The organism is Pseudomonas sp. P4_C3, assembly GCF_056402075.1.
The window spans coordinates 1-53,693 of sequence record NZ_JBFUIC010000011.1 but is presented as its reverse complement, the minus strand read 5'-3'; the positions used below and the strand labels follow the sequence as shown (position 1 = coordinate 53,693).

The window sequence follows — 53,693 nt, the reverse complement described above, 5'->3', positions numbered from 1 at the left end:
ATGTCATCCGGCCCGAGATAAGCAATGTGCCGGTCGAAAGGATCGGTGGCCCCCAACGAACCGGGGGTGAATTTTGTTGAAGCGGGACTGCCGTCGGCGTGTGCCAACAGCACTGCAGTGGGTTCGAGCATGAAGGTGTTTCTCCAGGAAAATGCATTGGATGTAACGCTGGTTTGTCAGCCGATGGCCTGAGTCACCAGCGCAAACTGGCGCACTGCGCCGATAGCCTGCGGTGGGGTGCCACGAGCCATTTGCGCAACGGTGTCGACCTGCTTCAGCCCGGCTTCTTCCAGCCAAGGGGCCAGTCCGCTATCGGACGGTATATCCATGCGCACGAATGCGTCCGGAACTCGGGCCAACAACACCGCGATCAAGTGCTTGGCCTGCTCTGGACTTTCCGCGATGACCGGGCCGATGCAGCGACCACGGCCGAATGGGCGCAGCATGGCGAAGGCGCGTAGCTGACCCTCGCGCTCGATACCGACCGAGTGTTCAACTACATCGAACAGATCATTGAGCACGACTTCTCGGTCCAGGCCGCTTCCGGCGTTGGCCAGTTCGATTTGGACGGCCCGATCGGCTTCGGTCAGCGGGCGGCAGCGCTCTCCGGCTGCCAGATCATTCGGTGTAGGAGCCCGCACGTGCCCCTGATGTTGTTGAATATGTCCAAAGTCAATGAATCCCTGACTGGCATAAAGTGGGGCACCGGCCAGCGTCGCATTGAGTATGGCGGTACTTGATCCGCAAGCCTCAAGTGCCAGTTCCATCAGCTTGCGACCTATACCCTGGCCCTGGTACTCATCACTGACGATCACCAGGCCGATAGTGGCGTAATGTCCCTGCGCACAGGTGAACGCGGTACCTATCAGGCGACCTCCATCTTCTACGACAAAACCCTGCGCGATGCGCTGCAACATGGCCCATTCCTCCAGGCGGTGGGGCCATTTCAGCTGTACGGACAAGGCGTGGGCCAACGGCACATCGGCCGGGGTCATGGGGCGATAGCTATACGTAGGGCGTTGCGAGTTGGACATGACAGATCTCCGTATACAGGGAGCGTGACCGGTCGGATTTCTCCGTGGAAAGTATTGGTATCTCACCTGCTGCGAGGCCTGACAAGAGGCCTCCATTGATTCGGCAGATTCTTTAAGCGACAGCTTTGTAGGCCACATTTACTGCTCAAATGAGAAGCAGGATCGGCAGCAAATACTGGATCGACTTACAGGATGCAGACCAAAGCAAAAGGCACTTCTGATGGGGAAATTGCTTAAAAAAGGCGCCCGGATGGGCGCCTCAAGGCTAAGGGCGCGTGGAGCAGACCTTCAATAAAACCGGCCGGTCCACAGGTAAAACCGGCCAGGACCAAACGTTACAGAATGCTCAGCGGATACTCGATGATCAGGCGGACCTCGTCGATATCGCTCTCGAACGAGGTCGCGCGGTGTGTAGCCTGGCGCAGGCGGAAGGACAGGTCCTTGGCGGCCCCTCCCTGGACCACGTATTTTGCTTCCAGGTCACGCTCCCACTCCTTCTGGTCGTCACCCACCTTGTTGGCATAGGCACCTTTCGGATCGGCTTTGGTGCCATCGATTTGATCACCTTTGACATAGCGGGCCATAAAGCTCAGCCCCGGTATGCCGAATGGAGCCATGTTCAGGTCATAACGAGCCTGGATGGAGCGCTCGTTGGGAGCGTTGAAGTCGGAATACTGAATCGAGTTGGCCAACCAGATCGAGTCCACACCGATGTAGTCGAAATACTCGTCGCCATCGATCTTCTGATAAGCCAGGGTGAGCTTGTGGGCACCGAAGGAATAGGCTGCCTTCGCCGACCAGCTCGTGGTGTCCAGTTTGCCGGCACGCGCTTCGCCTTGGTCCTGGGTCTTATAGGCTATCAAGCCAAAATTCAGCGACTGCTGGTCAGCCAGAGGAATCGTATAGGAGGCACTGCCGAAGTGCTGACGCCAGACATTCTCGGCCTCGCTGGTGTACGCCTTCAGGCTGAGGTTTTCGTTGATTTTATAGGTGCCGCCGATGAAGTCGACGCTGTCAGCTTCGGTCCCTCCGTATGTAGTGAGCAGCTTGTCATTGGAGTTGGTCGAATTGCGATTGTTGAATGCGGTGAAGTGGCCACCCTCGAAGGATAAGGCATCGAATTCGTTGCTCGACAGTTGGAAGCCGGTAGCTGTTTCCGGCAGCAAGCGGTTGTCACCGGGGGCGAATACCGGTGCGGTCGGGCGTTGTTCGCCGTACTTCAGCACGGTGGAGGAAATGCGCATCTTCACTGCACCGCCGATCTCGCCATAGCTATCTGGCACGTCGGCTTCGGCGGTGCGATTGTTGCTGATGGGCAGCAGGCCGTTGCCGACCCGGCCACGGCCAGTGTCCAGCTTGACCCCACCGTACGCGTAGGCATCGGTGCCGAAACCGATGGTGCCCTGGGTGAAACCGGAGGCGAAGTTGAGCATGGCCCCTTGTGCCCACTCCTCGCGATAGCCATTGCGCTCGCTGGCCGGCTTGGAGCCGTTAGTACCTTGGCTATTGCTGCCGCCATTACGGAAGTCGCGATTCATATAGAAATTACGATTGAGCAACCCGAGGCTGCTGTCTTCAATGAAGCCATTGGCTTCCTGTTGCTGACCCGCTATTGCCAGTTGCGTGGTGGCAGCAATGACAGCCAAGGAGAGAGAGCTTAGTTTTGCGATATTCATCGCTTACCCCATTTGATCTTATTAGTGTTGGTTATCTGCGCGGCAGGCGATGCTCTTGCGGCAGCTCAGGTAAACCACTGCGAAGTAAACCCGGGAGAGTCTTGTCGATCAGCGCCTTGCAGTGGACTTGACCTGCAGCCGGGCTCCGCACAGCGGTGGCTGTATCGCAGTTACGGCGAGGCCTGACAATGGGCTGCAGTCAATTCGGTAGATTGCAAAAGTTATGGCTTGACGGGCCGCAATTACTACTCAATCGGGGGAGGAGATCAGCAGCAAATGTCGGCTGATTCTTGGGGGAGGTATGCGCAGAAACAGCAAAATGGGATGAACATCAGATCTGTTTTGTATAACGCCAGATTTGCCTCTGCGAAGTAAAAATCTGGCGCCGGTTGGTTGTTACTGGTGAGTTGAAAACCGGAGGTCAATAACTTCTCTTGCGGTCAACCTGACCAAGCATTGACTCACCGCGTTGATGCCGGCGGATATTCTCCAGCAACACGCTAAACGCACTTTCCGGTTGGGTCATCGCAGCGATATGCGGTGTCAGCAATATCTGCGGATGGTGCCAGAAGGGATGGTCCGGCGCCGCCGGCTCCTGTTCCAGTACGTCGAGCACCGCCGCGCTGAGCTGGCCGCTGGCCAAAGCCTCAAGCAGATCCTCTTCTATCAGGTGCCCACCCCGGCCCATGTTGACCAAGGCAGCACCTTTGGGAAGGTGCTGGAACAACTGTCGGTTGAGAATCCCTTTAGTCTCCTCAGTCAATGGCAAGACACAAACCACGATGTCGCAACGGCCGAGGAAGGTGGGAAGTTGCTCGGCACCGGCAAAGCAGTCCACCCCGGCAATGCGATGCTCACTGCGTGCCCAGCCTGATAAGGCGAATCCAAAGGTCTGCAAGGTGGCTAGAATCTGTTGCGCCTGCGTGCCGAGCCCCATGACACCTACCCGACGTTTGGCTGCAGGTTGCAGCAGGTGAGCCTGCCAGCACCGAGCCATTTGTTGCTGGCGATAACGGAGCATATCCCGGTGCAGGCTGAGCACCGCAAAACTGGCGTACTCGCACATGCCCCGAGTGATGCTCGGGTCGAGTAAACGTACCACCGGCAGGGTCGTTGGCAGGCGGTCAAGGTCAAGTTGGTCGACCCCGGCCGACAAGGCGAACAGTACCTGCAGGTTTGGCAACAATGTTTCGAGATCGTCCGGCGCCTGCCAGGCTGCCAGGTAGCGAATATCCTTCGGATCGCCGATGTCCGGCCAGGCACGCCATTCGATATCCGGAGCGTGCTCAGCGAATAGGCGCTGCCATTGTTCGCCGCGCACCGGGTCAGCTTTATAGAGCAGGGCCATGGGTAACTTCTCGCTTTAGATTGGGAGTATCCAGCATGCCCGAGTGGCAGAGCAGGATATGTCGAAAGAATCTGCGTAAACGCATAACGTTGCGTTGTATGGGGTGCGCGTCGGCAGATTCCATGGGAGCTGGCTACAGCTGAAGGATTCTGCTGTTTACCGGGGTGAAAACAGTCGATCCGAATTTCTCAGAGGCCAAGTTCGGCTTAGACAATTGCGTCGAAAGCTTAACCTTTGGAACACATCGCAGCCGTTTCCCGGTTGCCAGGTTCACTATGGGAGATGCCATGAACAGTAAAGTCGAAGAAACCCCGAGTTTGCTCCGTCAGCGCGATCAATTCGTGCCACGGGGTTTGGTCACGGCACACCCCCTGGTCATCGACCGGGCCCAGGGTTCTGAAGTGTGGGACGTGGACGGGACGCGCTACCTGGACTTCGTCGGCGGCATTGGCGTTTTGAACATCGGTCACAATCACCCGAAGGTGGTCGCGGCAGTGCAGACCCAATTGCAAAAGATCAGCCATGCTTGCTTCCAGGTGGTGGCCTACAAACCCTATATCGACCTGGTACAGCGCTTGTGCGAGTTGGTGGGGGGCCAAGAAGCCTACAAGGCGGCGCTGTTTACGTCTGGTGCAGAGGCTGTGGAGAACGCGGTGAAGATCGCCCGCGCACATACCAATCGCCCAGCCGTTATCTCCTTTCGTGGCGGTTTCCATGGGCGTACTTTACTGGGTACGACCCTGACTGGCATGAGCCAACCCTACAAGCAAAATTTCGGGCCCTTCGCTCCAGAAGTCTTCCATACCCCATACCCTAACGCCTATCGCGGTTTCAGCAGCGAGATGGCTTTGCAAGCTCTTAACGAATTGCTGGCGACCCAAGTCGCTCCGGATCGAGTAGCTGCGATCATCATCGAGCCAGTGCAGGGCGATGGAGGCTTCCTTAGCGCGCCGCCGGAGTTTCTCCAGGCGCTGCGGGCTCTGACCGAACAACATGGCATCGTGCTCATTCTGGATGAAATTCAGACCGGTTTCGGCCGTACCGGCAAATGGTTCGGTTTTCAGCACGCCGGGATTCAGCCGGATCTGGTCACTGTCGCCAAGAGCCTCGCCGGTGGTTTGCCCATATCGGGCGTGGTGGGTCGTGCGCACATCATGGACGCGCCATTACCCGGTGGTCTCGGCGGTACCTACGGCGGTAACGCCCTGGCTTGCGCGGCGGCGTTGGCGGTGATCGAAACTTACGAACAGGATCAGTTGCTCGAGCGTGGTGAGGTATTGGGCGAGCGGCTGCGTCAGGGCCTGCTGCGCTTGCAGGCACGTTACCCTCGTATTGGTGACGTGCGCGGCACCGGCTTCATGCTGGCAATCGAATTGATCAAAGACGATGAGGCCCGCAGCCCCGATGCAGAGCTCACCCAACAACTGATCGATCAGGCCAGGGTTGGTGGGCTGTTGGTGATCAAATGCGGGGTTTACCGAAATGTGCTGCGCTTCCTTGCTCCTCTGGTAACCGAAGAAAGTCAGATCGACGAAGCGCTGACAATTCTTGAAGCGGCATTGTTGCGAGTGTTGGATTAATCTCAGGTCTCGGTTGGCGCAATGTAGCAATGCGCCGACCGAGGGCATTTAGCGCACATGGATTGATGAATGCATCATGGGAGGCTACACACCATGTACCTGACTGATTATCGTGCACTGTTGATCGATTGCGACGAAGTCCTGGTCGATCGGGATTCCGGTATCTGGACGGCCCTGCAACCTTTGCTCGAAAACCATCCGGGCATGCCAGGCAGGGAAGAGGTATTGGCTGAGTTTGACGAGGCGGTGCGCACGCTCTATCCACGTTTTTCCGAGCTGGGCTTCAGTGGCTTATTGTGCTTTGCCCATCGTCAGCTGGCAGAGCGTTTTGGGCTCAAGGCCAGTTGGGAAGAGGGCATGAGTTTCGCCCGTTCGGCGTGCAACTGGTCGTTGTTCGAGGACGCGCCCGGTGCCATGTTGTATCTGCGCAAATTCTATCGGCTGCTGGTGTACTGCGATCGAGATGCCGAGGATCGCGAACAGCTCTGCGAGCGTTTGGGGATTGTGCCCGAAGACCTGCATTCCCGAGCCAGTAATCCATTGGAGGACAGCGAGTGGTTGCTGGCCAACAACCTGGAGCCCAAAAATATTCTGCAGATTTCCAGACCTCCTGCGCAGCCGCCAAAATTGGCTGGTTTGTGCCTGATCCGCCGTGGTCATGAGAATTATACCCAGGAATATTCCGCAGATTTTCACATCACAAGCATGGCCGACCTGGTCGCTCAGCATCAGCTATCTTTGCGACGTTGAGTTTGCTAAAACCACTGTCTATCTGAACGGCAATCAAGAGGTACACGATGGAAGGTTTAATTAAACTAGACCGAATTGATATCAGTATCCTGGTTGAGCTTCAAAAAGACGGTCGAATGACCAACGTCAGTCTGGCCGATGCGGTGGGTCTGTCATCCAGTCCATGCTTGCAGCGGGTAAAGCGACTTGAATCGGCCGGCTATATTTCCGGGTATAGAGCTCATCTAAACCTTGCCAAGATCACCGACTCGGTCACGGTATTTACTGAAATCACGCTCAGCGACCATAAACGGGAGGACTTCGCCAAGTTCGAGTCCAATATTCGTTTGGTCGATGAGGTACTGGAGTGCCATTTAGTCAGCGGCGGTTACGATTACCTGGTGCGCTTCATGACCTGCAGTATTCAGCATTATCAGGAAGTGATCGAAGGGCTGCTGGACAAGAATATCGGTATATCCAAGTACTTCAGTTACATCGTCATTAAATCCCCAGTACTTAAAGATGGGGTCCCGCTACGTAGGCTATTGCGTCACTGATGCCACCCAGAGCAATGGGATCAGACGAAGTAAGAAACAGAACGAAGTCCAAATCCATATTGCTCAGCCGTTTCCGGATATGACTTGTCGTTAAAAGAGCACAACACCATCACGGGCTGGCTTGAGATGTCGGCTGTAGCGCTTGCGAGCCGAGCACGATTAATCAGTGCCAAACATTTAACAAAAACAACTATTCACCGAGGTAAGAAAGATGAGTGCGGCTTCCCTGTATCCCGTTCGTCCCGAGGTTCTGGCTAACACGCTGACCGACGAGGCGACCTACAAGGCCATGTACCAGCAGTCGGTCGTCAACCCGGACGGCTTCTGGCGCGAGCAAGCCAAGCGCCTCGACTGGATCAAGCCTTTCACCACGGTGAAGCAGACTTCCTTCGACGATCACCATGTCGACATCAAGTGGTTTGCCGACGGCACCCTGAACGTGTCCTACAACTGCCTCGACCGCCATCTGGCCGAGCGCGGCGATCAGGTCGCGATCATCTGGGAAGGCGATGACCCTGCCGAAAGCCGCCACATCACTTACCGCGAACTGCACGAGCAAGTCTGCAAGTTCGCCAACGCCCTGCGTGGCCAGGATGTGCACCGCGGCGACGTGGTGACTATCTATATGCCGATGATCCCCGAAGCCGTGGTCGCCATGCTGGCCTGTACCCGGATCGGCGCGATTCACTCGGTGGTGTTCGGCGGTTTCTCGCCGGAAGCCCTGGCCGGTCGCATCATCGACTGCAAATCCAAAGTGGTGATCACCGCCGACGAAGGCATTCGTGCCGGCAAGAGGATCCCGCTCAAGGCCAACGTCGACGACGCGCTGACCAACCCGGAAACCAGCAGCATCCAGAAAGTCATCGTGTGCCAGCGCACCGGTGGCGATATCAAGTGGAACCCGCATCGCGACATCTGGTACGAAGACCTGATGAAAGTGGCCGGCACCGTGTGCGCGCCGAAAGAGATGGGTGCCGAAGAGGCGCTGTTCATCCTTTACACCTCCGGCTCCACCGGCAAACCGAAGGGTGTGCAGCACACCACCGGCGGTTACCTGTTGTACGCGGCCATGACCCACGAGCGCGTGTTCGACTACCGCCCGGGTGAAATCTACTGGTGCACCGCCGACGTCGGCTGGGTCACCGGCCACAGTTATATCGTCTACGGCCCGCTGGCCAACGGTGCGACCACGCTGCTGTTCGAAGGCGTGCCGAACTACCCGGACATCACCCGGGTGTCGAAGATCGTCGACAAGCACAAGGTCAACATCCTCTACACCGCACCGACGGCGATCCGCGCCATGATGGCCTCGGGCACCGCCGCCGTTGAAGGTGCTGACGGCAGCAGCCTGCGCCTGTTGGGTTCGGTGGGTGAGCCGATCAACCCGGAAGCCTGGGACTGGTACTACAAGAATGTCGGCAATTCCCGCTGCCCGATCGTCGACACCTGGTGGCAGACCGAGACCGGCGGCAACATGATGAGCCCGCTGCCGGGTGCTCACGCGCTCAAGCCAGGCTCTGCGGCGCGTCCGTTCTTCGGCGTGGTGCCGGCACTGGTGGACAACCTGGGCAACATCGTCGAAGGCGAGGCCGAGGGCAACCTGGTGATTCTCGATTCGTGGCCAGGCCAGGCGCGTACGCTGTTTGGCGATCATGACCGCTTCGTCGACACTTACTTCAAGACCTTCCGTGGCATGTACTTCACCGGTGACGGTGCCCGTCGCGATGCCGATGGTTACTACTGGATCACCGGTCGCGTGGACGACGTGCTCAACGTGTCCGGCCACCGCATGGGCACCGCCGAGATCGAAAGCGCAATGGTCGCTCACCCGAAAGTCGCCGAAGCCGCGGTGGTCGGTGTGCCGCACGACATCAAGGGGCAGGGCATTTATGTCTACGTCACTATCAACAGCGGTGAAGAGCCGAACGAGCAACTGCGCCTGGAACTGAAAAACTGGGTGCGCAAAGAGATCGGTCCGATCGCTTCGCCGGATGTCATTCAGTGGGCACCGGGGCTGCCGAAGACTCGCTCGGGCAAGATCATGCGGCGGATTCTGCGCAAGATTGCGACGGCCGAATACGATGGGTTGGGGGATATTTCCACCCTGGCCGATCCAGGTGTGGTGCAGTATCTGATCGACACCCACAAAACCATGAACGCTTCATAAACTACAAAAAAACCATGTCGAGGATGAAGCTTCGCCCGGTCATTTACCGGGAGGAGCTTCTTTGTCCTGTGGATTCAACCGATCGATGCAACACACTAGATTCTGTGTAGACAGGAGGAGTGTTGCAGACGAAGCAGCGACCTCGGATCTATTGCACCGAAAACCAGAAAAAACTGATATGGGATCGCTGGCAGAAAGGCGATACAGGGAGTGGGCTTCTATCCCTTTAAAACCAGAGACATGTCCGGGTATTTAGCGCACATGAAATCGACGAATGCGCGAACCTTCGGAGCAGCAAGGCGCCTGGAGGTGTGCAAGACCCAGAGCTCGGGTTCTACACCCGATACCGTGCCCCACTGGACCAACTCGCCACGGGCAAGCTGGTTCCATGCGATGGACTGTGGGATGAGGGCGGCACCACCTCCGGCGATAGCCGCGTCGCGAACCATCAGTAACGAAGAGAACCGCAGCTTTGGGATCGGCTCCAGGACCAAATGCCCTCCATCGAGACTCCAGTGGGTGGGCTGGAAACTCGAAGTTACTATGCTGGGCACTGGTCTGATTGCGCCGGGCATTGGCTTAAGCACTTCTGGCGCAGCCACTACCACCAGCCGGTCCTTGGCGAAGCAGCGGCCGACCAAACTGCTGTCGGGACTCGGGTTGATCCGAATGGCGACGTCGAATTGTTCCTCCACGAGGTCGACCAGGCGATCCTCCGCCACGACTTCAATCACAACCTCTGGGTAGGCCGCACAGAATTCGGCGCCAATGCGGCCCATCGCAAGCTGGGAGAACAGGACAGGGGAGGCGACACGCAAGCGTCCGCGGGGTGTCGATACGCCCTCACGGGCCGCCGTCATGGCTTCGGCCACCTCGCCCAATGGACCTTCTGTTCGAGCCATCAGCATTTCGCCAGCTTCGGTGAGCTTCAGGCCGCGAGCGCTGCGCTCGATCAGCCTCACGCCCAGTTGTTCCTCAAGGTCGGAGATTCGGCGCGATAAGGTTGCTTTGGATATGCCGCTCGCACGGCTCGCCTTCCCGAGCCCCTCATTCGTTGCGACGAGCGTGAAATCGATCAGAGCGTTAAGGTTCATGGTGTTCCATTTTTGAAACGAAGTGTCTGCATTTTGGTGTCTCTGCTTTATCTGTGCAACAGCATATCTTCTCGTCATCGGAACTCGATACGAGGAACTGCAATGAGCACCATGCAACGCGCGGTACTGATCCGGGCATACGGCGGCGCTGACGCCGCGCAAGTGGCCGAGATCGAAAAACCAGAACCTGGACAAAACCAGGTTCTGGTTCGAGTTCGTGCCGCCGGCGTGAACGGCATCGATTGGAAGGTCCGCGAAGGCCATGTGCGAAATGCCTTCCCGCTTCCATTGCCAATAGTACTGGGCGCCGAAATGGCGGGTGTTGTCGAGGCTGTCGGGCCCGGTGCCTCTCGCTTTCGTGTTGGCGATCGCGTCATGGGCGCGGTGGGAGGGCTGGGCGCGTACGCCGAATTCGTGAGCGTCAGTGAAGCGAGCCTCTCCCTTACGCCTGAAAACCTTGATGACGTCCATGCTGCCGCTGTACCCGTCGCAGCCGTGGCGGCCTGGAAGAGCCTCCATCATGCGGGTCCGATTCATCCAGGCCAGCGAATCCTTATTCACGGCGCTGCAGGAGGACTGGGCGCCTATGCCGTGCAGTACGCCAAGCGGGCCGCCGCCGAGGTCTTCGCCACTGCGGGCACGGCTGACCTGGATTATGTGCGCAGCCTCGGCGCGGATCATGTCATCGACTATCAATCCCAACGTTTCGAGGATGTCGTCCAGGACATTGACCTGGTGCTCGACTACGTCGGGGGTGAGGTACTGGATCGCTCGTGGCAGGTGTTGGCGGAAAACGGCGTCATTGTCGGCACGTCATCACCCGACATTCTGGCGCGCACGCCGGCGAATCGCCGAGGCCTCTGGTTCATGAACAAGCCCGACCCCGAGTTGCTGGAGACGCTGGCCCAGGAAATCGCCAGCGGCACGCTGCAGTCCAGGATCGGCAAGGTCGTTGGTTTCGCCGACATCCCTGATGCCATCGAACGCAATCGCAGCGTTTCACGGACTGGCAAGGTCGTTGCGGACTTCTCTCGCTAATCCACCCTAAGTATCCACTGTAGGAAATTCAAAAATGAGCATTCTCGTTATTGGTGCCACGGGCACCATTGGTTCACTCATCACTCAGGGCCTTGCCAGCGCGGGCGCCGAGGTCAAAGCTCTAGTGCGCCAATCGGGTAAGTGCGACTTCCCGGCTGGCGTCACTGAAGTTGTTGCAGACCTCACCGATGTACCGTCGCTGCGCGTCGCGCTGTCGTCGGTGCGGACGCTGTTCCTGCTCAACGCCGTTACGCCCGATGAGGTGACGCAAGCCCTCATCACGCTGAACCTTGCTCGCGAGGCTGGCATCGAGCGCCTCGTTTACCTGTCTGTGATTCATGCCGACAAGTTCACCAATGTGCCGCACTTCACCGGCAAGCATACGGTTGAACGGATGATCGAAAGCTTCAACATCCCCGCAACTATCCTGCGTCCGGCTTACTTCATGCAAAACGACCGTATGGTCCAACAGTCGATTCAGAATTACTCGGTGTACCCGATGCCAATCGGCTCGGCGGGCGTCTCGATGATAGATGCGCGCGACATCGCCGATGTTGCCGTTGCAGAGTTGCTGCGACGCGACAAAGCGTCTTCTGCTCTGGATCGTGTAACCCTGGAGTTGGTTGGACCGCAAGCGCTTACCGGTGCTTCCGTGGCGAAGATCTGGAGTTCCGCCCTGGGTCGCGACATTGCCTACGGCGGTGACGATGTGGCGGCCTTCGAAGGACAGCTGGCTTCATACGGTTCCACCTGGTTGGCTTATGACATGCGCCTGATGATGACGGGTATCCAGACGTTCGGCATGCAAGCAACTGAAGGAACCGTAGAACAGCTTCAGACCATCATCGGGCACCCGCTGCGCACCTATGAAGACTTCGTCCGCGAGGCCATTGCAGAGGTTTAAACAGCCAGGGCGGTGAGGGCGGGTTTATTTCTTGGCTGGTGCGCCGCCCCCATGAAAATCTGTCCTCGTTCGCCATACCACTACTCCCTCAATGGACGAACGGCGCCAGACATTGCCGGCAGGAACATAGGGTCGACCTGCGCTTTACATGTCTTGCTGGGTCGTAATCCTTCATCAGCCAGACTTCAAGGCACGCTATGACGCTCTTCGGGAGCGAGGCAAGAGCGCGAAAGTCGCGCTCTTGCCTGCATGCGAGTCTTACTGATTAGGCTGAATGCCATGTTGCGGGACGGCACCGAATGGCGGTGACGAGTGGTATGGTGAAGGCAGTTGCTCCCACAGGGTTCGCGGCTATCCGCAGAATCCGCGAGCAACCAACACAACTGTAGGAGCGAGCCTGCTCGCGATGGCGGCCTGATAGGCAATAAAAGAATTGAATTGCTCCCACAGTTTTTCCTGTGCAGGGCTCAGCGAAAAAACTCCCCCGGTGTTTCGCCGAACTGCTGGCGGAACGCAGCGATAAACGCCGACGTCGAGTCGTAGCCACAGGCCAGCGCGACGTCGGTCACTCGCTCGCCCTGTTCCAGTGGCGTCAGGGCGCCGAGCAGGCGCAAGCGCTGGCGCCAGGCGCGAAACGTCAGGCCAGTGTCGCGCAGGAACAGGCGACTGAGGGTTTTCTCTGTGACGCCGAATTTGTCGCTCCAGTGGCTGAGGGTGGTCTGTTGCTCCGGGTGCGACTCCAGGCTTTGGGCGATTTGCCGCAATCGGCTGTCCTGGGGCAGGGGCAGCATCAAATTGATCTGCGGCGCCTCAGCCAATTGATCCAGAATCACCTGGGCCAACCGGCCGTGCGGACCGTTCTGATCGTATTCCACCGGAATCTGACTAAAGGCGCGGATCAACTCACGCAACAAATCACTGACCCCCAGCACATGACAGCCCGGCGGCGCCCACGTCGAGACGCTGCAATCGATGTACAGGCTGCGCATTTCCGTGCGCGGCGAGCTGAACACCCGGTGCGGCATGCCCGCCGGAATCCACACCGCACGCTCCGGCGGGGCGACGAAGCGCCCGACGCCGGTCTGTATTTCGAGCACGCCCTGAATCGCATAGGAAAGCTGCACCCACGGATGGCTGTGGCGCCGGGTCAGGGCGCGATTGGGCAGCGATTCGGTGCGACCGTAGAGCGGTCGTGGCAGGCTGGACAGTCCGGGAATACTGCGTCGAACACTCTTGTCATGTTCTTTAGGCGGCATCAGCTGGCTCATCGGCGTTAGTCGGTAATTATCAGGCACGTTAGAGTCGCTTTCACGTACTGGCAACCCCCGGATGATCAACCCCATGACTCGCCCCCGTCTGTTACCCGACAACTTCACCCTGACCCTGATCGGCGTGGTGACGCTCGCCAGCCTGCTGCCCGCCAGCGGTCAGGTCGCGGTCGGTTTTGGCTGGCTGACCAACATCGCCATCGCGCTGCTGTTTTTCCTGCATGGCGCCAAACTGTCCCGCGAGTCGATCATTGCCGGTGCCGGACACTGGCGCCTGCATTTGCTGGTGTTCAGCCTGACCTTCGTGCTGTTCCCGCTGCTCGGCCTGGCGCTCAAGCCGCTGCTGTCGCCGCTGATCGGCAATGACCTGTACATGGGCATGCTCTACCTGTGCGCGTTGCCTGCCACGGTGCAGTCGGCGATTGCCTTTACTTCGCTGGCACGGGGCAACATCCCGGCGGCAATTTGCAGCGCGGCGGCGTCCAGCCTGTTCGGGATTTTCCTCACGCCGTTGCTGGTGACCCTGCTGCTCAATGTGCACGGCGAAGGCGCCTCGACCCTCGACGCCATCCTCAAGATCAGCGTGCAGTTACTGCTGCCGTTCATTGCCGGGCAAATCGCGCGGCGCTGGATCGGCAATTGGGTAGCGCGCAACAAGAGCTGGTTGAAGTTCGTCGATCAGGGTTCGATTTTGCTGGTGGTCTACGGCGCGTTCAGCGAGGCGGTGATCGAGGGGCTCTGGCAGCAGATTCCGTTGCTGGATCTGGTCGGGCTGGTGGTGGTCTGTTGCATCGTTTTGGCGCTGGTGTTGCTGGCGTCGACGGTGCTCGGCAAAGCCTTCGGCTTCAACCAGGAAGACCGCATCACCATTCTCTTCTGTGGCTCGAAGAAAAGCCTGGCGACCGGCGTGCCGATGGCGCAGGTGTTGTTTGCCGGTAGCACCATTGGCTTGCTGATCTTGCCGCTGATGCTGTTCCACCAGATTCAATTGATGGTCTGTGCAGTGCTGGCGCAGCGTTATGCCAATCGGCCGGAATCGATTCCGGAACTGATGGCCCAGGTTGATCCCTGATTTGCCAGCCGTGGCGGCTCGCGTGAGCCGCCACGGTTTTACCGGTCAGCGCTTGTCAGCGACCAATGGCGGGGTACGCGGCGGGATCATGCGTTTTTTCCCGGTCGACTCGAATGCCGACGCCAGGTGCAGCAGCGACGAGTCGTCATAGGCGCGCCCGGCAAACGTCAGGCCGACCGGCATGCCGATGTCCGGCATCACGCCCATCGGCACGGTCACCGTCGGCACGCCAAGGTGACGGATGGCGAGGTTGCCGTTGGCGACCCATACGCCGTTGCTCCAGGCGATATCTGCCGATTGCGGATCGACATCGGCATTCGCCGGGCCCACGTCGGCAACCGTCGGGAACAGCACTGCGTCGAGACCCAGGCGATCCATCCAGTCTTCCAGATCGATCTTGCGGGTTTTCTCCAGCCCGCGCAGGCCGTCCGGCATCGTGCTGATCTGGTCCCACGGCGTGATGCCACGCTCGGCCATGCGCACGTATTCGTCCATGCCGGCAACCAGGTCGCCTTCGCGGTTGGGCAGGGTGCCCGGGTCGTGAGGGAAGATCTGCGGGCCGTCGACATCGACGAGGCGATTCAGTTTGGGATCGCCGTTCGCTTGCAGGAAATCATCGAACGCCCAGGCGGTCAGGTCCCACAGTTCGTGGTGCAGGAATTCCTTGGAAACGATGCCGCGATTGAACACGGTCGGCGCGCCAGGACGATCACCTTCGCAATTGGAGACCAGCGGGAAATCCACTTCGAGCACTTCGGCGCCCGCGGCTTCGAGGGCCTTGCGTGCCTGTTCCCAGAGCCCGATCACCGAAGGACGGGTGTTGATGCGTTGGCCGGTCGGCCCACCGATGCCCGGCGCTTCGGATGTGCCGGCTTCAGGGTCGGCGTTGATGTACATGCGTGGAATGCCGAACTTCTTGCCTTTGAGCGCCTCGCTGTTGGCGGCCAGCGCCGCGTAGGATTTGGGGCGCACCAGGGACGAGCTCGGGATCGGCACCCAGGGTTGCAGGCGCCACAGGTCGCCACGGGTGTCCGGGTCATCGGCCACGACCACGTCGAGCACTTCGAGCAGGTCGGCCATGGTCCGGGCAAACGGCACGACCACGTCCATGGTCGGGGTCAACGGCCAGTTGCCGCGTACCGAGATCACCCCGCGCGAAGGCGTGTAGGCGCACAAGCCATTGTTCGAGGCCGGGCCGCGACCGCTCGACCAGGTTTCTTCCGCCAGGCCGAAGGCCGCGAAACTCGCGGCAGTGGCCGTACCCGCGCCGTTCGACGAACCAGAGGCGAAAGGAGCGGTGAGGTAATCAGCGTTGTACGGGCTTTCGGCGCGGCCGTAGACGCCGCGCTGCATCCCGCCGTTGGCCATCGGCGGCATGTTGGTCTTGCCCAGGCAGATCGCCCCGGCGGCGCGCAGGCGCTCGATGGTGAACGCATCGCGATAGGCGACCAGGTCCTTGAAGGCCGGGCTGCCGGAAGCGGCGGTGAGGCCCTTGACCAGATAGCTGTCCTTGGCGGTGTAAGGGATACCGTCCAGCGCTCCCAGCGTCTGGCCCTTGGCGCGACGGGCGTCGGACGCCTGCGCTTCGGCGAGCGCCTCGGGGTTGCGCACCACGACCGCATTCAGCGCCGTTGGCGTTTCGGGGCCGTCATAGGCGTCGATCCGCGCGAGATAAGCCTGGACCAGTTCAACCGAGGTGGTCTGGCCGGATTCGAGCGCGGCGCGCAGCTCGGCAATGGAAACTTCGGTAACTTCGATCATGCTGCCACCGCCGCTTGCAGGTGGAGGGTCCCAAACACTTCACTTTTCTCGAAATGGACTTTCATATCGTTATTCTCGTTGCACTGTGTGGCACGACAGGGTTGGGTGTTAAAAATACTGAGCACTATTTAGCATTAAACCGGGATTTTAGGAATCCGTTGTCCAATTTATCTTACAGGCGACAGAAAAAAGGCCACCACAACCCGACGTTGTGGTGGCCCGAGGGTGACTCATTATAGTGGCCCGCGCGCGCAGGCCAATGGATCAGTGAGCGCCGGCGGCCTTGTTCAGGTCGCTTTCGGCCCATTCGGTGTACACACAGGCATCGGCGGTGGCCCAGCGCACTCGCACCGGGTCACCGGCCTTGAGCGGCATGCCGGCGGCGGACAGCGCCTTGACCGTCATCGAGGTGCCGCCAGCGGTGACCACGCTGCAGGTCTGGCTTTCGCCGAGAAACAGCACTTCCACGACCTTGGCCGAGACTTCGTTCCAGCCGGCGGCCAGCGGTTCGGCAAGGGCTTGTTCATTGCTCAGGGCCAGGGCTTTTTCCGGACGCACCATCAGCAGCACGTCCTGATCGGTGTGCAGGCCGGCCGTGAGTCGGATCGACAGCGCCTGGCCTTCGAAGGTCGCCACCGCATTACCCTGGGCCTTGAGCTTGAGGAAGTTCGAGTTGCCGAGGAACGAGGCGACAAAGGCGTTCGGCGGATTCTGGTACAGGTCATAGCCGCTGCCCAGGCCGACGATTTTGCCGTGGCTGAAAATCGCGATGCGCTGGGACAAACGCATGGCTTCTTCCTGATCGTGGGTCACGTAGACGATGGTGATGCCCAGGCGCCGATGCAGTTGGCGCAGTTCATCCTGCAAGTCTTCACGCAGTTTCTTGTCCAGTGCACCGAGGGGTTCGTCCATCAACAGGATGCGTGGCTCATAAACCAGCGCCCGTGCAATGGCGACTCGTTGCTGCTGGCCACCGGAGAGTTGCGAAGGGCGGCGATGGGCAAATTGCTCAAGCTGCACCAGCTTGAGCATCGCATCGACCCGGCGTTCGCGTTCGGCGGCGGCCAGTTTGCGAATGGCCAACGGGAAGGCGATGTTGTCGCGTACCGACAGGTGCGGGAACAGTGAGTAGCGCTGGAACACCATGCCGATGTCGCGTTTGTGCGGCGGCACGTTGACCAGCGACTGGCCGTTGACCAGGATCTCGCCGCTGCTCGGGGTTTCGAAGCCGGCGAGCATCGACAGCGTAGTGCTTTTGCCCGAGCCGCTGGAGCCAAGGAAGGTGAGGAATTCACCGTCCTTGATGTCCAGCGAGATGTTGTCCACGGCGGCGAAGTCGCCGTAGTGCTTGTTCAGGTTACGCAGGCTGACCAGGGGCTTGTCATTTTGCTGCGCGGAATCTTTGATCACTGCACTCATGTCGTACTCCTGGGCGCTCAGGCGCTGATTTCGTTGCGCCGGCGCAGAGCGGCGGCGATCACCATGACCAATACCGAGAGGCCGATCAGCAGCGTCGAAGCGACGGCGATCACGGGCGTCAGGTCCTGGCGCAGGGTGGTCCACATTTTCACGGGAAGGGTTTGCAGGGTCGGGCTGGCCATCATCACGCTCAGCACCACTTCATCCCACGAGACGAGGAAGGCGAAGAGGGCGCCGGCCACCATGCCCGGACGGATCGCCGGGAAGGTCACCTTGAACACCGCTTGCAGGCGCGAGGCGCCGCAGATCACCGCTGCATCCTCGATCGACTGGTCGAACAGCTTCAGCGAGTTGATGATCGAGATGATGGTGAACGGCAACGCGACGATGACGTGGCTGACCACAAACGCGAACATGGTCCCGGTGTAGCCGAGTTTCAGGAACAGCGCGTACACCGCCACGGCGATAATCACCAGCGGCACGATCATCGGCAGGGTGAACAGGCCATAGAGCATTTCCCGGCCGGGGAAGCGGCCACGCACCAGGGCGAAAGCGGTCGGCAGGCCCAGCGCGACGGCGAAGAACGTGGTCAGCACCGCGACTTTCAGGCTGGCCATGGCGGCGTTCATCCAGTCGGCGTTGGAGAAGAACTGGCCGTACCATTTCAGCGTCCAGCCCGGCGGCGGGAACACCAGCCATTGCGACGATCCGAACGACAGCAGCACGATGAACACGATCGGCAACAGCAGGAACAGACCGATCAGCCCGGTGGTGGCATACAGGCCGAAGCGCATGCGCCGGCTCATGGCATTGGGGGTCAGGAGCATGACGGCTTACCTCGCGTTGCTGGCGCCAACCGGGGATTCCGGCTGAAGCTTCAGGTAGAAGTAGAACAGCACCAGCGTGATCACGATCAGCAACGCGGCGCCGGCGCTGGCCAGGCCCCAGTTGAGGAACGACTGCACCTGCTGAATGATGAACTCGGGCAGCATCATGTTCTGTGCACCGCCCAGCAGCGCCGGGGTCACGTAGTAACCGAGGGACATCACGAACACCATCAAACCACCGGAGAACAGCCCCGGCCGGCACAGCGGCAGGAACACCCGGAAGAAGTTGGTCCAGGGGCTGGCGCCGCAGATCGAACCGGCCTGCAGGATCATCGGGTCGATGGCCTGCATGGTCGCCTGCAACGGCAGCACGATGAACGGGATCATGATGTAACTCATGCCGATCACCACGCCGGTGAGGTTGTGCACCATCTCCAGCGGTTGATCGATGATGCCCATGGCCATCAACGCCTTGTTGATCACCCCGGAGGCTTGCAGCAACACCAGCCAGGAGTAGGTGCGGGCGAGCAGGCTGGTCCACATCGACAGCAGCACGATGTTGAGGATCCAGCGGCCCCAGCCGCGCGGCACCAGGGTGATTGCCCAGGCCAGCGGGAAGCCCAGCAACAGGCTGAACAGCGTCACCAGTCCCGCCACCGAGAAGGTGTTCAACAACACCCGTGCGTAGGCGGAGTTGGCGAACAGTTGCTCGTAGTTGCCCAGACCCGGCACCGGTTCCAGCACGCCGCGCAGCAGCAGGCCAATCAGCGGCGCGAGAAAGAACAGGCCGAGAAACAGCAGGGCGGGGATCAGGTTGCTCGATCCGCGCCAGCGCTGGGCCAGGCTTGGCGATTGCGTCATTGCAGCCGCCTTGCCGGCAGCGCCAGGGGCGCTCCCGACTGACGTGGAGGGACGGGATGCGGTTGCCGTCATTTTCATTTGACCAGCCATTCGTTCCACCGTGTCGCGATGGCCGGACCGTTCTTGGCCCAGTACGCGAAATCAAGAGTGATCTGATCCTTTACGTAGGCGGTCGGCAGATTCGGGGCCAGCACCGAGTCCAGGCGCTGCACGCTGTCGACGTTGACCGGGGCGTAGGCGGTCAGGTTGGAGAAGTCGGCCTGGCCCTTGGCACTGCTGGCGTTGGCCAGGAACTTCATCGCCGCGTCCTTGTTTTTCGAACCCTTGGGAATGACCAGGATGTCGGCCATGACCAGGTTCTGTTTCCAGCTTACGCCGACTGGGGCGCCGTCTTCTTGCAGGGCATGAATCCGGCCGTTCCAGAACTGGCCCATGCTTGCCTCACCGGAGGCCAGCAGCTGCTGCGACTGCGCGCCGCCGCCCCACCAGACGATGTCTTTCTTGATGGTGTCGAGTTTTTTGAAGGCGCGGTCCAGGTCCAGCGGGTAGAGCTTGTCCGCCGCTACACCGTCGGCCAGCAGCGCCAGTTCCAGCACGCCAGGGCTTGGCCATTTGTACAGGGCGCGTTTGCCGGGGTAGGTCTTGGTGTCGAACAGCGCGGACCAGTCTTGAGGCTTGTTGGCGCCGAGCTTGCCTTCGTTGTAGCCGAGGACGAAGGAGAAGAAGAACGAGCCGACGCCGTAATCGCTGACGAAGCGCGGGTCGATCTTGTCGCGTTCAATCACTTTGAAATCGAGGGGCTCGAGCAAGCCTTCAGCGGCGGCGCGCAGGGCGAAGTCGGCTTCGACGTCGACCACGTCCCACTGCACGTTGCCGCTCTCGACCATGGCCTTGAGCTTGCCGTAGTCGGTCGGGCCATCCTGCACCACGGTGATGCCGCTGGCCTTGCTGAACGGGTCGGCCCAGGCCTGCTTCTGTGCATCCTGGGTGCTGCCGCCCCAGCTCACGAAGTTGACGCTTTCAGCCGCCAGCAATGCCTGGCTGGTCACGCTCAGCAGTCCCGCAAAAAGAACTGCGGTCGCACGTTTGTTCAACACCATTTTCACGCCCTCATTGTTGTGTTTATGAGCGGGGCTTTGGAGTGCCCGCCTATCGGGAGCAGTAAGTCCGTCGAGTCAGTGCTGACTGTTCGGTCTATGGAATATCATATTATGGTATTCCAAGCTTTGTGCAAGCACTTTGCCGTACCGGCTATCAGCCGAAAGTGGATTTTCAGTGGTTCCGAAGGTTGCCCGGTTACGCAATCCCCTGTGGGAGCGAGCTTGCTCGCGATGAGGGCGTGTCAGTCGATACCAGTGTTGACTGTCATACCGCTATCGCGAGCAAGCTCGCTCCCACAGGGAAATGTGCTACGCCAAGAGTCACCCGGTGAATGGAATACTCTCCACCACCTCCAGGTCATACCCGGTCAAGCCTGCATATTTCAGAGGCGGACCCAGATGACGCAGCTTGCCGACACCCAGGTTTTGCAGGATCTGCGCTCCAGTGCCCACCTCCGAATAAATCCGCGACTGCGAGCGGTTGAACTGCCGGGGCGGCTGGGTCAGTTGCGGCACGCGTTCGAGCAGCGCCTGCGAGGATTCGTGATTGGCCAGCACCACCACCACGCCGTGGCCTTCGGCGGCGACGCGCTGCAAGGCGGCCCACAACGTCCAGTTGGTCGGCCCGCTGTATTCGGCGCCGACCAGATCGCGCAACGGATCGATCACATGCACGCGCACCAGCGTCGGCTCATCGCGACGCAGATCGCCCATGACCATGGCCATGTGGACACCGCCTTCGATGTGATCCTCAAAGGTGATCAGACGAAAGGTGCCGTGCACGGTCGGCAGGTCACGTTCACCGATGCGCACGATGGTGTGTTCGGTGCTCAGGCGATAGTGGATCAGGTCGGCGATGGTGCCGATCTTGATCCCGTGCTTGCGCGCGAACACTTCCAGGTCGGGGCGGCGGGCCATGGTGCCGTCGTCGTTCATCACTTCGACGATCACCGAGGCGGGCGTATGGCCGGCCAGGCGGGCCAGGTCGCAGCCGGCTTCGGTATGGCCGGCACGAGTCAGCACGCCGCCTTCCCGGGCGCGCAACGGGAAGATATGGCCGGGTTGCACGATGTCGGCAGGGCCGGCATGGGCGGCGACAGCAGCGGCCACGGTGCAGGCCCGATCCGCAGCGGAGATACCGGTGGTCACGCCGACGGCGGCCTCGATGGACACGGTGAAGGCGGTGCTGAACACGCTGCCGTTGCTCGGCACCATCTGCTCCAGGCCCAGGCGTTTGCAGTGCTCGTCGGTCAGGGTCAGGCAGATCAGGCCGCGGGCTTCCCGGGCCATGAAGCTGATCGCCTCGGGTGTGCAGCAATCGGCGGCCAGCAACAGGTCGCCTTCGTTTTCCCGGTCTTCATCGTCCACCAGCAGAACCATTTTGCCGAGGCGGTAATCTTCGATGATTTCTTCGATGCTGTTGAAGGCCATGCTGGAGTCTCAGTGTTTGTTGGATTGGTAATGTGGTATACCATAATACAAAATAAACCGAGAGGTCACTATGAAGGCGTACTGGATTGCTCACGTGGATGTCACCGACCCCGATCAATACAGCCAATACACTCAGCGGGCGCCGCAGGCGTTTGCCCTGTATGGCGGACGGATTCTGGCTCGCGGTGGGCGTAGCGAGGCGATGGAAGGCCGGCCTACGCCGCAACGCAGCGTGGTGATCGAGTTCGATTCCTATGAGCAGGCGGTGGCTTGTTATCACTCGGCGTTGTATCAGGAGGCTAGGGGGTATCGTGAAGGGGTGGCTTCGGCTGAGGTGATTATTGTCGAGGGCGTGGCGCCGCTCTGAATGGCGACTGAGTACATATCCGTTGCTGCGGTAACGGCGGCTGGCGGTTTCGCCCTTACGGCGAGTCCCTTTTTTTACAAGCGCCTAAAAAAAGTAACCAAAAAAACGCTCGCCCCGAACGTACGGCCCCTCGCTAAGGCTCGGCGTTCCTTCGCTCCGGCATTCATCCGGGGGCATTGCCCTCCGGTCGGCTTCGCTTCGACCTACATGCAATGAGTTCGACTGCGTCGAACGGCGCTGCGCGCCAATCCCCGGATAAACACCTCCGCTCAGCCTGCCGAGGGGGCGGGTGGATCAAGATCAAAAGCTGCAGGCGAGCTAACGCTCGGCCTGATGAGTGGTGAGAAGCGACGCGGTGGTGTGGGCTGCTGTGCTTTTGCTGTTTTGTGGGAGCGAGCTTGCTCGCGATGGCGGCCTGACAGCCGACCAATTTCTTTCGAATGTACCCAGCCCAACTGTAGGAGCGAGCTTGCTCGCGATGACGGCCTTTCAGCCGACCAGGTACTCACAGACGAACGACCCCAGCAAACAGGCCGGCCGGTAGGCCGCCTCGGACGCTTTTGCGGTGTACGCCCCCTCGTGAGGCCGAGTGGAGGTTCTGCGCAGTGGGCAACCCGGTATGGATGGCGGCGGGCCCACGGAGCAGGACCGGAGCGAGGGGATGCCGAGCCACGGCGAGGCACCGAATGTCAGGGGCAAGAGCCCTTGGTTACTTGGGGCCGGGCGGCGTTCCGCTTTTCCAAGTGACCCGCCGTAAGGGCGGAACCCTAAGTGGCCGTTACGGCAGCAACGGATAGGTACACCCTCAAAAATCCATGCCGCCTGACACAAAGCCATCGTCGGAACGCCGCCCGGACCAAGCTCGCTCCCACAGGGATCTTCAGTGGCCACAAGTCCCGAGTAAACCCGAGAACCGGAACCGAAACCGAAAAGATCTACACCGACAATCGCAACTCCGCACACAACCCGCCACCCTCTCGATTGCTCAGGGTCAACGACCCGCCAATTGCGTTCGCCAGTTGCTGGGCGATTGCCAGTCCCAGCCCGGTGCCACCAGTGCTGCGGTTGCGGGAGTTTTCCACGCGGTAGAACGGTTCCATCACTTGCTTGAGTTCTTCTTCAGCGATGCCCGGGCCGCGGTCGAGGATCTTGATCGACAGGTTGCCATCGGCCTGTTTTTCCACTTGCAACTCGGCAGCACCGGCAAATTTCAATGCGTTGTCCGTCAGGTTGACCAGCACCCGGCGCAAGGCGTGGGGGCGGGTGTCGATGACGGTGGCGCTTTTGCCTGTGAGCCGAACGTCCTTGCCCACGTCCTGGTAGTCGAACACCAGGCTGTCGAGGAACGAGTCGAGGTCGGTGCGGCGGCTTTCTTCGGTGGCGCCGTGGATGCTGCGGGCGTAGGCCACGCCTTCGCGAACCAGGTGTTCCATCTCGCCAAGGTCGTTCCACAGTTTGTCTTTTTCGCTGGAGTCGTCCATGAACTCGGCGCGCAGTTTCATGCGGGTGATCGGGGTTTGCAGGTCGTGGGAAATCGCCGCGAGCAACTGCATGCGTTCCTTCAGGTACGCCGCGATGCGTGCCTGCATCGAGTTGAAGGCCTTGGCGGCGTGGGCGACTTCGGTCGGGCCTTTTTCGTCCAGGAGTACCGGGTGCGCGTTGGGGTCCAGGGTTTCGACGGCACCGGCGAGGCGGGTGAGGGGGCGGATGGCGATTCTGACCGCCAGCCAGGAGCAGGCCAGCATCAGCGCCAGTTGCCCGAGCAACACGAAGGGCAGCCAGGGCGACAACGGGACCATTGCCGGACGGACGTCGATGGTCAGCGGGCTGCCATCTGCCAGGTTCAAGTGCACTTGAAAATGTTTTTTCGGCCCGGGGATGTCGGTAAAGGTCATCGGGTAATCGTGACCGATGGCGTCTTTGATCGAGGCAATGGCAATGGGCGTATCGGGCATGTCGGTGCGTATGGGCGTGCCCGGCGAACCCTCATTGAGCAGGTAGCTGTAATTGCGCCGCTCCAGTTGTTGCAGCCAGCCGGATCGCTCGTTGGCGGGCAAGCGGTCGAGGATGGCTATGGACGTGGAAACGTCGGTTTCCAGGTTGCCGAGCATGGTGTTTTTCGAGGATTCGTAGCGCTCGTAATACTGCGCGCCGAAGGACAGCGCCTGGGCGAGGATCAGGCCGATCAGGAAAATCAGCGACAGCCGCGAGGCCAGGGTCCGCGGCCAATGCAGCGCCTGCGTCATGATCGATCGCCCAGGATTTCCACCGGCAGGGAGAACACATAGCCTTCGCTGCGCACGGTCTTGATATAGGCCGGTTCGCGGGCGTCGTCGAGCAGGCGCTGGCGCAGGCGACTGACCAGCAAGTCGATGGAACGGTCGAACAGGTCGGCATCGCGACCCTGGGTCAGGTTCAGCAGCTGATCACGGTTGAGCACTCGTTGCGGATGATCGAGAAACACCCGCAGCAATCGATACTCGGCACCGCTCAGGGCCACCATGGTACCGTTTTCGTCGAGCAGGTGACGGGCCGAGGTGTCCAGGCGCCAGCGCCCGAAGGCCAGCAGACGGCTGGCTTCGGTCACCACCAGGTTCGGCGGCAGCATGCGGGTGCGCCGTAGCACCGCGTTGATCCGCGCCAACAGTTCACGGGCCGCGAAGGGCTTGACCAGGTAGTCGTCGGCGCCCATTTCCAGGCCGAGAATGCGATCGGTTTCATCGTTGCGGGCGGTGAGCATCAGCACTGGCGTGGTCTTGTGTTTGCCGGCGCGCAGTTCGCGGCACAACAGCAAGCCATCGTCCCCCGGCATCATGATGTCCAGCACGATCAGGTCCACCGGGGTGGTTTCCAGAAAAGCGCGCATCTGCCGTCCATCCGCCACGACCGTGGTGCGCAAGCCGTTCTTCTTCAGGTAGTTGCCTACCAGCTCGCGGATTTCGCGGTCATCGTCAACGATGAGGATGTGATCAACGTGATCCATTGGGCCAAACCTCTGATAAATGGGGAATGCCACACAGTCTATCGAGCCTGGGCGGGCTCGCCTGCCGCCCTTTGTATTGCAGTGTATCTGGCTTGCCTGAGGATACACACGAAGGCAAAAAAGCCGATTTTCAGCGGTTTTGTATTGCTCTGTATCTGCGCCCGGTTCTGATACGTACCGATTGATTCACGCCGATTCCCGACACAGACGAGATACCTCGCAAGCTTTTAATAGGTTCCATCGAGGCAAACCAGACCGCTTCGGATCAACCTTTTGAAACCTTGAGGAACTCGCCATGAACACCAAAGCCATCTACGCCGCGTGCCTGTTTGCCGCACTGAACATCTGCACCCTGTCGGCCCGTGCCGAAGCCGATGTCGCTCCAAAAACCTACACCTACGGCACCCAACTTGACATCAGGAAAGTGGTGTCGCTGACCGAGGACGCTACACCTTCCTGCGGCGTGGTGAATGCGCAGCTGACGTACCTCGATTCCCAGTCCAAAACCCAGGTGCTGGATTACCGCAAGTTGGCTGACAACTGCAACTCGGAAAACTGAGTGTTGCGATCAACGACCGCTTAATCCATTTGCAACAGGAAGGACATCATGAACAACGTTTCCCGCTACCTGACCGCCATCGCCTTTTCCGTCGCCGGTGCGGCAGCCCATGCCAACGCCGCTGTCGAGCAAAGTGCCTGCGCCAGCAACACCTGCTTCCAGCTCACGCCGGTGGCAGAGAAGGGCACCCATGGGTTCCTTGCGCAAGACGGTTCCAGCCGCACGCCGCAGGGGCAGTTGCTGAATGAACAGACCGCTTGAGAACACCCCCAATCCATTGTAGGAGCGAGCCTGCTCGCGATGGCGTCGGGTCAGGCGATACATCGTTGACCGAACAATCGCTATCGCGAGCAGGCTCGCTCCTACAGTGGTGATGTGTTGCCCTCTAATTTGCATCAGGTGATCCCATGTTACTCATCGCTTTCCTGGGCGGCATATTGACCGTCCTCAGCCCGTGCATCCTGCCGGTCGTGCCATTGCTGTTTGCCGGGGCCGACCGCACACGCTCCTCGATCCTGCTCACCCTCGGCGGCATGGTCCTGACCTTTGCCCTGGTCTCCAGCCTGGCCGTGGTCAGCAGTGAGTGGGTGATTCAGGCCAGCAACACCGGCCGCCACGTAGCGCTGGTGGTGATGGTGCTGTTCGCCCTGTCGCTGATTTCCGCTCGGGTCGGTGACTGGCTGGCGCGGCCCTTCGTGCTGCTGGGTAATCGCATCGACCCGAACTCGCGCAAGGTGTCCGGGCCGCTGGCTTCGATCATGATCGGTGTCGCCACCGGGTTGCTCTGGGCACCGTGCGCCGGGCCGATCCTCGGGGTGATTCTGACCAGCGCCATGCTGCAGGGCGCGAACGCCGGCACCAGTCTGTTGTTGGTGGCCTATGGCGCGGGCAGTGCGCTGTCCCTGGGCACCTTGATCTTTACCGGTCGCGGCCTGGTCAATCGCTTGAAACCGTCGATTCCGGTTACGGGCTGGTTGCGCCGTGGCGCCGGGGTTGCGGTGCTGGTCGGGGCGGCGGTGATTGCAACGGGGGCCAACGACCTGTTGCTGGCCAATACTTCTTCGCAAGGTGTCAGCAGTGTCGAGAAGGGCGTGCTGGAGACCGTGCCGAAAGTCGTCGATTACCTGGTCAGCAAGGTCAAGGCCGACAGCACCATGGGCAACGCCCAGGGCGCCATGCCGTCGCTGTCCGGCGCAGTGGACTGGCTCAACTCGCCCGCACTGACCAACGAAGCGCTGAAAGGCAAAGTGGTGCTGGTGGACTTCTGGACCTTCGACTGCATCAACTGCAAGCACACCCTGCCGTACGTGAAGGACTGGGCGAAGAAATATGAAAAGGACGGACTGGTGGTGATCGGCGTGCACACGCCCGAATACGGCTTTGAACGCATCATCGACAACGTCAGGGCCAAGGTGAAGGAGTACGGCATCACCTACCCGGTGGCGATCGACAACAACTACGCGATCTGGCGCAACTTCGACAACCAGTACTGGCCGGCGCACTACCTGATCGATGCCAAGGGGCAGGTGCGTTACACCCACTTCGGTGAAGGCAGCTACGACACGCAGGAACAAATGATTCAGCAGTTGCTGCAGGAGGCCAGGGCCAGCGCGCCTGCGGCGTAATCCGCTTGATCAATGGCTCACAGGTCCCGAGCCATGAGCCATTGATCTTTTTCCCACGCTTCAAAACGCTCCAGCACCACCCAGCCGCGCTTGGCGTAATAAGCACTCTGGTCCTGGGTGTGCAGGTAGATCCTCTTCTCGCCGCTGGCTTTGGCTTGCGCGCAAATCCCTTCGATCAATCGCTCTGCCAGGCCCTTGCCGCGTGCCTCGGGGGTGATGAACACGCAAGCGAGCCACGGCCCCAGATCCGGGCGATGGTCCAGGTCGGCCCTGGCCAGTGCTGCGCCGCCCACCAGCTCGTCGTGGTCGAGGGCGATCAGACATTTCCAGTCGCCGTTGTCTTGGCCTTCGGCGAACTCTCGTTGCCAGTCAGGCAGGGGCTGTCCGGCGTATTCGTAGTGGAACTGCTGGTGGATCCACGAAGCGAATGTGTTGCTGTGCTGCATATGTCGAGCAAGCCAGTCCAGGCGGGGTGCCATGTTGTGAGTCCTTTCAGAGGTCAGTCGCTGGGTAGCGAGAGTAGCGGGCCTGGGCGGTGCTGTCGCCTTCGCTGGCTCAGCGACCGCTCAAGTGATTCGAGGCCGCCTGACCGCGCCGCCACGCCGCCGGCGGCGCACCGTACTCGCGACGAAAGGCGCGGCTGAAGGCGGTATCGGTCTGGTAGCCGACTTCTTCGGCGATCCGCGTCAAGGAGCTGTTGCTGCTGCGCAACAGATTGGCGGCCAGCAACATGCGCCATTGCGTCAGGTATTGCATCGGCGACACCCCCACCAGTTGCTGGAAACGTTCGGCCAATACCGATCTTGAGGTGCTGGCGGTGCGCGCCAGTTCGTCCAGCGTCCAGGCGTGGCAGGGTTTTTTATGCAAGGCGTTGAGGGCAGCGCCGACGATGCGGTCGCGAACACCGGCCAGCCAGCCGGTGCGGCCTTCGCCCTGTTCATTCATGTACAGGCGCAGCACTTCGATGAACAGCACTTCGGCGAGTTTGGCCAATACCCCTTCGCCGCCGGGGCGGGGCGAGCGGGCTTCGGCGAGGGCATAGCGCACCGAGGATTCCAGCCAGATACCGGCATCCGAACCGCGCACATTGACCCGCACCACGGCCGGCAAGCCCTTGAGCAACATGCCTGCCAGGCGCGTGTCGCAGGCCAAGTACCCGCACACCAGGCGGGTGACCGCGCCACCCCCGCCATAACTCAGCTGCCGGGGCCGCCGCGCCAACACCGCATCCAGTCGCGCACCCGTGGCCGGGGGTAATCCGGGACGTGAGCACATGCGATGGGCATCGCCCTGGGGGAAGATCACCACGTCGCCCGCACTCAGCAGCAGCGGCGGGTCATCGCCCAGTTCGACGTAGCACTCGCCCTCGGTGATCAGGTGAAAGATCACCACCCGTTCCGCATCGGGCTCCAGAAACGGCGCCGCCGTATCGGCGCTGGGCGACTGGTAGCACCAGGGCGCAGTGAAGCGGGCGTTGATGAAGATCGCGCCGACCAGATGCACGACGCGCAGGGTCTGTGACAGAGCGTCCATTGGGGTTTCCCCGTGGGAGGGTTCCTGATTGTGAACGCGCCGGCGCGCAACGTGGAATCTCCGGACGATCGGGCAGGGTTGGGCGACGATCGGGCAGGACGCCAGCGCCCGTCAGGACGATAGTTTGACCACAGGGTGAGTGCCGCCCTGCCATCCAGAACAATAAAGAGAGGTTGCCATGCCTAAGTTCGTCATCGAACGTGAGATCCAGGGCGCCGGAGCTCTGTCGGAAAGGGATTTGAAAGCCGCTTCGCAAAAGTCCTGCCGGGCCTTGCGTGAGTTGCCAGAGGTGCAGTGGCTGCAGAGTTATGTCACTGGTGACAAGCTCTATTGCGTGTACATCTCGCCGAGCGAGGCGCAGATCCAGGAGCACGCCAGGCTGAGCGGTTTTCCTGCCAACCGCATTTCCCAGGTCATGAACATCATCGATCCGACAACGGCGGAGTAACCGCGGCCGGACCCGATTTGTGTTTCAACCCAGAGACCGCCTCCATGAGTACACCCATTGACCTGACTGCCTTGAAAAACCGCCAGATGGCCTCCTGGGCCAGCGGTGACTACGCCGTGATCGGCACCACCCTGCAAATTGTCGGCGAGCAACTGGCCGAAGCCTGCGACCTGTTGTGCGATGAGCGCGTGCTCGATGTTGCTGCCGGCAACGGCAACGCGACACTCGCGGCTGCACGCCGTGGTTGCCAGGTGACGTCCACCGACTATGTCGCGGCCTTGCTCGAACGCGGCGAAGAACGGGCCCGGGCAGAACGCCTGAACGTCTCCTTCCAGGTCGCCGATGCCGAAGCCTTGCCCTTTGCCGACGGCAGTTTTGATGCCGTGCTGTCGACCTTCGGCGTGATGTTCACGCCGGACCAGCCCAAAGCCGCCACGGAACTGGCGCGGGTTTGCCGCCCGGGCGGCCGGATCGGCCTGGCCAACTGGACGCCGGAAGGTTTCGTCGGCCAGATGTTCAAGACCCTGGGCCAGCACCTGCCACCCCCGCCGGGAGCGAATCCGCCCTCGCGCTGGGGTACTGAAGCCTGGCTGCACGAGCATTTTGACGAGCGCGAATTTCTGCTCCAGGTGACGCGTCGCACCTTCAATTTCCGCTATCGCTCGGCGGCGCATTTCATCGACACCTTCCGCGAGTGGTACGGGCCGGTGCACAAGGCCTTCGCCGCGCTGCCCGCGGATGGGGCCAAAGCCCTGGAGTCGGACCTGACCGAGTTGATCAACCGGATGAACCGGGCGGGCGACAAGTCGCTGGTGGTGCCGAGTGAATACCTGGAGGTGGTGATTACGCGGCGGTAGCTGACAACCCGGCAAAAAACTGTGGGAGCGAGCTTGCTCGCGATAGCGGTCTTCCAGTCACAGTGCTGTGTCTGATACACCGCCATCGCGAGCAAGCTCGCTCCCACAGGGGTTGTGTGGTGGTCAATGGCATCTAAATCACTACGGCACCACGCGCCTCCAGCAACTCGCGCAACACCGACCGGTGACAATGCGCTTCATCCTCGCAATAACACCCCACGGCCAGGGACGTCTGATGAGACAACGCGGCCAGCAGGTCGAGCATCTGACTGGCAGCGGGCTGGCTCATCTCGGCCTTGAATTTGCGTCTGAACACCTCCCAGGCCTTGGCATCTTGCGCAGCCTTGGCCTCGGCCACCAGCTCCGCGCTGGGCGACAGCAGCGGCTGCCAGACATCATAAAAATCCCGACAGGCGAATTCGGCTTTCGGTACGCCACGGGGAGGGCGGCGTACCGTACCCAGGCGCAAACCTTCGTCGGGTCGACGGGGTGATCCGAGTTGAACAATATGGACCGCCATGGCTACTTGAGCCGCGATTGGTCAAACCACTCGAGCGCCGTGCGCCATAAGCAGATGCCCAGGAAGTACGCCGACATCAGCAGCCACAGCCCCATCACCAACGGGTTGATCACCGGGTGGTTGAGCACCAGCGACAAACTGCACAGCAACCAGATGGCCGTCACCGCAATGTTGATCGGCATGAACCGGCGCACGCGGAACGGATGCAGGAATTTCATCCGGGTCACGGTCAGCAGCGCCAGGCCAATCACCGTAACAAAGGTGATCCACGGCGACGGAGCGATGATGTACAGGCACAGGGCAACCACGTTCCAGGCGGCGGGGAAGCCCTGGAAGTAGTTGTCCTTGCTCTTCATGTTGACGTTGCAGAAGCAGAACAGCGACGACACCAGAATCAGCGAAACGCTCAGCAGCAAGGTGTAGTCCGGCAACGGGATGTAGCGATAGATGAACAGTGCCGGGATAAACACATACGTCAGGTAATCGATCACCAGGTCGAGGATCGAGCCATCGAAGCTCGGCAACACTGACTGCACATTGACCTTGCGCGCCAGTGCACCGTCCAGCCCGTCGACGATCAGGGCGACGCCCAGCCACAGCAGGCAATGGGTCGGCTGGTTATCCAGCAGGGACAGGGTGGCGAGGAAAGCGGTGACCACGCCAGTGGCGGTAAAACCATGGGCGCCCCATGCTTTGAGTCTGGCGATTCGTAGGGTTGAAATCACGGGGGCGTTCTCCAGTGAATGAAGCAAGCCAGTTGTCACCCCGCGTATGGGGGCGGTGGCAAACCGGGTCGGGTTGCAGGTATCGACCGGGTATCCGGGAATAAGGTTCACCACCTATGAATCTTAGCTGCGCCGCAAAAAAACACTCCGGACCCATCTGCGGTAGCACGGGCGCGTCAGCCCAACGGTGCTGGCACATTCGCCTGCGGGGACTATCGTTGCCTGACTGGATAAACCCCTTCCAAAGAGGACAAGCGTCATGAACACCAGCGATCTGCTCGAACAATTATTGCGCGCCGGCCAGGGCTCGATGGCGCAGCAGGGTGGCAGTGGCGCGGCGGCCCAAGGCGGGCTCGGCGACCTGGGTGGATTGCTCGGCGGGTTGTTGGGCGGTGGCGGCGGTGCTGGCGGCGGTGGCGCAGGGTTGGGCGGTTTGCTCGGTGGTTTGCTCGGCGGCGGTTCGCCGATGGGTGGCGCGCCACAAAGCCGCTCCGGTGGTGGCACAAATTATGCGGCGCTGGCGTCCCTCGGCATGATGGCGTTCCAGGCGTACCAGGCCTGGCAGCGCAGTCAGGCGTCGGCCCCGCAAGAAGCTCCGCGCACGGTGGACTTGCTCGCCGGCCCGGAAGCCGAGGAGCACAGCCATGCGATCCTGCGGGCATTGATTGCGGCGGCCAAGGCCGATGGCCGGATCGACGACGTCGAGAAGCAGATGATCAGCACCGAGATCGGCCGTCACACTGACGATCCTCAATTGCAGCAATGGCTGGACGATGAAGTCGCCAAGCCACTGGACCCCAATGACGTGGCGCAGTCGGCGACCGATCCTGGAATGGCCTCGGAGATGTATCTGGCCAGCGTGATGCTGGTGGACGACCAGCAGGACGCCGAGCGCAACTATCTGGATGAACTGGCCGCGGCGTTGCAGATCGAGCCGCAGTTGCAATTGCATCTGGAGCAGCAAGCCAAGGGCGGCGCGGTCTAAGTTGCCTACGGCAGCAGAAACGTGGGGATGTAGGAGTGACCGCAAGAGTCAGGAAGGAACTCCAGGTGGCGAGGGAGCAAGCTCCCTCGCCACAAGAGTGTGTTACTTCAGGAACGCCTGGAAGTCGGTGCCCAGTTTGTCGATCGCCGCCTTGAAGTCCTTGGCGGTAATCTTCTGGCTTTCGTTTTCCAGGGCGGTGCCAAACACTTTGCGCACCACTTTGGCCACGGTCTGGTTGCTCTTCGCGTCGACGAACTCGGCTTCGATGAACAGGGTGGTGTCCTGGTCGCGGTGACCGGTGGCGGCCTGAGTCGCGCCGACAACGGCTGCGACCGGGACCACTTCATACCACTTCATGCCTTCGTTCTCGGCGGTCACCCCGGTAATTGCCGCACGCATGATCAGGGGCCTGGAACCGGCCGGTACGGACGAGGTGTTGGACACTACGCGGTATTTCTGACCCAGGGTGGCCTTGGCCTTGCTGGTCATGTAGTTCTGGATGTCGGAGAGCGTTTGCTGGTTGACCCGTTCGTTGGGCTTGGGCGCCGGGTACAGCTCCAGCTTGTTGAACACCACGGTGTCATAAGCATTCGGGTTCCACGAAGGGCTGACCCAGCGCATCGCGGTGCCGCCGCTCGGCGTTTGGACTTCCTGCAGGTTGTTGTAGTTGGACAGGAAGCCAGAGTATTGCTCCTTCTCAGTCACTTTCGAGGTGCAACCGCCTAGCAACAGACTGGCCAGCGCGGCGCCGACAAGCAGTTTTCGGGACAGATTCATAGTGGTGTTTACTCCTTGGATGAAATCGTCGTTCTTTCGTTTACAAAACATCAGAATCGCCAGGTCATATTCCCGGTCAAGGCTTGAATCCAGGCATTGTCGAATTCACCGGAAATTTGATTGCCCGATACGGATTTGGCCTGGTCAACCGGCATGTCGCCGATCCAGACCATGGCCCAGCTGACGTTGACATCAGTGTCTTTGTTCAGAGCATAGGTGGCTCCTGTGGCAATGCGCCAGGATTCGCTCATCGGCACGACCACGCTACGGTTGCTGTCCGAGACGGCACTGCTGTCGTAGGCCACGCCGAAGTTCCACAACCACTGCTCGGTGGCCTGGTATTGCGCGCCAAGGGAAAGGTGCCAGGTGTCCTTGAAGCCGGCGTCGACCGTTGTCGATTGCGCACCAAGGGCCGTGGTGTCGACCTCTACGGCGATGTCGCCGAACTTGGACCAGTCCTGCCAGTTGGCCGAGGCCAACAACGCCCATTGCCGGTCCAGTTGCTGGAACAGACTCAGGGTGACGGTTTGCGGTACCTTCATATCGAGTTCGGTGTTGGTGTTGTTGACGCGCTCGAGCAGACGTCCGTCGCCCTTCACATCGAGCCGGTCCTCGAAGTCCAGGTCGACCTGGCTGGTGTAGGTCAGGCCGATGCGTGTGCCGGGTTGCGGGGCGTAGATCACCCCGACGTTGGCGCCATAACCCCAGTCGTTGTCCTTGTATTTGTACTGGCCGTCCGAGCGGTCAGTGAAGCCGAAAGGGGAACGGTCGATAGCGGTGTCTGCCTTCAACATGCCGTACATGGCCTTGATGCCCAGGCCGACCGACCACTGCTCGTTGAAGCGATAAGCCACGCTCGGTACCAGCGACAGGCCGAGCAGGCTGGAGTTCTGTGCGAAGTAACGGCCGGACCAATCGTTGTCGTAGTTGACCGCCAACCCGAAGTCACCGTACTGGCCGAAACCGACGCTCCAGTGCTCGTCCAGTTCATGGCTGATGAAGAAGCTGCCACCGGGAATCGGATCGAGGGCATTGCCACTGCCGCTGCCCGGGACGTTGGTGCCGGAGTCGCGGTCGAAGCTCAGGTCGCCATACAGAACCTGCAAGCCGGCGGTGATTTGCGTGCCCGGCAGGTAGCTCATGCCCGCGGGGTTACTGGCTATGGTCGAGGGGCCTTGGGCACGGGCGGCGGCACCGGCGTTGGCCAGGCCGGCGTTATCGGTGCCGATTTCATAGAGCATGATGCCACCGGCCCAGGCTTGCTGGCAGCACAGGGCAAGTAGCGCAGAAGCGGGCAGGGTAGCGGTTTTTGTCGGCATTGAAATCCCTCAGCAATTGTCCATTTCGAATACGGGTGGACTGCACCAGCCACCCGTGGATTCGGCTGTTACTTAGCCATCTCTGCTCGAGCCTTGGCGATCTTGGCTTTAACCGAGTCGAGGTTGAAACTCGCGCCTTTTTGCATCGGCGGGAACTCGATCGCTGTTTCAGCCAGTTTGGCCACCTGCTGCTGGACGAACACGAAACGCCAGAATTGGAACTTGAACCAGTCGAAGTATTGTTGTGAACCCTGCGCGGCCTGATTTTCCGGCCAGCCCATGCGCTCGAACGGGTCGAGTCGAAGATTGGTCAGGTTCGGCACGTCCACATCAACTTTAGCCCCCAACCAGCCACCCGGTTGGTCAATGAAGCGATATTTGTAGTCGTCTATGCGCACTGCACCCAAGGAGCTTTCTCCGAAGTAGAAGACTTCATGCCGGTTCGACGGACCTTTTCCGGTGATCATTGGAGTTTGATCATAGCCGTCCAGGTGAACTTTGTAGGTGGTGTCGCCCAATTGTTTGCCTTTGAGCAGTTCCGCCGTGATGTTCGGGTTGCCCGCCGCCGCGACCAGGGTCGGGAACCAGTCCATGCCGGACATGATGCCGTTGCCGATCTGGTTGGCCGGCACCTTGCCCGGCCAGCGGATGATCGCCGGCACCCGGAAGCCACCTTCCATGACCGTGCCTTTGCCCATGGCGAACGGCGTCGTGCCGCCATCGGGCCAGGTGAAGTTTTCCGCACCATTGTCGGTGGTGAAAATTACGATGGTGTTGTCGTCCATACCGTCTTTTTTCAGCTTCGCCAGGACGTCGCCAACGATGTCATCGAGCTGCGCCATGCCGGCTTCCTGTTCCGACCAGCCATTCTGCGAGTTGCGCATGGCTTCGTACTTGTCGGACAGGTGCGTGACGATGTGCATGCGGGTCGGGTTGAGCCAGACGAAGAACGGTTTGTTGTCCTGTTTGGCCTTGTCGATGAAAGAGAAGGCCTTGTCGCGAATCTCCTCGTCGACGGTTTTCATCCGCTCCGGATAGAGCGTACCGGCGTCTTCGATTTTCTGCTTGCCCACCTTGCCCCAGCGCGGCATCACGGTCGTGTCATCGGTGGTGGAGGCCCAACTGTGGACCATGTTGCGTGGGCCGACGCTGTCCAGCAGTTCCTTCGGATAATTGGGGTGCGCCGGGTCTTCCATGGCGTCGAGGTGATAGAGGTAGCCGAAGAATTCATCGAAACCGTGGACGGTGGGCAGGAACTGGTTGAGGTCACCCAAGTGGTTCTTGCCGAACTGGCCAGTGGCATAACCCATGGCCTTGAGTGCGGTCGCGATGGTGACGGCTTCGGCGGGAATACCCACGGGCGAGCCGGCCTGGCCGACAGTGGTCATGCCCGTACGAATCGGCAGTTCGCCGGTGATGAAATTGGCGCGGCCGGCGGTGCAACTGGCTTCGGCGTAATAGTCGGTGAAACGCATGCCTTCGTTCGCTAGCTGATCAAGGTTGGGCGTTCGGCCGGCCATCATGCCCTGGTTGTAGACGCCGATATTCGACCAGCCGATATCGTCGCCCATGATCACCAGGATGTTGGGGGCTTTGTCGGCGGCCAGGGTCAGGCTGGGAAACGCCATTGCAGACAGCAACAGGGGGACCGCTAACATCGAGGTTAAGGTTGTCCGATTCATGTCGAGCTCCTGCGTACTTGCGTGAGTAAATCGAGACGAGCCCCCAACCGTCGTTGAAATTCGTAACCCCCGGGAAGAGCGTAGGTTTGAATTGCGAAATATCCAGTAATGGATAGTCAGAAAGCATTGATTCAGGCGCATTGCGCCGAAAGAGTGTCCCGTTAAAGACACCGGCGAAATCGGGGCGGCGAGCGGTACTCGCCGCCTCGATCGTCATTACCGGGCGGCAGTGGCGGCCAGCAAGGGTGCGATTTGCTCATCGGTCAATGCGGCGTGCACGTCCATGCTCATCAGGTCGTTCCACTCCAGCACCCATTTTTGAATCGGCACCAAATCACTCGCCTCGGCAATGCCGAAGCCGGCCGAGCTCCCTACAGCATGCCAGCGTCCGTGCATGGTGACGCCTGCAGGCGGCGCGCCACCGGTCTTGAGAAAACGTGCGATTGCGGCATCACGGTTGTCCGGGCTGATTGTCCAACTGACGATGAATAACATCGGCCACCTCCTGTTACGGATTGGCACCGGTCTTTATGCGCGTACCTGGCTGGCGCCGGGGCCGTGGCCACGCTTGGATTTCCAGTTCCGTCCTGGCTGGCTTGCGGCAAAATCTCCCATGGAAGGCATAGCAGCGCCTCGCGATTCATGTACGACCGCTGATCCTGTTCCGGTGCATTTTCGAGGGGGTAACAGACGCCTGTTTCACCAGCGAAACATGGGCAGCGGGCGCAGCGGCGAGCGGATGAATTGCCGGGCTGAAAGCTTCATCAGCATCGAGTGAAAACCGTGATCGGGAAAGGTCGCCTGCACGGTTTTGATGAAGCTTCGGGGCAAGCCGAAACGCACCAGGCCCAGGGACACATCCACCAGATCGGCCTGGCGGAAGGGTTCGACACTGTTGGCACAAGCGCCGCGATACCGGCGCAGCTTGTGATGCTCAAGTATCAACGCACTGACTTCATCCTTCAGTTCCGCTCGTTGCTGGCTGTCGAGGTACTCAGTGGCCAGGGCAATGGATGGCGGCAGGTAGTCGAGGGTGTCATCGGTCCAGATACCCAGGTCATGAAATGCCGCTGCGATCTGTACGGCGTCCGAGGGCAAACCTTCGGCACCGCTGAGGGCAACATGGAAATTCAGCACCCGGTAAATGTGGTTGCGGTAGCCCTGCAGGTCGGCACCGATGGCCAGGGCGTACGTGGTGAGAATCTTGTCGGTGAGGGGGAATTCGAGAAGAGGTTTCATCAGGCGTCACGCAACAGGTCGTTGGCATTGAGCAGTTCGTAGGCAATCTCCGGGCGCTTTTCCATGGCACGGCGAATAGCGGCGGGGATGTTGGCGCGGGTCTTGCGGCACAGCCCCGGCAGTTCGCCAACGCGGATGCCGATGCCGCGCATGGTGCGCACTTCGTTGAAGCCGGGGGCGATGTCCACGCGCAGACCCAACTGTTCGAACATGCGCCGTTGCACGTGCTCAAGATCGCTCAGACTCTGCAGGTTTTCCAGGCGTTCGATCAGGCGTTTTTCTTCGTTGCGGGTCAGAAACAGAATGCGCAGGTCCGCCCCCGGTGTTTCCAGCAACGGGTCACGCCCGCAGTCGCAGGCGCCAGGTGGGCAGGGTGAGCGGATCGCAGCGGTGGTGGTCATGGGGATCAATCATAGAGCGCTGTGATCGAATTTGCCCATAGGGATTTGTGGGGGCGATGCAAAGCAATGTAGGAGCGAGCTTGCTCGCGATGGCGGAGTATCAGCCGACATCATTGCTGAATGTCAGTCCGCAATCGTCGGAACGCCGCCCGGAGCAAGCTCGCTCCCACAGGTTTTACGGTGAGTCTCGCTTACCTCACTTCAAGACAAGCATCCGATAAACGCCGTCTTCGACTTCGATCCCGTGGGTGTCATGGGTGAAGCCGGGGAAGGATTTGTCGAAGGCTTCCAGTGCCTTGAGATACGCCAGCAATGGACCGTCCGCCGGACCCGCGTTCTCGCCTGGCATGAGCAGCGGGATGCCTGGTGGATACGGCACGATACCGGTCGCGGCAAGACGCCCGGCGGCTTCGTTGAGGGTGACCAGTTCGATGTCGTTGCGCACCAGTTTTTCGTAGGCCTCCACCGGGCTGAACTCGGCTTTTGGCAGGGTGCCGAAGGCCTGGGACATGTTGGCGGTGGTCTTGTGTTTCTTCATGGCGGCGAAGATTTCGTCGGCCAGATCCTTCAGGCCCATGCCGGCATAGCGGTGCTGGTTGGCGTTGTACAGGTCGGGCAGGCACAGCTCGAGCTCGGCGTTGTCGTCGTAATCGCGTTTGAAGTCGAGCAGGGCATTGAGCAGCGTGCCCCATTTGCCTTTGGTGATACCGATGGAGAACAGGAACAGGATGGTGAAGTCGGTGGTTTTCTCGACCACGATACCCTGACGACCCAGGTAAGCGGTGACTACGCAGGCGGGGATGCCATTGGTGAGCAGGTTGCCGTCGTCACCCATGCCCGGGGCAAGTACCGAAACCTTGATCGGGTCGAGCATGCAGTAGCCGTCTTCGATGTCACCGAAACCGTGCCATACCGCGTTCGGGTGCAGGACCCAGCAGTTCGGGTCGGTTTTAAGCGTAGCCGGGTCGACCTCATGGAACGGCACGGTCGCTGCGCCAACCTGTACGGTCGGTGGCTGCCAACAGGTGAAGAACCAGTCATCCTTGCTCAGCATCTCGTTGTGCATGCGCGAGAGAACCTGGCGGAAGCTGATCGCTTCTTCAATCGATTCGCTGGTGAGGATCTGCCCGCTCGGCGCTTCCATCATTGCCGAGCTGACGTCACAGGACGCCATGATCGCGTAGTTCGGCGAGGTCGAGGCGTGCATCATGTACGACTCGTTGAAGCGCGCATGTTCGATCGGGTTACGCCCGTCACGTACGTGGATCATCGAGGCCTGGGACAGGGCGGCCAGCAATTTGTGGGTCGACTGGGTGGCGAACACGGTCGGCTTGGACTTGTCGTGATCGGCCGGGTTGCCGTGCATGGCATGGCGCCCGCTGTACAGCGGGTTGAAGCGCGCATAACCGTACCAGGCTTCGTCGAAGTGCAGACGGTCGACACTTTCGCCCAGCAGCTCTTCGACGCGGGTGACGTTGTAGGTCAGGCCGTCGTAGGTGGAGTTGGTGACAATGGCGTGCACCGGCGTCGGGTCGATGCCTGCCTTGACCAGCGGGTTGTTGGCGATGGCGGCTTTCACGCCTTCGGCGCTCAGGGTCTGCGGCAGGATCGGGCCGATGATGCCGTAGCGGTTGCGGGTCGGCACCAGGTAGGTCGGAATCGCCCCGGACAGAGTCATCGCATGCTCGGCGGACTTGTGGCAATTGCGGTCGCACAGGGCGATCTGGTTGCGCGTGACGCTGGCCATGAGGATGACGCGGTTGGACATCGACGAACCGTTGGTCACGTAATACGTGCGGTGCGCGCCGAAAACCTTGGCGGCATAACGTTCGCCCTGGCCGATGGGGCCGCTGTGATCGAGTAGCGAACCGAGTTCGCCGACCGAGATCGACAGGTCGGAACGCAGCAGGTTTTCGCCGAAGAACTCGTAGAAGGCCCGGCCTGCGGTGCTCTTCAGGAATGCCGTGCCACCGGCATGCCCTGGGGTGTGCCACGAGTATTCATAGTTGCGGGCAAACTTCACCAGCGCGCCGAACATCGGCGGCAGGGCAGCCTGGCGATAGCGTTCGATGGCCGCCAGGATGCGCCCGCTGAGGAAACGGGAGGTGTCCTCGGGCAGCCAGATGAAGTCGTCGGCGTGTTGCATGACCAATAACGGAATGGTCGACGCGGTGGTACGGTCGCTGATCAGGAACACCGGCACCCGGGTGTTGCGCTCACGCAGCTTGACCAGCAATTTGGTGCAGTCGGCGTGGCCTTCGCTGGTGTCCATTTCCCATCGGATGAGCACGCATTGAATAGCCGGGTCAGAGCGCAGGATCGAGGCGGCATCGGTGAGGCTTTCCGAGGCCAGAACACTGACGCCACGTCCCTCTACGTCGTGGACCAGTTGGTCCAGGGCGCGGCCGAACACCGTTCGCTTGTCCGGCGGACTGCTGACCAGTAGCGCCAGCATGCCCAGCGAGTGTTTATATTCCGTCATGCTTGAACCTCCATAGTGGCTGTATTCAGATTATTCACCGGCACTGGCTCGGCAGTGAGGTGCTGCGCGCTGACGGTTTGCGTCGGTACGCTGTTGTTGAGAGCTTCGAGGCGGATCAGGCGGTTGTTGACGAAGCCGAACAGGGTGTAACCGAAGATCGTGGCCACGCCGCCCAGCATCAGGGCCTGCTCACCGGAGCTGTACAGTGCCAGGTAGCTGTAGGCCGCCGCGATCAGGGCAATGACGTTGGTCACCAGTGCCTTGCCTTCCGGCACGTTGGAGACTTTCTGCATGGTCATCAGCGCGGCCATGGACAGGATGTAAGGCACCAGGTTGGTCACCACCGCGAGATTGACCAGGGTGTCGAACTGCTTGCTCAGGTCAGGGCTGATGGTGAGCAGGGCCAGCGCGGTCTGTGCGGCGAGCAGTACCAGCATGCCGACAATCGGCGTTCCCGCTTTGTTGGCCTTGGCGAAGATCGACAGGAAGTAACCGGTGTCCGCCGAGCTTTTGTACACCTGGGCGATGGTGAACTGCCAACCCAGCAGCGAGCCGATGCAGGCGAGTACCATGGCCGCCATCACGATGTCGCCGACCATTGGGGTGAACATCTTGGCAAACACCAGGCCGAACGGTGCGGTGGACGCGACCAGTTCTTCGTTGCCGACGATACCGAAGATGACGTTGGTGGAGACGATGTAGATCACCGCCGCACCCAGGGTGCCGCCCAGCACGGCAATCGGTACGTTGCGCTCAGGGTTTTCCACCGCGTCGGTGTTGGCGCAAGCCGATTCCAGGCCGAGGAAGGCCCACAGGGTGATCGCCACCGAGGCGCCTGCCGCTTCGAACCAGCCTTTGTCGTGAGGGTTCCAGCCTGCGGCGTAGACGCTGCTGTCGAACCAGAACCAGCCCACCGTGGATACCAGCACCACCGGGGCAATTACACCCCAGACCGTGATCGCACCGATCCGGCCGGTAATGCTGGCGCCGCCAAAGTTGGCGAAGGTGGTGATCCACAACAGAGCAATAGTCGCCAGACCTACTTGCAGCGAATCGAGTTTTATCCCGAACAACACCTGGATATAACCAACCGCAGTAATACTGATCGCCACGTTGGCAATCAACAGCGACAGACCGTAGGTGTAGTTGGTGATGTAGTTACCCGCTTTACCGAACGTGTATTCGGCATAACCGCCCATGCCGCCGGTCTTGCGGCTGAGCATCCCGCATCGCGCAAACGCGTAGGCCAGAGCGAGGGAACCGGTGGCCGTCACCAGCCAGGAGAGGATCGAAATTGCACCGACTTCCGCGAGTTTCGTCGGTAGAAGCACAATGCCGGAGCCCAACATGTTGACGGCAGTCAACATTGTCAGTTGCCCCACACTCATTTTCTTTGCGACTGACATTCCGTTGCCTCACTTAGTTGGCGATTGAGAGTCTTAGCTATAGCAAAGGATTGAAAACTCGCAAGAAATGACATTGCCCATCTCGTTTTCGCTTTAATTTGCAGAAAAGGCACGATGCTGGCCCCCAAGTTTAAAAATCCTCAGCAAAATTAGTTCATTTTCAGCCAGTTAAATAGGTCAAGATGCGCAAGATATGGATCGCGTTAATCCCGCTGGTAGTTGCGGGTGTAGCCAATTCGGCTCAAGCCAAAGAGCTGGCCAGCAATGATCAGTACATGTGCAGTTGGGGTGCGGGCACCGCTGCAAGGGCACAGGAACTCAAGCTTGCAGGCGTTTCTTTGTATGCTGCGCGCCAGAAAATCCAGGTCTACAAGTTCGCCAAAACCTGGATGCGCATGATGGCACTTGGCATTACAGAGCAAACTTATGACAGTCCGTCGCGATTCAAACCGACTGCTGTACGGCAGAGCTTTTATGAGGACTGCGTCAGGTACAAGTTGGCACGTAAATAAACAAGAAACGGGCGCTGGTCGGATCGACCACGGTGTGGGCGTGTGACGTCTATATTGATTGACCATCCCAGCGATCCGATGGGGTGTTAAAGCCGGTTTTTTACAACTTAATCAGGAGGTCACCATGAACCAGATCGATAAAGTGTTGTACACCGCCAAAACCCACACCACCGGCGGGCGTGACGGCGCCTCCCGCAGCTCCGACGGAATCCTCGATGTGAAGCTGTCGTCGCCAGGTGCGGGCGGTGGCGGTACTAACCCTGAGCAACTGTTCTCTGCCGGATGGTCAGCCTGTTTTATCGGCGCCATGCAGGTTGCGGCCAGGGAAATGAAAGTAGCGTTGCCCAAGGATGTGGCCGTCGATGCCGAAGTCGACCTGGGCACCAATGAAGGCGGCTACCTGCTCCAGGCGCGGCTCAATGTCAGCCTGCCAGGGCTGGATCGCGAAACCGCGCAGAAAATCGTCGACACCGGGCACCAGTACTGCCCGTACTCGAAAGCCACGCGCAACAACATCAACGTCGTACTCAAGCTGGTTTGAGTTGATGTGAAAAGGTCTTGGCGAATGACATGGGTTATCGCCAAGACCTGAAAGGCTCGCCCCACAAATATTGTGGCCGACCGCGGGACTCACATTCACTGAAGATCAAACCTGTGGGAGCGAGCTTGCTCCGGGCGGCGATCCGACGATGGCGAAGTGTCAGGCGACATCGATGTCGAATGTGCTGGCCTCATCGCGAGCAAGCTCGCTCCCACAGGTTCTGTGTTTTAACTGACGGAGCAATCAATTCATCTTGCTGTGATCATGCATCATCGAGCTGTGATCCATAGTGCCAATCGCCTTGGCAACGGCTTCAACCTGAATCGACGCTTTCTCACCCCTGGCGTCTTCCACGGTCAGGGTCAGCGGCACCTTGTCGCCTTCCTTGATCTGGCCCGTCAGGTTCATGAGCATGATGTGGTAGCCGTGGGGATCGAAGCTCACCGCTTTACCGGCGGGCAGTGCGACGGCGCCCACCTGCTGCATTTTCATCACGTCGTCTTTCATGCTCATTTCATGGATCTGCACAAGCCCGGCAACCGGCGTTTGCACGCTCAGCAGTTTGCTGTCGCTGCTCGCGGTGACGGTCATGAAGGCACCGCTCGACGGCTGGCCGGCCACGGTGGCGCGGACCCAGGCGTCTTCGACCTCGGTTTGTGCCGACGCCTGAAAGGCCAGGCCGACCAGGGACAAGCCCAGCGCCAGTTGCTTGCAGCGTTGTGCGAAACGGTTTTTAGCCTGCGGGGCATTCATTTCAGCAAACCTCCATCACGGTGAGCAGGTCTTCTGCGCACTCTTGGGCCGTCAGGGACGTGGACAGTCCCAGGCGCAGAGTGCCCCGGGAGTCGAAGACATAGCTGGTCGCGGTATGGGAGAGGGTATAGGTATCGCCGCTCGGGACTTTTTCAAAAAACACGCCAAATTCCTTGGCGGTGGCAGCGGTTTCTTCCAGGGTGCCGTACAGCGCTTCAAAACTCGGGTCGAAGGCTTTTACGTATTTATCGATCATCTCTGGCGTGTCGCGCTCAGGGTCCAGGGTGATGAAGATCACCTGCAGCCTTTCGCCATCGCGACCCATCAGCTTTTTGGCCTGGGCCGCGCGGGCCAGGGTGGTCGGGCACACGGCCGGGCACTGGGTGAAACCGAAGAACACCATCGGCATCAGGCCGCGATAGCTGCCCAGCATCCGGGTTTCGCCCTGAGCGTTCTTGAGCTTGAAGTTGCGCCCCATGATCTTGTCGCTGAGGTCTTTGCCGTACTTGAACGACAGCTTGCTGCTGTCGTCGCAACCGGCGAGCAGGCCCAGGCTCAACAGGCCCATGCCTTGCAGGACCGTTCGGCGGGTATACACAGTACTCATGAAAAAAAGCATCCTGTTGAACAGGCTGAAATGACAGCGTGATGACTGTACAGACGAAAAAATCGTGGGGATGTTAACAAACTGTGTCGGTGCCGGAGGGGCGGATACGACCATTGGACCGACACAGAGGCGTGACATAGTGTCGCGCCGGAACGGGGCTTGATGATTTTGTAGGGGGGATTAACGACGCAGCTGCGCGCAATGATCCTCTTCCGGTTGTGCGGCGGTGTACCACACGTAATCCGCACTCTCGGCAGTCACGGTCTTGCCCGCTTCGGCCAGGATCAGCACCGCATTCCCTTCACCGGCACCGAGGTCTTTCAAGTGCAATGGCACCCCCAGGTCCTTGCGCACGTGGAAGGCACCGGCCAGCAGCAACGCCGGCAGAGGCGCGGCCATCAGGCGCTCCGCCATGTGCCGGTCACGCTGTTGCTGCACCGCGAGCATCGCCGGCATCTGTGCTTCGGGCAACAGACCACAATGGGATTCGCGGATGTCGTCCAGCAAGGTCGCCTGCACCTGTTGGGTGGTGGACGCTTGCCCCGTGAGTACCGGGCGCTGTTTGTAGATCTGCATGATCTGCGCGCGGTCCAGGTTCGCCGCCAGCAGCGGATACGGTTGTCGCAGCGCGTAGGTGACCAGTGCGCCATAAACACTCCAGTCCCAATTGGCCTGCCAGGCCAGCGCCGTGAACGCATCGGCCGGTGGCTGTCCGGCGCGGGTCGCGGCTTGGGCGGCATCGACCCTGGCCTGTTGATCGGGATTGAGCATTTCCATCAGCAGACTGCCCTGGGCGCGTTGTGCCGCCAGTTCGCGCAGCAACCACAGTTGCAGGGCGTGGTGGTCCGGGTTGTCGTGCTGCTCTCCGGCCAAAACACGTGGGGCAGCGGCCAGGCGTTGGACCAGTTCTTGCGGCGTCAGCGTGCGGCCCGTGGCGAGTTCACGGATGACCCCGAAGTCAGTGTGATCACGCCCTTGCGGGGCGATCGACGCCGGCAGTGGTGTAACTTGATGGGTTTGGCAGGCAGCCAACAGGCTGAATGCACAGAGCAATACAAAGCGCATCGGTTTTCCTTATTGGACAGGTGCCCCCTCGATGACAGAGGAGGGGGGCGGTATCAGCGCGCGATGATCAACGGATGGCCGCGTTCCGGATGCTGGTGGATCAGCACCTCCAACCCATAGACCGCCGCCAGCGCTTCGGCGGTCAGCACCTCGGCCGGTGGACCGTAGGCGTGGGGCAGGCCCTGTTGCAACAACAGTAGTTGATCGCAGTAACGTGCGGCCAGGTTGAGGTCGTGCAGAATCACCAGCACCGCCGCCCCGCGCTCGGCGAAATCACGCACGGCTTGCAAAATGGTGTGCTGGTGCAGCGGATCGAGCATCGACGTCGGTTCATCGAGCAGCAGGGTTTGCCCTTCGGCACCCGGCCACAGTTGAGCGAGCACCCGCGCCAGATGCACGCGCTGGCGTTCACCGCCGGACAGGGCCAGGTAACTGCGTCCGGCCAGATGAAGCGCATCGGCAGCTGAAAGCGCCTCGGCGACGATTTCGCCATCGCGCACACGGCCGCTGGCGTGAGGCAAGCGACCCATGCCCACGACTTGATTGACCGAGAAGGCAAAGTTCAGGCTCGAACTCTGCGGCAGCACGGCCAGGCGTTTGGCCCGTTCCTGATCCGGCCAGTCGGCGAGTGGACGCTCGTCGAGGCTGACCGTGCCTTCGCTGCTCGCCAGTTCGCCGCATAAAGCGGTGAGCAGGGTGCTTTTGCCGGCACCATTGGGCCCCAGCACACCGAGCACTTCACCGGGGCGCAACTCGATATCGATGTTCGCCAGTACCGTGCGGTTGCCACGACGTACCAGCAAGTTGTTTGCCCGCAGCATCAGGAACGCCCTCGTACCAGCAGATAAAGAAAGAACGGAGCGCCGATCAGTGCCGTCACGATGCCGATGGGTAATTCCGCCGGCGCCAACAGCAGGCGTGCGGCCAGGTCGGCCAGCAACAGCAGGCTGGCGCCGGCCAGCAACGACGCGGGCAGTAACACCCGGTGATCAGGACCGACCAGCAGACGCATCAGATGCGGTACCACCAAGCCGATAAAACCGATCAGGCCTGCCGCGGCGACTGCCGCGCCGACGCCGAGCGCCGTGCACAGCACCAGCTCAAGCTTGATCCGCTCGATGTCGAAGCCCAGGTGCCGGGCCTCCGACTCACCCAGCAGCATGGCATTGAGCGCCGCCGCCCGACGGGGCAACCACAGCGCCACGCCCAGGGTGACGATCAGCAACGGCCACAAGCGCAGGTAGCTGGCACCGTTGAGGCTGCCCAGGTTCCAGAACGTCAAGGTGCGCAAGGTCGCGTCATCGGCCAGGTAGGTGAACAGCCCCACGCCGGCACCGGCCATGGCCGTCATCGCCACTCCCGCCAAGAGCAGGGTGGCAACGTCGGTTTGCCCGTTGCGGCGGCCGAAGCGATACACCACCGCCGTGACAATCAAGCCACCGGCGAAGGCGCTGACCGACAGCAGATAAGGTTCGATGGCCGCTGGCATGCCGCCGAGCAGGCTGCCGCCGACGATGGCGAGCGCGGCACCGAGTGCCGCGCCACCGGAAACACCGACCAGGCCCGGATCGGCCAAGGGGTTGCGGAACAACCCCTGCATCGCCACGCCGGACAACGCCAGTACCGAACCCACGGCGATGCCGAGCAAGCTGCGCGGCAGGCGAATCTGACCGAGGATCAACTCCGCCTGCTGCGTGTCGCCACCGTCAAGTGGCAACCCGAGCAGGCGCATCCCGCCCAGCAAGGTATCGCCCAGCGGCAGGCTGACCGGCCCGAGGGCCAGGGACAGCCAGAACACCAGCACCAGCAACAGCAGCAAAAAGATCAACGTCGGACGCGGCCGAAAAATGGCCGTCATGGGTTGGTCCCGGCGGTCTGCGCTTTGGCGTTCGGGTAGAACGCCGTGGCACAGGCCGGCAGTGTCTTGATACGCATCGGGACTATTCCTTAGCCGATCAGAGGGGGTGGTGGGCATCGAAACCTTCGTAGCGGGTGATGATGCCATCGACGCCCGGCTTACGCACACGCCACGGTTCGGTCACGCCAGTGGTTTCTGATGCAGGTTGAACATTGGGGCGAGCACGCTAAATCAGGTGTCCATCCAGCGCAGGCTGTGCATTGTCATCGATCATGAGAATAACTTGTGATCATCACGATTAAAATGAGTTTGTCTCACTCGCTGGCACTGTCGACAATGGCCCCATTGAACGCATTGGAGTTATTTGACATGGCTGTGGCCCATTCCCTTGGATTTCCGCGCATTGGTCGCGACCGCGAACTGAAAAAGGCTCAAGAGGCGTTCTGGAAGGGCGAGCTCGACGAAGCCGGTCTGCGCACCGTGGGCCGCGACCTGCGCAAGACCCACTGGGACTTGCAGAAAAAGGCCGGGATCGAGCTGTTGCCGGTCGGTGACTTTGCCTGGTACGACCAGGTCCTGACCCACTCGCTGATGTTCGGTGTGATCCCTGAGCGCTTCCGCCCGCACGATGGCAAGGCCAGCCTGCAAACCCTGTTCGGCATGGCGCGCGGTGTGAGCGACAGCTGCTGCGGCGGCGCGCATGCCCAGGAAATGACCAAGTGGTTCGACACCAACTATCACTACCTCGTGCCTGAATTCAGCGCCGATCAACAATTCCAGCTCGGCTGGGATCAGCTGTTCGAAGAAGTCGAAGAGGCCCGCGCACTGGGGCACCACGTCAAGCCGGTGATCATCGGCCCGTTGACTTACCTGTGGCTGGGCAAGGTCAAGGGCGCCGAATTCGACAAGCTGGAGCTGCTGGATCGTCTGCTGCCACTGTACGGTCAAATCTTCCAGCGCCTCGCGGCACAAGGCGTTGAATGGGTACAAATCGACGAGCCGATCCTGGTCCTCGATTTGCCGCAGGACTGGAAAAACGCCTTTGAGCGCGCCTACAACCTGATTCAGCGCGACCCGCTGAAGAAGCTGGTCGCCACTTACTTCGGCGGTCTGGAAGAGAACCTGGGCCTGGCCGCCAACCTGCCGGTGGACGGTCTGCACATCGATCTGGTGCGCGCACCTGAGCAGTTCCCGACCATCCTCGACCGCCTGCCGGCCTACAAAGTGCTGTCGCTGGGCGTGGTCAACGGCCGCAACGTCTGGCGCTGCGACCTGGAAAACGCCCTGGCCACGTTGCAGTATGCTCACGAGCGTCTGGGTGATCGCCTGTGGGTCGCGCCATCCTGCTCGCTGCTGCACAGCCCGGTTGACCTGGGGCGTGAAGACAAGCTCGATGCCGAACTGAAAAGCTGGCTGGCGTTTGCCGTGCAGAAGTGTGAAGAAGTTGCGGTGCTGGCTCAGGCGGTGAATGAACCTGAAGCGCCGAAGGTGCTTGAAGCGCTGACTCGAAGCCGTGCCGTGCAGGCCAGCCGTGCTGCGTCGCCGCGCATCCACAAACCGGCCGTGCAGGCACGTGTTGCCGCGATCACCGCCAAGGACAGCCAGCGTCATTCGCTGTTTGCCCAGCGTATCGAGAAGCAACGCGCCGGTTTGAACCTGCCGCTGTTCCCGACCACCACCATCGGTTCGTTCCCGCAAACCGCGTCGATCCGTCTGGCTCGCCAGTCGTTCAAGCAAGGCAAACTGACCGAAGCCGAATACACCGAAGCGATGCACAGCGAGATCCGTCACGCCGTGCAAGTGCAGGAACACCTGGGCCTGGACGTGCTGGTGCACGGTGAAGCCGAGCGTAACGACATGGTCGAGTACTTCGCCGAGCAACTCGACGGCTACGTGTTCACCCGTTTCGGTTGGGTCCAGAGCTACGGTTCGCGCTGTGTGAAACCGGCGGTGATCTTCGGCGACCTGAGCCGTCCGAACGCCATGACCGTGGAGTGGATCCGCTACGCCCAAGGCCTCACCGACAAAGTGATGAAGGGCATGCTGACCGGTCCTGTGACCATGCTGATGTGGTCGTTCCCGCGCGAAGACGTGAGCCGCGAAGTGCAGGCCCGCCAACTGGCCCTGGCGATTCGCGACGAAGTGGTGGACCTGGAAGCCGCCGGGATCAAGATCGTGCAGATCGACGAAGCCGCGTTCCGCGAAGGCTTGCCGTTGCGCCGGGCGCAGTGGCAGCACTACCTGGACTGGGCGACCGAAGTGTTCCGCCTGTGCGCCTGCGGCGTGCGTGACGAAACCCAGATCCACACCCACATGTGCTACAGCGAATTCAATGATGTGATCGAGTCCATCGCCGCCATGGATGCCGACGTGATCACCATCGAAACCTCGCGCTCGGACATGGAACTGCTGGATGCGTTCGAAGCCTTCGCTTACCCCAACGAAATCGGCCCGGGCGTGTATGACATCCACTCGCCACGGGTGCCGGACTCCGCGGAAATGGCCAACCTGCTGCGCAAGGCCGCCAAGCGTATTCCCGCCGACCGCCTGTGGGTCAACCCGGACTGCGGCCTGAAGACCCGCGGCTGGCCGGAAACCGAAGCGGCGCTGGTGCACATGGTCAATGCGGCGCGCCAGCTGCGTAAAGAGTGGGCCTGACGCTTTAGTGGGGGTGGCACTGAAACCTGTGGGAGCGAGCTTGCTCGCGATGGCGGCGTGACAGCCACCGACGAAGTGACTACCAGACCGCTATCGCGAGCAAGTCGGATCGCCGCACCGTCGCTCCCACAGTGATTTGGGTGGTTCGCAGATTTTGCGTACAGCCGCCGCTTCTACAGGAATTGCATGACAGTCAGCACCTGTATGCAGGCATTGAAAGCCAATCACCGCCGCGGCTCGGCCACCAACAGCAACGACTGCGGCACAGGGCTTTGCGGGTGCTGCGGCTCCTGCAAGCCGGCTAGCGCAAAACCCGCCATGTCCAGCGCATTGAGCCAGCTGGACAGGGTGCGGAAATACCACGGCATGGGCTGCCACTGCCCCTTGAACCCGGCGAAGGTCTCTTCCCGCCAGCCATCCTGATAGTCGCCCGCCGCAGCTGCCCATGGATGCAACGTCTGGATCACCAGTGCACCGCCAGGAGCGAGCAGGACGTTCATGGCGGCGAGCAGAGGGATGATGTCCTGATGCAGCAGGGCAAAATTGGCGCAGATCAGGTCGTAGTCGCGGCCGATGTCGACTTTCGCTTCGGCCAACGCTTCATAACTCGCCACATGCACCTTCGACGAACCCGCCGCTTGCGCCGCCTCCACCAGCGTCACGTCGCCATCCACACCCACCGCGTCAATGGCCCGTTCAGCCAGCGCGCGCAACAACCAGCCTTCGCCGCAACCCAGGTCGAGTACACGCTCGGGCTGACGACCCAGCACCGCCAGCAGAATGGCCTGGTCGGTGACCTTGAGGCGGCTTTCGATGGTGCCGCTGCGGATGGCGTCGATCCAGGCCTGGGCGTTGTGGTGCCAGCTGTCGAGGAGGATGGATTCGGGGGCTGACATGGTCGATGTCCGGCGTGATGGCTTGGATGAAAGGATAGGGCAACCGAAGGTTAACGGTGGAGCCGGTTTTTACCCGGCTCCACCGACTGCGCGTGGCTAGGCGCTTTTGGTGGCTGCCAAATGATAGGCAACCAACGCGTTGGCGTGGCCATGACCCATGCCGTGTTCGGCTTTGAGCCAGGTCACCATCTCCATGTGTTTCTTGTCGCTGACGGTTTTAAGCAGATCCAGCCAATGGGTGATCGGCTGACCGTACTTTTTTTCGATTGACGGGAAGTACGAAGCCGGTCCTTTGGTTTTTGTCTCTTCGGTCACGATGCAAACTCCCTTTTCGATTTTCCAGGTTCGAAAGCAGCGCCGGTTACGTTACTTATTTGCCGTCAACGAGTCTATCGTCCGAGAGACGAAGCAAGGGGGACTTGAGCATGGCGTGGCATCCGTTCTTGTTCTTGAGCGCAGGTTTGCGGGCTCTATCGATGAGTACCGCAGCGGTGAACTGAATATGAGTTTTGTCGACGTGGCCCAGGCTCAGTTGTTCCGCACTCAACATGAGATCGATCAGGGCGAGGGTAAACTGTGTGCACAGGGTCATGCCTGGGGCTTCAACGATTCCAGCTATTTCTCTACAGCGTTCAAGGTCCGCTTCGGTGTTTCTCCTGACGAATACCGTAAGTGCTACATCAATGCCTCGTTTGAAACTCTGTGGGCGGGCGCGTTTTTTCCCAGTTGCACGAACTGAGCAGCACACTCCCTCAAACATCACCGCCAACAACGTAGTGGGTACCTTCGTCGCCATCTACAGCCTCACCACCGAATGCCATCCGACTATCAAGATTACCGTCCGTCGTCTTTATTTGAATTCAAAAGCCCAGTTCAAAAAAAGAACCTTTAAAAAATAAGAAATTTCTTACTCCGTCCTACAAAAGTCTGAGTGCGGTGCTATTCGGGCTGTTTCAGTTTGGAGTCAATTTTGATGTGGGTTTTTAAATGCTTATGGATATCTGTGAATGTGATGCGATTTTTTAAACTTGAAGTAAACGAAAAGCGAACCGGATATCTTGCGCGAATCTTCCTGAAATATTGAGTGAAAGTTCCTACATCAAAAAAAATGACCTCTTGCGCCAAGTTCTGAAAATTACTAAATATAGAGGTGTCACTAATTCTGGTGGCGCTTCCTCTAACTGCGAGTAATCACTGATGAATAGCGAAAATTTTGGAGACGTTCTTTATTTTGGCGATGAGTTTGAATACGGCTCATGTCCACATATGGCTGGAGGCTCCGGTAGTCAAGGTGGATGTGGAGGTAGTGGTGGATGTGGGGGTGGGGGAGGTTGTAAAGGTGGAAGTGGCGGTAGCGGTGGTAGCGGCGGGAATGCTGTAACTACCCAAGTATCCTCCGACAACGACTGATAACTCATCGAACATGGCTTTTCTGGTCTTGGCCAGAAAAGCCATGCAAAGGATCTGCGTAATGATCAATATACAAAGTTATGAAATTCTTAATTTTCCTGCTGGTAATTTGGTGGTTTCAAAAAGAGGGGTATCGAAGATAAGCTCGCCACCATTGCTGGCGGCCCTGACTAAATTAAAGAGCTATAAAAATATTTCAAAGGATGAGTTCAATGAAATTTTGTCGGAGCATGGTTTGAATCCAGAGGCCGCTTATGAGTTTTTAGAAAAAACACTCTCCATCAGGGAAAACGTTGGTGGCGTGTATTTTGAAAAAACGATCGTGGCCCATGATTGGAGTGAAAATAGCGACTTTGAAGAGTTGTTGAGAAGTGAAATTGATACTCCGCTGGAAGTAAGAAATATCTCAGAATCGCTCAAGGATGTTGTTTTGGGTAAGAAGTATTACATAGTTGTCGCTTGCATGAACTATGATTATGATTTTATAAAGAAAATATACTTCGATCTTGTAAGTGTGGCGCCGGACAGCGCGATCAGTGTTTGTTATCGTACGGGTAATTCTTACTGCATTAGTCAACCATATTTGCCGAAAGTCGGAAATCCATGTCATTTTTGTAGCATAGACAGGCTGATAAACTATGAAGAGTATCACAGTAGCAGGAGTACTTGGTCAAAGCTCCTGCAGTTTTGCAAAAGCAAGCATATAGCAGTTCCTACCAGTCCGCTAAATATTCTGCAGCGATCTTTGGTTGTTGGTGCGATTATTAATAAAATAAAGTTGCTAGCGAGTCTTGATGGCGAATGTCGCTATCAAGATAATATACTTCAAGACTCTTACATTGATTTTAATGGTAATTTTGTGAGAGATGTCCCGGTTTCTCACTGGCATATGTGCGACTGCCTGAGGATGCAGGGATGAAATATATACCCCATGACTACTATCTAAAGTTTATGAGTTCAACTGTTCATGCAGAGACTCTGGATTTTCATGCAAAGGGAAATTATACGATTCACGACGCGTTCAAACATGCTACTCGTCTCCACAATGTCGGCGATGAGCAGCTTGCCAAATTGACCGGGAATGAACTTAGGCTTTACCCAGATCTTAATTTGGTTCTTCCAGTTCGCTCTCAATTAAATAGGGATTCGATTGTTTGTCGTAATGAATCTTGTGAAGCTTTTTCTAGCGCAAATATAGATTTTTCCAAGGTCGAAAAACTAATCTCCCCTATGCTTTCATTAAGAGAGGATAGTTATAAGCGTGGATACCCAAGCGGCGGTGCGCTATATCCAGTTGAAGTGTTTGTTTGTTCTCTCATGGAAGATGAGAAAAGTTGGCCCTGTCCTGAAAAAATATTGCATTTACTACCGCAGTCGAGAGGGTTTGAAGTAATGCAGGATACACAAAATATCCATGACCTTAAAAATGCAATTTTGTCTGCTCCAGGAAATATTGGTACACCGCGTATAGCAATAGTTTATGCCGTCTACATACCTAAAACGCTGTTCAAATACAGGTATCGAGGGTACAGACTTGCGCTAATGGAGGTCGGATCAAGTTATATGCTCATCGAATTGCAAGCTAAAAAGCTTGGGTTGCGATGCAGGTTGTGGTCCGC

51 protein-coding genes and 3 pseudogenes are annotated in these 53,693 nt (G+C 59.7%); 21 read left to right on the top strand and 33 right to left on the bottom strand.

The annotated features are described in order from the left end of the window. Positions 1-176 precede the first annotated feature (176 nt). From AC1DVH_RS04465 to AC1DVH_RS04455, 3 genes are all read right to left on the bottom strand, one after another. Positions 177-1,034, bottom strand: a complete 858-nt coding sequence (locus AC1DVH_RS04465; protein ID WP_477752797.1) for a GNAT family N-acetyltransferase — start codon at positions 1,032-1,034, stop codon at positions 177-179. 335 nt (positions 1,035-1,369) lie between these two features. Then, the gene (locus tag AC1DVH_RS04460; RefSeq protein WP_477752796.1) at positions 1,370-2,710 is read right to left on the bottom strand and encodes an OprD family porin; all 1,341 of its coding nucleotides are present in this window, start codon (positions 2,708-2,710) and stop codon (positions 1,370-1,372) included. A gap of 421 nt (positions 2,711-3,131) precedes the next feature. Beyond that, positions 3,132-4,058 carry a 2-hydroxyacid dehydrogenase gene (locus AC1DVH_RS04455; protein WP_477752795.1) on the bottom strand — a complete coding sequence of 309 codons (927 nt, stop codon included), beginning with the start codon at positions 4,056-4,058 and terminating at the stop codon, positions 3,132-3,134. 287 nt (positions 4,059-4,345) lie between these two features. Between AC1DVH_RS04455 and gabT the strand changes: the two genes are divergently transcribed. The 4 genes from gabT to acs all read left to right on the top strand — a co-directional run bounded on the left by gabT (position 4,346) and on the right by acs (position 9,091). Beyond that, a complete protein-coding gene (gene gabT, locus AC1DVH_RS04450; RefSeq protein WP_477752794.1) occupies positions 4,346-5,638 on the top strand; it encodes a 4-aminobutyrate--2-oxoglutarate transaminase in 1,293 nt (430 codons plus the stop codon). 93 nt (positions 5,639-5,731) lie between these two features. Further along, positions 5,732-6,388 (top strand): HAD family hydrolase, encoded by a 657-nt coding sequence (locus AC1DVH_RS04445; RefSeq protein ID WP_477752793.1) that lies wholly within the window; start codon positions 5,732-5,734, stop codon positions 6,386-6,388. Positions 6,389-6,435: 47 nt separating this feature from the next. Continuing rightward, on the top strand, positions 6,436-6,924 hold the full coding sequence (locus tag AC1DVH_RS04440; RefSeq protein WP_008017091.1) for an Lrp/AsnC family transcriptional regulator: 489 nt from the start codon (positions 6,436-6,438) through the stop codon (positions 6,922-6,924). 211 nt (positions 6,925-7,135) lie between these two features. Then, positions 7,136-9,091: an acetate--CoA ligase gene (acs, locus tag AC1DVH_RS04435; protein ID WP_477752792.1), complete on the top strand. Its 1,956-nt coding sequence runs from the start codon at positions 7,136-7,138 to the stop codon at positions 9,089-9,091. 218 nt (positions 9,092-9,309) lie between these two features. Here acs and AC1DVH_RS04430 read toward each other — a convergent pair whose 3' ends face one another. Further along, positions 9,310-10,185: a LysR family transcriptional regulator gene (locus AC1DVH_RS04430; protein ID WP_477752791.1), complete on the bottom strand. Its 876-nt coding sequence runs from the start codon at positions 10,183-10,185 to the stop codon at positions 9,310-9,312. A gap of 102 nt (positions 10,186-10,287) precedes the next feature. On the opposite strand from AC1DVH_RS04430, the gene AC1DVH_RS04425 reads away from it, so the two are divergent. From AC1DVH_RS04425 to AC1DVH_RS04415, 3 genes and pseudogenes are all read left to right on the top strand, one after another. Next, positions 10,288-11,223: an NADP-dependent oxidoreductase gene (locus AC1DVH_RS04425; RefSeq protein ID WP_477752790.1), complete on the top strand. Its 936-nt coding sequence runs from the start codon at positions 10,288-10,290 to the stop codon at positions 11,221-11,223. 34 nt (positions 11,224-11,257) lie between these two features. After that, entirely contained in the window at positions 11,258-12,127 is an 870-nt protein-coding gene (locus tag AC1DVH_RS04420; protein WP_477752789.1) for an NmrA/HSCARG family protein, read from the top strand. Between the two features lie 133 nt (positions 12,128-12,260). Further along, positions 12,261-12,436 (top strand): annotated as a pseudogene (locus tag AC1DVH_RS04415) (IS110 family transposase); the annotation flags it as partial. A gap of 158 nt (positions 12,437-12,594) precedes the next feature. On the opposite strand, the gene AC1DVH_RS04410 reads toward AC1DVH_RS04415, so the two are convergent. Beyond that, positions 12,595-13,383, bottom strand: a complete 789-nt coding sequence (locus tag AC1DVH_RS04410) for an AraC family transcriptional regulator (protein ID WP_477752788.1) — start codon at positions 13,381-13,383, stop codon at positions 12,595-12,597. A gap of 85 nt (positions 13,384-13,468) precedes the next feature. Between AC1DVH_RS04410 and AC1DVH_RS04405 the strand changes: the two genes are divergently transcribed. Continuing rightward, the gene (locus AC1DVH_RS04405) at positions 13,469-14,467 is read left to right on the top strand and encodes a bile acid:sodium symporter family protein (RefSeq protein ID WP_477752787.1); all 999 of its coding nucleotides are present in this window, start codon (positions 13,469-13,471) and stop codon (positions 14,465-14,467) included. Positions 14,468-14,512: 45 nt separating this feature from the next. On the opposite strand, the gene AC1DVH_RS04400 is transcribed toward AC1DVH_RS04405, so the two are convergent. From AC1DVH_RS04400 to ribBA, 6 genes are all read right to left on the bottom strand, one after another. After that, entirely contained in the window at positions 14,513-16,228 is a 1,716-nt protein-coding gene (locus tag AC1DVH_RS04400; protein ID WP_477752786.1) for an amidase, read from the bottom strand. A 264-nt stretch (positions 16,229-16,492) separates the two neighbouring features. Then, positions 16,493-17,647: an ABC transporter ATP-binding protein gene (locus tag AC1DVH_RS04395; RefSeq protein ID WP_477752785.1), complete on the bottom strand. Its 1,155-nt coding sequence runs from the start codon at positions 17,645-17,647 to the stop codon at positions 16,493-16,495. A 17-nt stretch (positions 17,648-17,664) separates the two neighbouring features. Continuing rightward, positions 17,665-18,474: an ABC transporter permease gene (locus AC1DVH_RS04390; RefSeq protein WP_007976227.1), complete on the bottom strand. Its 810-nt coding sequence runs from the start codon at positions 18,472-18,474 to the stop codon at positions 17,665-17,667. Between the two features lie 6 nt (positions 18,475-18,480). Then, positions 18,481-19,413 carry an ABC transporter permease gene (locus AC1DVH_RS04385; RefSeq protein ID WP_223463131.1) on the bottom strand — a complete coding sequence of 311 codons (933 nt, stop codon included), beginning with the start codon at positions 19,411-19,413 and terminating at the stop codon, positions 18,481-18,483. Continuing rightward, entirely contained in the window at positions 19,410-20,435 is a 1,026-nt protein-coding gene (locus tag AC1DVH_RS04380) for an ABC transporter substrate-binding protein (RefSeq protein ID WP_477752784.1), read from the bottom strand. Before AC1DVH_RS04380 ends, AC1DVH_RS04385 begins: the two co-directional genes overlap by 4 nt. Before the next feature lie 321 nt (positions 20,436-20,756). Beyond that, complete coding sequence (gene ribBA, locus AC1DVH_RS04375) at positions 20,757-21,866, bottom strand: bifunctional 3,4-dihydroxy-2-butanone-4-phosphate synthase/GTP cyclohydrolase II (RefSeq protein ID WP_477752783.1); 1,110 nt, start codon at positions 21,864-21,866, stop codon at positions 20,757-20,759. 70 nt (positions 21,867-21,936) lie between these two features. Here ribBA and AC1DVH_RS04370 point away from each other — a divergent pair, with 70 nt between their 5' ends. After that, positions 21,937-22,233: a DUF1330 domain-containing protein gene (locus tag AC1DVH_RS04370; protein ID WP_477752782.1), complete on the top strand. Its 297-nt coding sequence runs from the start codon at positions 21,937-21,939 to the stop codon at positions 22,231-22,233. Between the two features lie 935 nt (positions 22,234-23,168). Here the strand turns inward: AC1DVH_RS04370 and AC1DVH_RS04365 are convergent. Continuing rightward, the gene (locus AC1DVH_RS04365; RefSeq protein ID WP_477752781.1) at positions 23,169-24,479 is read right to left on the bottom strand and encodes an ATP-binding protein; all 1,311 of its coding nucleotides are present in this window, start codon (positions 24,477-24,479) and stop codon (positions 23,169-23,171) included. Then, positions 24,476-25,216 carry a response regulator gene (locus tag AC1DVH_RS04360; protein ID WP_477752780.1) on the bottom strand — a complete coding sequence of 247 codons (741 nt, stop codon included), beginning with the start codon at positions 25,214-25,216 and terminating at the stop codon, positions 24,476-24,478. Before AC1DVH_RS04360 ends, AC1DVH_RS04365 begins: the two co-directional genes overlap by 4 nt. A 295-nt stretch (positions 25,217-25,511) precedes the next feature. Here AC1DVH_RS04360 and AC1DVH_RS04355 point away from each other — a divergent pair, with 295 nt between their 5' ends. The 3 genes from AC1DVH_RS04355 to AC1DVH_RS04345 all read left to right on the top strand — a co-directional run bounded on the left by AC1DVH_RS04355 (position 25,512) and on the right by AC1DVH_RS04345 (position 27,400). Continuing rightward, positions 25,512-25,775 carry a DUF2790 domain-containing protein gene (locus tag AC1DVH_RS04355; RefSeq protein ID WP_477752779.1) on the top strand — a complete coding sequence of 88 codons (264 nt, stop codon included), beginning with the start codon at positions 25,512-25,514 and terminating at the stop codon, positions 25,773-25,775. A gap of 48 nt (positions 25,776-25,823) precedes the next feature. Next, positions 25,824-26,036 carry a hypothetical protein gene (locus tag AC1DVH_RS04350; protein WP_477752778.1) on the top strand — a complete coding sequence of 71 codons (213 nt, stop codon included), beginning with the start codon at positions 25,824-25,826 and terminating at the stop codon, positions 26,034-26,036. A 146-nt stretch (positions 26,037-26,182) separates the two neighbouring features. Then, positions 26,183-27,400 (top strand): cytochrome c biogenesis protein DipZ, encoded by a 1,218-nt coding sequence (locus tag AC1DVH_RS04345; protein ID WP_477752777.1) that lies wholly within the window; start codon positions 26,183-26,185, stop codon positions 27,398-27,400. A gap of 17 nt (positions 27,401-27,417) precedes the next feature. On the opposite strand, the gene AC1DVH_RS04340 is transcribed toward AC1DVH_RS04345, so the two are convergent. Next, positions 27,418-27,879: a GNAT family N-acetyltransferase gene (locus AC1DVH_RS04340; RefSeq protein WP_477752776.1), complete on the bottom strand. Its 462-nt coding sequence runs from the start codon at positions 27,877-27,879 to the stop codon at positions 27,418-27,420. Between the two features lie 76 nt (positions 27,880-27,955). After that, complete coding sequence (locus AC1DVH_RS04335; protein WP_477752775.1) at positions 27,956-28,933, bottom strand: AraC family transcriptional regulator; 978 nt, start codon at positions 28,931-28,933, stop codon at positions 27,956-27,958. A gap of 178 nt (positions 28,934-29,111) precedes the next feature. Here AC1DVH_RS04335 and AC1DVH_RS04330 point away from each other — a divergent pair, with 178 nt between their 5' ends. Both AC1DVH_RS04330 and AC1DVH_RS04325 read left to right on the top strand, forming a co-directional pair. Next, on the top strand, positions 29,112-29,381 hold the full coding sequence (locus AC1DVH_RS04330; protein WP_477752774.1) for a DUF4242 domain-containing protein: 270 nt from the start codon (positions 29,112-29,114) through the stop codon (positions 29,379-29,381). Between the two features lie 44 nt (positions 29,382-29,425). Further along, the gene (locus tag AC1DVH_RS04325) at positions 29,426-30,238 is read left to right on the top strand and encodes a class I SAM-dependent methyltransferase (protein ID WP_477752773.1); all 813 of its coding nucleotides are present in this window, start codon (positions 29,426-29,428) and stop codon (positions 30,236-30,238) included. A 133-nt stretch (positions 30,239-30,371) separates the two neighbouring features. On the opposite strand, the gene AC1DVH_RS04320 is transcribed toward AC1DVH_RS04325, so the two are convergent. Both AC1DVH_RS04320 and pcsA read right to left on the bottom strand, forming a co-directional pair. Further along, a complete protein-coding gene (locus AC1DVH_RS04320; protein WP_477752772.1) occupies positions 30,372-30,758 on the bottom strand; it encodes a DUF488 domain-containing protein in 387 nt (128 codons plus the stop codon). A gap of 2 nt (positions 30,759-30,760) precedes the next feature. Next, complete coding sequence (pcsA, locus tag AC1DVH_RS04315) at positions 30,761-31,483, bottom strand: phosphatidylcholine synthase (protein WP_477752771.1); 723 nt, start codon at positions 31,481-31,483, stop codon at positions 30,761-30,763. 259 nt (positions 31,484-31,742) lie between these two features. On the opposite strand from pcsA, the gene AC1DVH_RS04310 reads away from it, so the two are divergent. After that, positions 31,743-32,468, top strand: coding sequence for a tellurite resistance TerB family protein (locus AC1DVH_RS04310; protein ID WP_477752770.1), 726 nt, complete (start codon positions 31,743-31,745; stop codon positions 32,466-32,468). Positions 32,469-32,570: 102 nt separating this feature from the next. On the opposite strand, the gene AC1DVH_RS04305 is transcribed toward AC1DVH_RS04310, so the two are convergent. From AC1DVH_RS04305 to potE, 8 genes are all read right to left on the bottom strand, one after another. After that, a complete protein-coding gene (locus AC1DVH_RS04305) occupies positions 32,571-33,245 on the bottom strand; it encodes a DUF3313 domain-containing protein (protein ID WP_477752769.1) in 675 nt (224 codons plus the stop codon). 50 nt (positions 33,246-33,295) lie between these two features. Next, positions 33,296-34,564, bottom strand: coding sequence for an OmpP1/FadL family transporter (locus AC1DVH_RS04300; protein ID WP_477752768.1), 1,269 nt, complete (start codon positions 34,562-34,564; stop codon positions 33,296-33,298). Positions 34,565-34,632: 68 nt separating this feature from the next. Next, positions 34,633-36,246 (bottom strand): arylsulfatase, encoded by a 1,614-nt coding sequence (locus tag AC1DVH_RS04295; protein ID WP_477752767.1) that lies wholly within the window; start codon positions 36,244-36,246, stop codon positions 34,633-34,635. A 216-nt stretch (positions 36,247-36,462) separates the two neighbouring features. Beyond that, on the bottom strand, positions 36,463-36,741 hold the full coding sequence (locus AC1DVH_RS04290) for a DUF3303 domain-containing protein (RefSeq protein ID WP_116263655.1): 279 nt from the start codon (positions 36,739-36,741) through the stop codon (positions 36,463-36,465). A gap of 204 nt (positions 36,742-36,945) precedes the next feature. Continuing rightward, on the bottom strand, positions 36,946-37,485 hold the full coding sequence (locus AC1DVH_RS04285) for an HD domain-containing protein (RefSeq protein ID WP_477752766.1): 540 nt from the start codon (positions 37,483-37,485) through the stop codon (positions 36,946-36,948). Further along, positions 37,485-37,886 (bottom strand): hypothetical protein, encoded by a 402-nt coding sequence (locus AC1DVH_RS04280; RefSeq protein WP_477752765.1) that lies wholly within the window; start codon positions 37,884-37,886, stop codon positions 37,485-37,487. Before AC1DVH_RS04280 ends, AC1DVH_RS04285 begins: the two co-directional genes overlap by 1 nt. 196 nt (positions 37,887-38,082) lie before the next feature. Then, positions 38,083-40,368, bottom strand: a complete 2,286-nt coding sequence (locus AC1DVH_RS04275) for an Orn/Lys/Arg family decarboxylase (protein ID WP_477752764.1) — start codon at positions 40,366-40,368, stop codon at positions 38,083-38,085. Beyond that, positions 40,365-41,774 carry a putrescine-ornithine antiporter gene (gene potE / locus AC1DVH_RS04270; protein WP_477752763.1) on the bottom strand — a complete coding sequence of 470 codons (1,410 nt, stop codon included), beginning with the start codon at positions 41,772-41,774 and terminating at the stop codon, positions 40,365-40,367. Before potE ends, AC1DVH_RS04275 begins: the two co-directional genes overlap by 4 nt. A gap of 182 nt (positions 41,775-41,956) precedes the next feature. On the opposite strand from potE, the gene AC1DVH_RS04265 reads away from it, so the two are divergent. Continuing rightward, entirely contained in the window at positions 41,957-42,286 is a 330-nt protein-coding gene (locus AC1DVH_RS04265) for a hypothetical protein (protein WP_477752762.1), read from the top strand. 124 nt (positions 42,287-42,410) lie between these two features. Continuing rightward, complete coding sequence (locus tag AC1DVH_RS04260) at positions 42,411-42,827, top strand: organic hydroperoxide resistance protein (protein ID WP_007991821.1); 417 nt, start codon at positions 42,411-42,413, stop codon at positions 42,825-42,827. Between the two features lie 243 nt (positions 42,828-43,070). Here the strand turns inward: AC1DVH_RS04260 and AC1DVH_RS04255 are convergent, their stop codons facing one another. From AC1DVH_RS04255 to AC1DVH_RS04230, 6 genes and pseudogenes are all read right to left on the bottom strand, one after another. Next, positions 43,071-43,580, bottom strand: a complete 510-nt coding sequence (locus AC1DVH_RS04255) for a copper chaperone PCu(A)C (protein ID WP_477752761.1) — start codon at positions 43,578-43,580, stop codon at positions 43,071-43,073. A 1-nt stretch (position 43,581) separates the two neighbouring features. Beyond that, positions 43,582-44,187 carry an SCO family protein gene (locus AC1DVH_RS04250; RefSeq protein WP_477752760.1) on the bottom strand — a complete coding sequence of 202 codons (606 nt, stop codon included), beginning with the start codon at positions 44,185-44,187 and terminating at the stop codon, positions 43,582-43,584. 180 nt (positions 44,188-44,367) lie between these two features. After that, a complete protein-coding gene (locus AC1DVH_RS04245; RefSeq protein WP_477752759.1) occupies positions 44,368-45,252 on the bottom strand; it encodes a ChaN family lipoprotein in 885 nt (294 codons plus the stop codon). 53 nt (positions 45,253-45,305) lie between these two features. Continuing rightward, a complete protein-coding gene (locus AC1DVH_RS04240; protein WP_477752758.1) occupies positions 45,306-46,073 on the bottom strand; it encodes a heme ABC transporter ATP-binding protein in 768 nt (255 codons plus the stop codon). Then, positions 46,073-47,056, bottom strand: coding sequence for a FecCD family ABC transporter permease (locus AC1DVH_RS04235; RefSeq protein WP_477752798.1), 984 nt, complete (start codon positions 47,054-47,056; stop codon positions 46,073-46,075). Before AC1DVH_RS04235 ends, AC1DVH_RS04240 begins: the two co-directional genes overlap by 1 nt. Positions 47,057-47,222: 166 nt before the next feature. Next, positions 47,223-47,365, bottom strand: a pseudogene (locus AC1DVH_RS04230) (hemin-degrading factor); the annotation flags it as partial. 114 nt (positions 47,366-47,479) lie between these two features. Here AC1DVH_RS04230 and metE point away from each other — a divergent pair. Then, positions 47,480-49,768: a 5-methyltetrahydropteroyltriglutamate--homocysteine S-methyltransferase gene (gene metE, locus AC1DVH_RS04225; RefSeq protein ID WP_477752757.1), complete on the top strand. Its 2,289-nt coding sequence runs from the start codon at positions 47,480-47,482 to the stop codon at positions 49,766-49,768. A gap of 224 nt (positions 49,769-49,992) precedes the next feature. Here metE and AC1DVH_RS04220 read toward each other — a convergent pair whose 3' ends face one another. Continuing rightward, complete coding sequence (locus AC1DVH_RS04220; protein WP_477752756.1) at positions 49,993-50,664, bottom strand: class I SAM-dependent methyltransferase; 672 nt, start codon at positions 50,662-50,664, stop codon at positions 49,993-49,995. 96 nt (positions 50,665-50,760) lie between these two features. After that, positions 50,761-50,979, bottom strand: a complete 219-nt coding sequence (locus AC1DVH_RS04215; protein WP_223463933.1) for a DUF4287 domain-containing protein — start codon at positions 50,977-50,979, stop codon at positions 50,761-50,763. Between the two features lie 250 nt (positions 50,980-51,229). Here AC1DVH_RS04215 and AC1DVH_RS04210 point away from each other — a divergent pair. The 3 genes and pseudogenes from AC1DVH_RS04210 to AC1DVH_RS04200 form a co-directional block, all read left to right on the top strand. After that, positions 51,230-51,403 (top strand): annotated as a pseudogene (locus AC1DVH_RS04210) (AraC family transcriptional regulator); the annotation flags it as partial. Between the two features lie 732 nt (positions 51,404-52,135). Further along, positions 52,136-52,993: an McbB family protein gene (locus tag AC1DVH_RS04205; protein ID WP_477752755.1), complete on the top strand. Its 858-nt coding sequence runs from the start codon at positions 52,136-52,138 to the stop codon at positions 52,991-52,993. Next, positions 52,990-53,693, top strand: a 704-nt coding sequence (locus AC1DVH_RS04200) for a nitroreductase family protein (protein WP_477752754.1), incomplete at its 3' end; no start/stop codon positions are given. The genes AC1DVH_RS04205 and AC1DVH_RS04200, both read left to right, overlap by 4 nt.

Excerpts from the sequence above, each read along its gene's own strand:
- AC1DVH_RS04465 (WP_477752797.1), bottom strand. The coding sequence starts at position 1,034 with ATGTCCAACTCGCAACGCCCTACGTATAGCTATCGCCCCATGACCCCG.
- AC1DVH_RS04460 (WP_477752796.1), bottom strand. The coding sequence starts at position 2,710 with ATGAATATCGCAAAACTAAGCTCTCTCTCCTTGGCTGTCATTGCTGCC.
- AC1DVH_RS04455 (WP_477752795.1), bottom strand. The coding sequence starts at position 4,058 with ATGGCCCTGCTCTATAAAGCTGACCCGGTGCGCGGCGAACAATGGCAG.
- gabT (WP_477752794.1), top strand. The coding sequence starts at position 4,346 with ATGAACAGTAAAGTCGAAGAAACCCCGAGTTTGCTCCGTCAGCGCGAT.
- AC1DVH_RS04445 (WP_477752793.1), top strand. The coding sequence starts at position 5,732 with ATGTACCTGACTGATTATCGTGCACTGTTGATCGATTGCGACGAAGTC.
- AC1DVH_RS04440 (WP_008017091.1), top strand. The coding sequence starts at position 6,436 with ATGGAAGGTTTAATTAAACTAGACCGAATTGATATCAGTATCCTGGTT.
- acs (WP_477752792.1), top strand. The coding sequence starts at position 7,136 with ATGAGTGCGGCTTCCCTGTATCCCGTTCGTCCCGAGGTTCTGGCTAAC.
- AC1DVH_RS04430 (WP_477752791.1), bottom strand. The coding sequence starts at position 10,185 with ATGAACCTTAACGCTCTGATCGATTTCACGCTCGTCGCAACGAATGAG.
- AC1DVH_RS04425 (WP_477752790.1), top strand. The coding sequence starts at position 10,288 with ATGAGCACCATGCAACGCGCGGTACTGATCCGGGCATACGGCGGCGCT.
- AC1DVH_RS04420 (WP_477752789.1), top strand. The coding sequence starts at position 11,258 with ATGAGCATTCTCGTTATTGGTGCCACGGGCACCATTGGTTCACTCATC.
- AC1DVH_RS04410 (WP_477752788.1), bottom strand. The coding sequence starts at position 13,383 with ATGCCGCCTAAAGAACATGACAAGAGTGTTCGACGCAGTATTCCCGGA.
- AC1DVH_RS04405 (WP_477752787.1), top strand. The coding sequence starts at position 13,469 with ATGACTCGCCCCCGTCTGTTACCCGACAACTTCACCCTGACCCTGATC.
- AC1DVH_RS04400 (WP_477752786.1), bottom strand. The coding sequence starts at position 16,228 with ATGATCGAAGTTACCGAAGTTTCCATTGCCGAGCTGCGCGCCGCGCTC.
- AC1DVH_RS04395 (WP_477752785.1), bottom strand. The coding sequence starts at position 17,647 with ATGAGTGCAGTGATCAAAGATTCCGCGCAGCAAAATGACAAGCCCCTG.
- AC1DVH_RS04390 (WP_007976227.1), bottom strand. The coding sequence starts at position 18,474 with ATGCTCCTGACCCCCAATGCCATGAGCCGGCGCATGCGCTTCGGCCTG.
- AC1DVH_RS04385 (WP_223463131.1), bottom strand. The coding sequence starts at position 19,413 with ATGAAAATGACGGCAACCGCATCCCGTCCCTCCACGTCAGTCGGGAGC.
- AC1DVH_RS04380 (WP_477752784.1), bottom strand. The coding sequence starts at position 20,435 with ATGGTGTTGAACAAACGTGCGACCGCAGTTCTTTTTGCGGGACTGCTG.
- ribBA (WP_477752783.1), bottom strand. The coding sequence starts at position 21,866 with ATGGCCTTCAACAGCATCGAAGAAATCATCGAAGATTACCGCCTCGGC.
- AC1DVH_RS04370 (WP_477752782.1), top strand. The coding sequence starts at position 21,937 with ATGAAGGCGTACTGGATTGCTCACGTGGATGTCACCGACCCCGATCAA.
- AC1DVH_RS04365 (WP_477752781.1), bottom strand. The coding sequence starts at position 24,479 with ATGACGCAGGCGCTGCATTGGCCGCGGACCCTGGCCTCGCGGCTGTCG.
- AC1DVH_RS04360 (WP_477752780.1), bottom strand. The coding sequence starts at position 25,216 with ATGGATCACGTTGATCACATCCTCATCGTTGACGATGACCGCGAAATC.
- AC1DVH_RS04355 (WP_477752779.1), top strand. The coding sequence starts at position 25,512 with ATGAACACCAAAGCCATCTACGCCGCGTGCCTGTTTGCCGCACTGAAC.
- AC1DVH_RS04350 (WP_477752778.1), top strand. The coding sequence starts at position 25,824 with ATGAACAACGTTTCCCGCTACCTGACCGCCATCGCCTTTTCCGTCGCC.
- AC1DVH_RS04345 (WP_477752777.1), top strand. The coding sequence starts at position 26,183 with ATGTTACTCATCGCTTTCCTGGGCGGCATATTGACCGTCCTCAGCCCG.
- AC1DVH_RS04340 (WP_477752776.1), bottom strand. The coding sequence starts at position 27,879 with ATGGCACCCCGCCTGGACTGGCTTGCTCGACATATGCAGCACAGCAAC.
- AC1DVH_RS04335 (WP_477752775.1), bottom strand. The coding sequence starts at position 28,933 with ATGGACGCTCTGTCACAGACCCTGCGCGTCGTGCATCTGGTCGGCGCG.
- AC1DVH_RS04330 (WP_477752774.1), top strand. The coding sequence starts at position 29,112 with ATGCCTAAGTTCGTCATCGAACGTGAGATCCAGGGCGCCGGAGCTCTG.
- AC1DVH_RS04325 (WP_477752773.1), top strand. The coding sequence starts at position 29,426 with ATGAGTACACCCATTGACCTGACTGCCTTGAAAAACCGCCAGATGGCC.
- AC1DVH_RS04320 (WP_477752772.1), bottom strand. The coding sequence starts at position 30,758 with ATGGCGGTCCATATTGTTCAACTCGGATCACCCCGTCGACCCGACGAA.
- AC1DVH_RS04310 (WP_477752770.1), top strand. The coding sequence starts at position 31,743 with ATGAACACCAGCGATCTGCTCGAACAATTATTGCGCGCCGGCCAGGGC.
- AC1DVH_RS04305 (WP_477752769.1), bottom strand. The coding sequence starts at position 33,245 with ATGAATCTGTCCCGAAAACTGCTTGTCGGCGCCGCGCTGGCCAGTCTG.
- AC1DVH_RS04300 (WP_477752768.1), bottom strand. The coding sequence starts at position 34,564 with ATGCCGACAAAAACCGCTACCCTGCCCGCTTCTGCGCTACTTGCCCTG.
- AC1DVH_RS04295 (WP_477752767.1), bottom strand. The coding sequence starts at position 36,246 with ATGAATCGGACAACCTTAACCTCGATGTTAGCGGTCCCCCTGTTGCTG.
- AC1DVH_RS04290 (WP_116263655.1), bottom strand. The coding sequence starts at position 36,741 with ATGTTATTCATCGTCAGTTGGACAATCAGCCCGGACAACCGTGATGCC.
- AC1DVH_RS04285 (WP_477752766.1), bottom strand. The coding sequence starts at position 37,485 with ATGAAACCTCTTCTCGAATTCCCCCTCACCGACAAGATTCTCACCACG.
- AC1DVH_RS04280 (WP_477752765.1), bottom strand. The coding sequence starts at position 37,886 with ATGACCACCACCGCTGCGATCCGCTCACCCTGCCCACCTGGCGCCTGC.
- AC1DVH_RS04275 (WP_477752764.1), bottom strand. The coding sequence starts at position 40,368 with ATGACGGAATATAAACACTCGCTGGGCATGCTGGCGCTACTGGTCAGC.
- potE (WP_477752763.1), bottom strand. The coding sequence starts at position 41,774 with ATGTCAGTCGCAAAGAAAATGAGTGTGGGGCAACTGACAATGTTGACT.
- AC1DVH_RS04265 (WP_477752762.1), top strand. The coding sequence starts at position 41,957 with ATGCGCAAGATATGGATCGCGTTAATCCCGCTGGTAGTTGCGGGTGTA.
- AC1DVH_RS04260 (WP_007991821.1), top strand. The coding sequence starts at position 42,411 with ATGAACCAGATCGATAAAGTGTTGTACACCGCCAAAACCCACACCACC.
- AC1DVH_RS04255 (WP_477752761.1), bottom strand. The coding sequence starts at position 43,580 with ATGAATGCCCCGCAGGCTAAAAACCGTTTCGCACAACGCTGCAAGCAA.
- AC1DVH_RS04250 (WP_477752760.1), bottom strand. The coding sequence starts at position 44,187 with ATGAGTACTGTGTATACCCGCCGAACGGTCCTGCAAGGCATGGGCCTG.
- AC1DVH_RS04245 (WP_477752759.1), bottom strand. The coding sequence starts at position 45,252 with ATGCGCTTTGTATTGCTCTGTGCATTCAGCCTGTTGGCTGCCTGCCAA.
- AC1DVH_RS04240 (WP_477752758.1), bottom strand. The coding sequence starts at position 46,073 with ATGCTGCGGGCAAACAACTTGCTGGTACGTCGTGGCAACCGCACGGTA.
- metE (WP_477752757.1), top strand. The coding sequence starts at position 47,480 with ATGGCTGTGGCCCATTCCCTTGGATTTCCGCGCATTGGTCGCGACCGC.
- AC1DVH_RS04220 (WP_477752756.1), bottom strand. The coding sequence starts at position 50,664 with ATGTCAGCCCCCGAATCCATCCTCCTCGACAGCTGGCACCACAACGCC.
- AC1DVH_RS04205 (WP_477752755.1), top strand. The coding sequence starts at position 52,136 with ATGATCAATATACAAAGTTATGAAATTCTTAATTTTCCTGCTGGTAAT.